Annotated in this window: 47 protein-coding genes, 1 tRNA gene and 1 pseudogene (2 of these 49 only partly in view); 26 read left to right on the top strand and 23 right to left on the bottom strand. The window is 64.6% G+C overall.

The window, feature by feature from the left end; genetic code table 11:
- The 3 genes in view from L0U81_RS05470 to bcsB are tightly spaced (at most 47 nt apart) and all read right to left on the bottom strand, a layout consistent with a single transcriptional unit that may run on beyond the window.
- Nucleotides 1-1,339: the beginning of a cellulose synthase subunit BcsC-related outer membrane protein gene (locus L0U81_RS05470; protein WP_267956918.1), read on the bottom strand. The gene continues 2,540 nt to the left of window position 1, outside the view; only the first 1,339 of its 3,879 coding nucleotides appear in the window; its start codon is at nucleotides 1,337-1,339; its stop codon lies off the left edge, out of view.
- 47 nt (nucleotides 1,340-1,386) lie between these two features.
- Entirely contained in the window at nucleotides 1,387-2,595 is a 1,209-nt protein-coding gene (gene bcsZ / locus L0U81_RS05465) for a cellulose synthase complex periplasmic endoglucanase BcsZ (protein ID WP_233800630.1), read from the bottom strand.
- Nucleotides 2,596-2,598: 3 nt separating this feature from the next.
- On the bottom strand, nucleotides 2,599-5,013 hold the full coding sequence (gene bcsB / locus L0U81_RS05460; RefSeq protein WP_233800628.1) for a cellulose biosynthesis cyclic di-GMP-binding regulatory protein BcsB: 2,415 nt from the start codon (nucleotides 5,011-5,013) through the stop codon (nucleotides 2,599-2,601).
- A gap of 442 nt (nucleotides 5,014-5,455) precedes the next feature.
- On the opposite strand from bcsB, the gene L0U81_RS05455 reads away from it, so the two are divergent.
- Nucleotides 5,456-5,617, top strand: coding sequence for a DUF1328 domain-containing protein (locus L0U81_RS05455; RefSeq protein ID WP_230560355.1), 162 nt, complete (start codon nucleotides 5,456-5,458; stop codon nucleotides 5,615-5,617).
- Between the two features lie 262 nt (nucleotides 5,618-5,879).
- Here L0U81_RS05455 and rfbC read toward each other — a convergent pair whose 3' ends face one another.
- The 5 genes from rfbC to L0U81_RS05430 form a co-directional block, all read right to left on the bottom strand.
- The gene (rfbC, locus tag L0U81_RS05450; protein WP_233800626.1) at nucleotides 5,880-6,431 is read right to left on the bottom strand and encodes a dTDP-4-dehydrorhamnose 3,5-epimerase; all 552 of its coding nucleotides are present in this window, start codon (nucleotides 6,429-6,431) and stop codon (nucleotides 5,880-5,882) included.
- Between the two features lie 116 nt (nucleotides 6,432-6,547).
- On the bottom strand, nucleotides 6,548-7,540 hold the full coding sequence (locus L0U81_RS05445) for a GlxA family transcriptional regulator (RefSeq protein WP_233800624.1): 993 nt from the start codon (nucleotides 7,538-7,540) through the stop codon (nucleotides 6,548-6,550).
- A 694-nt stretch (nucleotides 7,541-8,234) separates the two neighbouring features.
- Nucleotides 8,235-14,183: an excinuclease ABC subunit UvrA gene (gene uvrA / locus L0U81_RS05440; protein WP_233800620.1), complete on the bottom strand. Its 5,949-nt coding sequence runs from the start codon at nucleotides 14,181-14,183 to the stop codon at nucleotides 8,235-8,237.
- A 221-nt stretch (nucleotides 14,184-14,404) separates the two neighbouring features.
- Nucleotides 14,405-15,907 (bottom strand): amino acid racemase, encoded by a 1,503-nt coding sequence (locus L0U81_RS05435; protein ID WP_233800618.1) that lies wholly within the window; start codon nucleotides 15,905-15,907, stop codon nucleotides 14,405-14,407.
- 96 nt (nucleotides 15,908-16,003) lie between these two features.
- Complete coding sequence (locus tag L0U81_RS05430) at nucleotides 16,004-16,894, bottom strand: LysR family transcriptional regulator (protein WP_233800616.1); 891 nt, start codon at nucleotides 16,892-16,894, stop codon at nucleotides 16,004-16,006.
- A gap of 118 nt (nucleotides 16,895-17,012) precedes the next feature.
- Here L0U81_RS05430 and L0U81_RS05425 point away from each other — a divergent pair, with 118 nt between their 5' ends.
- Nucleotides 17,013-17,756: an SDR family oxidoreductase gene (locus L0U81_RS05425; RefSeq protein ID WP_233800614.1), complete on the top strand. Its 744-nt coding sequence runs from the start codon at nucleotides 17,013-17,015 to the stop codon at nucleotides 17,754-17,756.
- 52 nt (nucleotides 17,757-17,808) lie between these two features.
- Here the strand turns inward: L0U81_RS05425 and L0U81_RS05420 are convergent, their stop codons facing one another.
- The 3 genes from L0U81_RS05420 to L0U81_RS05410 form a co-directional block, all read right to left on the bottom strand.
- Nucleotides 17,809-18,834: an aldo/keto reductase gene (locus tag L0U81_RS05420; RefSeq protein ID WP_233800612.1), complete on the bottom strand. Its 1,026-nt coding sequence runs from the start codon at nucleotides 18,832-18,834 to the stop codon at nucleotides 17,809-17,811.
- 67 nt (nucleotides 18,835-18,901) lie between these two features.
- Nucleotides 18,902-20,641 (bottom strand): tetratricopeptide repeat protein, encoded by a 1,740-nt coding sequence (locus L0U81_RS05415; RefSeq protein WP_233800610.1) that lies wholly within the window; start codon nucleotides 20,639-20,641, stop codon nucleotides 18,902-18,904.
- Nucleotides 20,642-20,751: 110 nt separating this feature from the next.
- Nucleotides 20,752-21,318, bottom strand: a complete 567-nt coding sequence (locus tag L0U81_RS05410; protein ID WP_233800608.1) for a DUF4142 domain-containing protein — start codon at nucleotides 21,316-21,318, stop codon at nucleotides 20,752-20,754.
- A gap of 360 nt (nucleotides 21,319-21,678) precedes the next feature.
- On the opposite strand from L0U81_RS05410, the gene L0U81_RS05405 reads away from it, so the two are divergent.
- Nucleotides 21,679-22,671 carry a chemotaxis protein CheV gene (locus tag L0U81_RS05405; protein ID WP_233800606.1) on the top strand — a complete coding sequence of 331 codons (993 nt, stop codon included), beginning with the start codon at nucleotides 21,679-21,681 and terminating at the stop codon, nucleotides 22,669-22,671.
- A gap of 33 nt (nucleotides 22,672-22,704) precedes the next feature.
- Here the strand turns inward: L0U81_RS05405 and L0U81_RS05400 are convergent, their stop codons facing one another.
- The 3 genes from L0U81_RS05400 to L0U81_RS05390 form a co-directional block, all read right to left on the bottom strand.
- Nucleotides 22,705-23,967 (bottom strand): MFS transporter, encoded by a 1,263-nt coding sequence (locus L0U81_RS05400; protein WP_233800604.1) that lies wholly within the window; start codon nucleotides 23,965-23,967, stop codon nucleotides 22,705-22,707.
- Nucleotides 23,968-24,194: 227 nt separating this feature from the next.
- Nucleotides 24,195-25,391 (bottom strand): phytanoyl-CoA dioxygenase family protein, encoded by a 1,197-nt coding sequence (locus L0U81_RS05395; protein ID WP_233800602.1) that lies wholly within the window; start codon nucleotides 25,389-25,391, stop codon nucleotides 24,195-24,197.
- A gap of 73 nt (nucleotides 25,392-25,464) precedes the next feature.
- Nucleotides 25,465-26,367, bottom strand: a complete 903-nt coding sequence (locus tag L0U81_RS05390) for a class I SAM-dependent methyltransferase (protein ID WP_233800600.1) — start codon at nucleotides 26,365-26,367, stop codon at nucleotides 25,465-25,467.
- 276 nt (nucleotides 26,368-26,643) lie between these two features.
- Between L0U81_RS05390 and L0U81_RS05385 the strand changes: the two genes are divergently transcribed.
- The 10 genes from L0U81_RS05385 to L0U81_RS05340 all read left to right on the top strand — a co-directional run bounded on the left by L0U81_RS05385 (nucleotide 26,644) and on the right by L0U81_RS05340 (nucleotide 37,865).
- Entirely contained in the window at nucleotides 26,644-29,445 is a 2,802-nt protein-coding gene (locus L0U81_RS05385) for a monovalent cation/H+ antiporter subunit A (protein ID WP_233800598.1), read from the top strand.
- The gene (locus L0U81_RS05380; protein WP_233800596.1) at nucleotides 29,445-29,777 is read left to right on the top strand and encodes a Na+/H+ antiporter subunit C; all 333 of its coding nucleotides are present in this window, start codon (nucleotides 29,445-29,447) and stop codon (nucleotides 29,775-29,777) included. Before L0U81_RS05385 ends, L0U81_RS05380 begins: the two co-directional genes overlap by 1 nt.
- The gene (locus L0U81_RS05375) at nucleotides 29,774-31,537 is read left to right on the top strand and encodes a monovalent cation/H+ antiporter subunit D (protein ID WP_233800594.1); all 1,764 of its coding nucleotides are present in this window, start codon (nucleotides 29,774-29,776) and stop codon (nucleotides 31,535-31,537) included. The genes L0U81_RS05380 and L0U81_RS05375 overlap by 4 nt, the downstream gene beginning before the upstream one ends.
- A 2-nt stretch (nucleotides 31,538-31,539) precedes the next feature.
- A complete protein-coding gene (locus L0U81_RS05370; protein WP_233800592.1) occupies nucleotides 31,540-32,034 on the top strand; it encodes a Na+/H+ antiporter subunit E in 495 nt (164 codons plus the stop codon).
- Nucleotides 32,028-32,303 (top strand): K+/H+ antiporter subunit F, encoded by a 276-nt coding sequence (locus L0U81_RS05365; RefSeq protein ID WP_233800590.1) that lies wholly within the window; start codon nucleotides 32,028-32,030, stop codon nucleotides 32,301-32,303. Before L0U81_RS05370 ends, L0U81_RS05365 begins: the two co-directional genes overlap by 7 nt.
- Before the next feature lie 14 nt (nucleotides 32,304-32,317).
- Nucleotides 32,318-32,686, top strand: coding sequence for a Na+/H+ antiporter subunit G (locus L0U81_RS05360; protein WP_233800588.1), 369 nt, complete (start codon nucleotides 32,318-32,320; stop codon nucleotides 32,684-32,686).
- 318 nt (nucleotides 32,687-33,004) lie between these two features.
- Nucleotides 33,005-33,505: a Csu type fimbrial protein gene (locus tag L0U81_RS05355; protein ID WP_233800586.1), complete on the top strand. Its 501-nt coding sequence runs from the start codon at nucleotides 33,005-33,007 to the stop codon at nucleotides 33,503-33,505.
- Between the two features lie 64 nt (nucleotides 33,506-33,569).
- On the top strand, nucleotides 33,570-34,319 hold the full coding sequence (locus tag L0U81_RS05350; RefSeq protein WP_233800584.1) for a fimbrial biogenesis chaperone: 750 nt from the start codon (nucleotides 33,570-33,572) through the stop codon (nucleotides 34,317-34,319).
- Between the two features lie 157 nt (nucleotides 34,320-34,476).
- On the top strand, nucleotides 34,477-36,798 hold the full coding sequence (locus L0U81_RS05345; RefSeq protein WP_233800582.1) for a fimbria/pilus outer membrane usher protein: 2,322 nt from the start codon (nucleotides 34,477-34,479) through the stop codon (nucleotides 36,796-36,798).
- Nucleotides 36,777-37,865, top strand: coding sequence for a Csu type fimbrial protein (locus tag L0U81_RS05340; protein WP_233800580.1), 1,089 nt, complete (start codon nucleotides 36,777-36,779; stop codon nucleotides 37,863-37,865). Before L0U81_RS05345 ends, L0U81_RS05340 begins: the two co-directional genes overlap by 22 nt.
- Before the next feature lie 390 nt (nucleotides 37,866-38,255).
- On the opposite strand, the gene L0U81_RS05335 is transcribed toward L0U81_RS05340, so the two are convergent.
- The 4 genes from L0U81_RS05335 to acs form a co-directional block, all read right to left on the bottom strand.
- A tRNA-Ser gene (locus L0U81_RS05335) sits at nucleotides 38,256-38,346 on the bottom strand.
- Nucleotides 38,347-38,416: 70 nt separating this feature from the next.
- Nucleotides 38,417-40,435, bottom strand: coding sequence for a sodium:solute symporter family protein (locus L0U81_RS05330; protein WP_233800578.1), 2,019 nt, complete (start codon nucleotides 40,433-40,435; stop codon nucleotides 38,417-38,419).
- A gap of 4 nt (nucleotides 40,436-40,439) precedes the next feature.
- Nucleotides 40,440-40,856: a DUF4212 domain-containing protein gene (locus tag L0U81_RS05325; protein ID WP_233800576.1), complete on the bottom strand. Its 417-nt coding sequence runs from the start codon at nucleotides 40,854-40,856 to the stop codon at nucleotides 40,440-40,442.
- Between the two features lie 155 nt (nucleotides 40,857-41,011).
- Nucleotides 41,012-42,994: an acetate--CoA ligase gene (acs, locus tag L0U81_RS05320; protein ID WP_233800574.1), complete on the bottom strand. Its 1,983-nt coding sequence runs from the start codon at nucleotides 42,992-42,994 to the stop codon at nucleotides 41,012-41,014.
- A 412-nt stretch (nucleotides 42,995-43,406) separates the two neighbouring features.
- Here acs and L0U81_RS05315 point away from each other — a divergent pair, with 412 nt between their 5' ends.
- The 9 genes and pseudogenes from L0U81_RS05315 (at nucleotide 43,407) to L0U81_RS05275 (ending at nucleotide 50,560) form a co-directional block, all read left to right on the top strand.
- Nucleotides 43,407-44,309: a DMT family transporter gene (locus L0U81_RS05315; protein WP_233800572.1), complete on the top strand. Its 903-nt coding sequence runs from the start codon at nucleotides 43,407-43,409 to the stop codon at nucleotides 44,307-44,309.
- 211 nt (nucleotides 44,310-44,520) lie between these two features.
- Nucleotides 44,521-44,601: pseudogene (locus L0U81_RS05310) on the top strand (TIGR00645 family protein); the annotation flags it as partial.
- Nucleotides 44,602-44,748: 147 nt separating this feature from the next.
- On the top strand, nucleotides 44,749-46,272 hold the full coding sequence (locus L0U81_RS05305) for a fumarate hydratase (RefSeq protein WP_233800570.1): 1,524 nt from the start codon (nucleotides 44,749-44,751) through the stop codon (nucleotides 46,270-46,272).
- Nucleotides 46,273-46,421: 149 nt separating this feature from the next.
- Nucleotides 46,422-46,901, top strand: a complete 480-nt coding sequence (gene bfr, locus L0U81_RS05300; protein ID WP_233800568.1) for a bacterioferritin — start codon at nucleotides 46,422-46,424, stop codon at nucleotides 46,899-46,901.
- 163 nt (nucleotides 46,902-47,064) lie between these two features.
- The gene (murI, locus tag L0U81_RS05295; protein ID WP_233800566.1) at nucleotides 47,065-47,952 is read left to right on the top strand and encodes a glutamate racemase; all 888 of its coding nucleotides are present in this window, start codon (nucleotides 47,065-47,067) and stop codon (nucleotides 47,950-47,952) included.
- Between the two features lie 171 nt (nucleotides 47,953-48,123).
- Nucleotides 48,124-48,384: a (2Fe-2S)-binding protein gene (locus L0U81_RS05290; protein ID WP_233800564.1), complete on the top strand. Its 261-nt coding sequence runs from the start codon at nucleotides 48,124-48,126 to the stop codon at nucleotides 48,382-48,384.
- 277 nt (nucleotides 48,385-48,661) lie between these two features.
- A complete protein-coding gene (locus L0U81_RS05285) occupies nucleotides 48,662-49,357 on the top strand; it encodes an energy transducer TonB (RefSeq protein WP_233800562.1) in 696 nt (231 codons plus the stop codon).
- 27 nt (nucleotides 49,358-49,384) lie between these two features.
- Entirely contained in the window at nucleotides 49,385-50,116 is a 732-nt protein-coding gene (locus L0U81_RS05280) for a MotA/TolQ/ExbB proton channel family protein (protein WP_233800560.1), read from the top strand.
- 24 nt (nucleotides 50,117-50,140) lie between these two features.
- Nucleotides 50,141-50,560: an ExbD/TolR family protein gene (locus L0U81_RS05275; protein WP_233800559.1), complete on the top strand. Its 420-nt coding sequence runs from the start codon at nucleotides 50,141-50,143 to the stop codon at nucleotides 50,558-50,560.
- A 395-nt stretch (nucleotides 50,561-50,955) separates the two neighbouring features.
- On the opposite strand, the gene L0U81_RS05270 is transcribed toward L0U81_RS05275, so the two are convergent.
- On the bottom strand, nucleotides 50,956-51,966 hold the full coding sequence (locus L0U81_RS05270) for a LysR family transcriptional regulator (RefSeq protein ID WP_233800557.1): 1,011 nt from the start codon (nucleotides 51,964-51,966) through the stop codon (nucleotides 50,956-50,958).
- 122 nt (nucleotides 51,967-52,088) lie between these two features.
- On the opposite strand from L0U81_RS05270, the gene L0U81_RS05265 reads away from it, so the two are divergent.
- From L0U81_RS05265 to L0U81_RS05250, 4 genes are all read left to right on the top strand, one after another.
- Nucleotides 52,089-52,967, top strand: coding sequence for a pirin family protein (locus tag L0U81_RS05265; protein ID WP_233800555.1), 879 nt, complete (start codon nucleotides 52,089-52,091; stop codon nucleotides 52,965-52,967).
- A gap of 186 nt (nucleotides 52,968-53,153) precedes the next feature.
- Nucleotides 53,154-53,552 (top strand): OsmC family protein, encoded by a 399-nt coding sequence (locus L0U81_RS05260; protein WP_233800553.1) that lies wholly within the window; start codon nucleotides 53,154-53,156, stop codon nucleotides 53,550-53,552.
- A gap of 74 nt (nucleotides 53,553-53,626) precedes the next feature.
- Complete coding sequence (locus L0U81_RS05255; RefSeq protein ID WP_230560293.1) at nucleotides 53,627-54,109, top strand: SRPBCC family protein; 483 nt, start codon at nucleotides 53,627-53,629, stop codon at nucleotides 54,107-54,109.
- 183 nt (nucleotides 54,110-54,292) lie between these two features.
- On the top strand, nucleotides 54,293-54,553 hold the full coding sequence (locus L0U81_RS05250; RefSeq protein WP_233800551.1) for a hemin uptake protein HemP: 261 nt from the start codon (nucleotides 54,293-54,295) through the stop codon (nucleotides 54,551-54,553).
- A gap of 255 nt (nucleotides 54,554-54,808) precedes the next feature.
- On the opposite strand, the gene L0U81_RS05245 is transcribed toward L0U81_RS05250, so the two are convergent.
- The 4 genes from L0U81_RS05245 to L0U81_RS05230 all read right to left on the bottom strand — a co-directional run.
- Complete coding sequence (locus L0U81_RS05245; protein WP_233800549.1) at nucleotides 54,809-56,218, bottom strand: 4Fe-4S binding protein; 1,410 nt, start codon at nucleotides 56,216-56,218, stop codon at nucleotides 54,809-54,811.
- Nucleotides 56,215-57,060, bottom strand: coding sequence for an FTR1 family iron permease (locus L0U81_RS05240; protein WP_233800547.1), 846 nt, complete (start codon nucleotides 57,058-57,060; stop codon nucleotides 56,215-56,217). Before L0U81_RS05240 ends, L0U81_RS05245 begins: the two co-directional genes overlap by 4 nt.
- An 84-nt stretch (nucleotides 57,061-57,144) precedes the next feature.
- Nucleotides 57,145-57,477: a cupredoxin domain-containing protein gene (locus tag L0U81_RS05235; protein WP_233800545.1), complete on the bottom strand. Its 333-nt coding sequence runs from the start codon at nucleotides 57,475-57,477 to the stop codon at nucleotides 57,145-57,147.
- 112 nt (nucleotides 57,478-57,589) lie between these two features.
- Nucleotides 57,590-57,671 carry the final stretch of an iron transporter gene (locus L0U81_RS05230; RefSeq protein WP_233800543.1) on the bottom strand. Its footprint extends 467 nt past the window's final position, so the window shows 82 of its 549 coding nt (coding positions 468-549); the start codon falls outside the window, past its right edge — the gene reads right to left on this strand; the stop codon is at nucleotides 57,590-57,592.

The following is a 57,671-nucleotide window of genomic DNA, read 5'->3' as shown; positions in this document are numbered from 1 at the left end:
TGTTTTCGAAGAGAGTCTGCGTGCTGCGCAGCGCCGCCACGCTCGGCGTATGCGCGCTCAACAGTTCGCGCAGCAGCGGTTCAGCCGCGCTCCAGTCGTGCTGCGCGAGCAGCGCGTCGGCGAGCATCAGCTTCGCGTCCGCGTTGTCCGGCTCCATCGCGAGCGCCGCGCGCGCCGCCCGCTCGGCATCCTGCGCATGGCCCGCCGCGGCGGCCGCGCGGCCTTGCGCGAGCGTTCCCCAGAATTGCGCGGTGCGCGCGAGGCTTTGCCATTTCGCGCGGTTCTCGGGCGCGAGCGCGGCCGCGCGCAGAAACAGCGTGTGCGCTTCGTCGTGCCGCCCTGCCCGCATGCGCGCGAGACCGAGACCGCCCACTGCTTCGGCATCGTCGGGACGCGCGCTCGCGGCTCGCGCGAGCAGCGGTTCGGCGGCTGCGAGATCGTTGCGCGCGAGCGCCCGCACACCGCGTTGCTGTGCGATGTAGTCGGGGTTGCGTTCGAGTTGCCGCTGCGCGTCGAGGCGTGTTTCGAGCGTGGCGACGCGTTCGCGGAATTCGGTATCGTCCGGCACGAGTTGCAGATACGCGCGCAACGCCGGCAGATACGCGAGGTCCTCACCCGCCGATTGCAACACGTGACGCCACGCGTCGAGCGAGGCCGTGCGATCGGAATCGGGCCGCGTCGCCAGATTCCACGCGATGCGGTTGGCTTCCACGCGAGAATCGCCGCGCGTGTTCAGCAGATTCGCGAGCACGAGCGCCGCATCGACGTCGGACGGATCGGCGGCGATGCGCCGATGCAACGCGACGAGCGCTGTTTCGCGGCCCTCGGGCGTGCCTGCGAGAATCTGGTAGTACTCGGCTCCGAGCGAACCCGACGGCGCGCCGTGCGGAAACAGCAGCTGCAAACGTCGCGCGGCTTCCGCGGACTGGCCGCTGCGCGCCAGCAGACGCACGGTCGCGAATTCCTCGCGACCGTTCGTGGCGACGCGGAACTCGTCGTCGAGTTGCTGGGTCGCCACGGTGCCCGGCGCTTTGGCGCGCAAGCGCGCGAGCGTCGCCTGCGCAGCTTGCGCGCGGCCGAGACGCAACTCGATGCGCACCTGCTCGGCGAGCAAGGACGGATCACCGGACGCGGCGAGCAGCGCCTTGTCGATCGCCTGCAATGCAAGGTCGTCGCGATGCTTGGTCGACCACATGCGAGCGGTCGCGAGCAGGCGCTGCGCGGCGGGGTTTTGCGGTGGCGCGAGGGCGGGCGAAGCAGCGGACGCTGCCAGCACGCCAACGGCAGCCGTGCGCGTCGCCGCAGATTCCCTGGTATCGCCGTATGCGTGCCCCATCATCGCTACGACACCCGCGCACGCGAGCACGCCAAAGCGTGCCGCGCGCGCTACTGCAGCGCGGCGCGGCACGAGGTGCTCCAGTGCGGATCGAGGGTGCCGTCAGCGGCGAAACGGTAGCGGCCTTCGCGCCAGCCGAGCGCGAACAGGCTCAGCACGCTCGTGTAATAACCGGCTGCGCTCTCGCGATCGAGCTGCCCGGCGCGCGCGATCTGCGCATCGGCGAGCGCGCGCTGACCGCGTGCGTCGAGAAACGGCACGGCCGCCGCCGAAAAACCCGCGTTGCCCATGTTGATGCCGACACGGCCATTCGCCGCGTCCACTTTCTCGGGTGGCGCACCGTGCGCGGCGATGAAGCTCGCGAACGGCTCGAAGCGCGCGAGCAGCGCCGGCGCGAGCGGATCGCGCCGGTCGAGCATGCCGGCCCATAGATACACGCGAATCGCGTTATAGGCGCTCTCGGCGTGAGTCTGCGCATCGGGCGCGAAGCCGCGGTTCGCACGGTACAAGGCCCAGTCCGGCGCGAACCCGTGCGGCGCGGTATCGATCAGCATGCGGCTCGCGCTCGCGAGCAGACGCGGCCAGCGCGAATCGTCGGATAGCCGCGTGCCGAGACCGCGCAGCACTTGCGGCGGCGTATAGCTCGGATTGACGCGCCACACATCCGCTTCGGGATGAAAGCCAACCGGGCCCGGCAGCAAGGTCAGCCCGAGCCCCGGCGCGCTGGCCGTTTCCTCGTCGAGCACGCGCCGCGCGAGCACCGCGCCGCGCGCCGTGTAGCTGCGCTCCTGCCACGCGTCGCCCGCTTCGAGCAGCGCATAGGCGATCCACAGGTCGGCATCGGACGAGGCATTCGCGTCGAGCACTTGCCAGTTGCCGTCGTACGAGCGGCCCCACAGCCACGCCGGCAACCGGGCGGTCAGGTCGCCTTGCGCGAGATGCTGCTCGGTCCAGTGCAGGATCGTGTCGAAGGCCGCGCGGTCGTTCGCGACCAGCGCGAAAAACAGCGCGTACGATTGCCCCTCCGACACCGTGCGCTCGTCGGGCGAGCCGACGTCGATCACGCGGCCGTCGGCGGAGAGGAAATCGCGCTTGAATTGCTGCCAGCGCGGCCAGGGCGTGGCGATGCATGCGGTGACGCCGGTGCGCGCGGCCTCTACCGCTTGCACGGCGAACGCGTCGTGACTGCTCGCGAGCGTCAGCATCGTGGTCAGCGCCGCGGCTGCGCCCCACGGCGCCCCGCGCTTTGACGGACTCATCGATCAGACTCCCCGGCGCCGCGCGGCCAGTTCCTGCAACGCCGTGAACGCGCCGATCGCGAGCAGCAGGCCAGCGAGCGCGCCAAGCACGCCGAGCAGCACCGGATGCTGGATCGCCTTGCTCCACAGCCGCGCATACCACGGCACATAGCCGACCAGATAGGTGTCGCCGACGCGCATGCTGTCCACCTTGCCATCGCGCAGCAACGCGACGTCGCCCTGCAATTGCGCGACGCGGTCCGGCTTTTCGAGCATGTCGAGCAGTTGCGACAACTGCTGCTGATCGGTGGCGGTCATGGCGACGACGCTGCGTCCGTGGCTGCCCGGCAATTCGAAACCCATCAGCGCGGCAAGCGGTCCGTCGCGTTCGATACGCGCGCCGCCGTCCGGCAGATGCGCGCCGTTGCTCCGCGCGCCGCCGCGCCGGGCGTCGCTACGCCACTGCTCATCGACCGCGAATGAGGTACGCGCAATCGGGCTCGACGCGACGGCGCCCGGCGCAACGGCGCCCGGCGCAACGGCGCCCGACGCATCCGCGTCGTCGGTCTGAGCGCCGATCGCGAGCGGCAACGCGTGCGGCCAGCGCGCGAGCCACGGCGCCGAGCCGTTGCCGCCGATCACGAGCAGATCCTTGCCGTTCAGCTGCGCAAGCTCGTGCGGCCGCGCGACCTGCACGCGCAGCGCCGGATAGCCGGTCCACTGCCCCATGTGGCCGAGCATCGTCAGCAGGCTTTCGAGCTCCTGCGGCGCGGGATGCTCGGGAATCACGACGGCCGTTTGCGACAGGTCCGCGTAGCGCGTGAACGGAAAGCCGCTGTTCGCGAAGAACGCGAGGTTCGGCATCTGCGCGAAGTGGACGAAGTCCGAGAAGTCGATCGTCGAATCGGGATCGACCGCGGCTTGCACCGGGTTCGTCGCGACGCCCTGGCACAGCCCGGTCTTCTGCGAATCCAGATTGAAGCGCAGCTGCAACTGGTTCGAACTGCCGACACGAAACGCCGGAATGTCGAGCGCGCTCGTCGAACGGTTGACGTTGTTCGACAGCACCGGCAATTGCAGGCGGCCGTGCGCGTCGTCGGCGGACGCGAGCGCGAGCCGGTACGACTTGACCAGCTGGTCGTTGATCTGCACCGCGAGCGCGGAATTGTTCTGCACGGTCGGCGCCGTGTAGCGGTACTTCAGATTCAGCGGCACGCCCGCGCCGTTCCACGAGTACAGGTCGGCGGGCACGCGCAGGTTCAGGCGGATCGCGTCGGGCGTGCTGCCGCGCACCTGCAGTTGCGACGGATCCTCGATCAGCTCCTTGAACGCGACCGGCCGGTCGACCGGCAACCAGCGCGGCGCGTCGTACGGCTTGCGCGGCGCACCGGCAGCGAGCTGCGTGATGCGCACCGCGGGCCCCGCGAGCGCGGTCGTGCCGAGCACGAGCGCGGTGCTGGCTTCATCGACTTCGGCGGCGGTGCGGCCGGTCACGATCAGCAGCTTGCGGTTGGGGGCGACAGGATTGTCGGTGACGATCAGCAGCGGGCCGTTGATCGGCGGCAGCGTCAGGCCGGCCGGCAACTGCTCGCTACGAGCAACGACGACCGCGTGCGCGTCGGTGGGCAACGTGGTGAGCGCTGGAAAGCGCGCCTGCCGGTAATCGGCCTGCGCGCCGAACCACGATGCGAGCACGCCCGCGCTGCGCAGCGTCGCATTGTCGGCGGCGGCCGGCAGCACGAACGGCAAATGCAGCCGCGTCGCGTCGCGGCGATCGAAGAACGGCGCGGGCAGCAGTGCGAGATCGTCGGGCAAGCGCATCGGCGCGGTGTCGACGATGAATTCGCTCGACGGGCTCACGTCAGCCCACAACGCCGAGTTCTCAGGATCTTCGCAATGCTCGAGCGTGTAATGCGCGATCAGGCTCAGTCCGACCTGGTTGTAGTCGGTCAGAAAGCGCGGATCGAGCGCGATGTCCTGCGTGACGAGCTTGCCGGCGTGCTCGCGATCGAACGGCACGGTCGCGACCACTTCGTTGTTGACCGACACCTTCAGGTGCGACATCGCAAACACGAGCGCGGGCGAATACGTGTAGCGCAAGCGCAGGCGCGCGGCCGTGACCACGCGATCGAGCCGCACGCCGAGATTGACGGTGCGCGCAGCTTCGACGCCACGCAGGTTGAGCGGCTGATAAGCGCCGAGCGTCGCGAACGAAGCGCGCGAGGTGGTCGACCCGGATGCGGGCGTGGGAACACTGGCGTCGTTGTCGATGTAGTTGGCGTTGAGGTTGACGGCGCTTGCGCTCGCGACATTGAGCGCGGCCGGCGCCTTCGCCAGCGCGGCGGCGAGAGGCGTCGACGGTGCGGCGCCCGACCCGGCCGCATACAACGCGCTGACCGCGGCGGCCAGCGAAAGGCATAACGACACAACTGGTTTCATGAACAGCTCAGTTTGTTGGACCTCGACCGGGCGCGTCGACTAAGGTGCGAATCCGGTCTGGCGCGCGAGCGCGCGAAGTGGGAATACGGACTGCCTGGCGCGCGATTCACACAGCACAGCACAAGCAGCGGCCCGCTATTGTCTGTATACGGAAGATCAGACGAAATCTTGAGCGGAATTCGTGGGTAAGGCGGGACCCGTTCTACGTTGTCCGTAGCAATGCCGACCCGTTGCGCGTGCGCTCATGCGAGCGCAAACGTTAGCGCGGAATTGAATCGCGTTTTCGCGTGCCGCGAAGCATCCCGCAAACGTTGGCGCGAATGAATCGGTGGCACACCTATTGCTGAATTCCGCTCGCCGGCATCTCACCCGTGAAGGCGCGTAACGTACGCAACGGGTTGCCGTTCAGACGTCGGTTCAACAATCCACCGGTGGAGGCACCATGCTTCGATACGCTGTGATTTTCTTCATCATTGCCATCATCGCCGCCGTGTTCGGCTTTGGAGGCATTGCCGCGGGCGCAACCGAAATCGCCAAGGTGTTGTTCTTCATCTTCGTCGTGATCTTCCTCGTCACCCTGTTGATGGGCTTGATCCGACGCTGACGCTTCAGTCGTTGCAATACTTGCCGCGGCCTGTTGCAATAGTTGCCAACGCATCGGGCGCTTCGACCCGCCTCTCTTCGCTTCTTTTCCCCGCATGCCGAAAACGTTTGCGGCACCGCTTCAAGCCGCACGCGCGATCGGCTGCGAACCGCCGCATGCTGGCGACGTCGCCGTGCCGATACAGCTCGCACGATGATTCGGCATCCAAAGCATAAAGCGTCAAATTGCAGGAATCGCCCGTAAGCGTCGCAAGAAAAGCCAATCACTCGATGTTTTCGGCTTCGTAGAGACGCCGGCCGGCCGCATCCTTGCTGCCGAGGATCGGCTCAAAGTCGATCGGCCACTCGATGCCGATGTCGGGATCCGACCACAGGAGGCAGCGTTCGAGCTCGGGAAACCAGTATTCGGTGGTTTTCCACACGCACTCGGCGACGTCGGAAAGCACGACGAAGCCGTGCGCGAAACCGGGTGGTACCCAGATCTGCCACTGGTTGGCTTCGCTCAGATACTGGCCGATCCATTTGCCGAAGTTCGGCGAGTTCAGGCGCACGTCGACCGCGACGTCGTAGATCTCGCCGCGCACGACCCGCAGCAGCCGTCCCTGAGGGCGCTGCACCTGATAGTGCAAGCCGCGCAGCACGCGATGCACCGCGCGCAAATGGCGGTCCTGCACGAAGTTGAACCCCTGCGCGACGTCGTCCGAAAACTCGTCCGCGCTGAAACTCTCGAAACAGAAACCGAGCTCGTCGACAAACACTTCCGGCTCGATCAGTTTCACCTCCGGCAATGCCGTCGCCATGACCCTGTTGCCCATCGCCACTGTGCTCATAAAAAGGCTGGCCAGCGAAGCTACGACCGCTATCGCGGCCGCGTCCGACAAACGAGGCGCGCTCGCGGCGCGAGCGCCCAATCACATGCTAAAGATACATGCTACGCCTCAGTGGCCGCCCGGCTGCGGGCGCGATACTCGGTTGGCGACAATGCCATGCGCTTGCGGAAAATTTTCGCGAGACGATCGCCGTTGCCGGTGCCGCTGCGACGCGCGATCTTGTCGACCGGCAACTCGGTCTCGGTCAGGAAGTTGCACGCGATGCGCAGCCGCACCTGCAGCAGGTAGTCCGACGGCGTGACCTGCATCTCGTGCTTGAAGCGGCGCAGGAAATTGCGCTCGCTCATCGCGGCGACCTGCGCGGCATCGGCGACCGATACCGGACGGTCGCAGTTCGCCTCCATCCAACGCGCGGCCGCGCGAATCTTTTCGGCGACGCTCAGCGTGCCACCCTCTGCCGGCAGCGGCACCCACGTCGCGGCCATGCCGGGCATCACGCGATCGGCGACGCTGCGCGCGAGTTCGGCGCCCAGGTCGCGCTTGATGAACATCAACGCGCTGCGCGCGCAGTCGTGACGGTCGTTGGCCGCGCTGAACGCCCCTTCGCTTGCGTTCGCGCCCGGATAGCGGCTCATCAGGCCATCATGCTCGGTCGGGCCGGCCGCTTCGAGCACGAGGCGTCCCTCGCCGATCGTTTCGATCGCGCGCGTGCGCGATTGCACCGCGCGCAGCCAGTTCAGCAGGCGTTCGTCGCGCGCGGCCACGTGGGCGCCGTAGCCGCCCGCGATGAACAGCACGTCGAAGCCGCCGCCAAAGCGTGTGTCGATGCGGTCGGTCCAGATGCGCGCCGACGACGAGCTGGCGACGTTGCCGCCATCCATCGACAGGAATTGCACTTCGTAGGGTGGATCTTCACCGGCTCGCGTGCCCGCGAACTCATTGGCGGTCTGAAACATTTCGACGACGGTGCCCGGGCCGAGCAGCCAGAAACCATCGAACAGCAGGATGCCGATTCGCCGCACTGCAGTACGGACGTTCAAGGCAGGTGTGTGTAACCACGTAGTTCTGGTTGGATCAAGGTGCATGTGCGGCATGATCTTCCCCCAAACGTTCATACGTTGCGGACCCCAATGCCCCGTGACCAGACGGAACGAGAGAATGCGTTATTCGGCGGAATAGCAGACTTACGCCGCATAAAGGATTAACCGTGATGTTAGCGGAATGGCCAGCCGGAGTAAATTTGAAAAACAGTTTTCATCGCGAAAATTAATGTCTGAGGAAAACTGTGATGGTGCATTCGATATGAGCATCTCGACGTGGCAGACTACTGCTGCATGGCCGCTCTGGTGTTGGTGTCGATATCTTACCGCCAGGCCTTGATGGACGGCACTCTTACGCATTCAGAGAGAGTTGCAGATAATGCGAAGTGCACTGATTCGCGCCGCCGAGTACGTTTCTTGCACGGTTCAAAAATGTTTCAATCATGAACGGCTAATCACCCGATAATGCTCTCGCAATTTGGCATTTTATTCGCAAAGCGGGAATTTATTGCCTTCGACATTAGGCGTATCTGTTGCAATTCTTCTGCGCCGAAAATTAATATTCAAATGCAGATTTATCGCGCGTTCAAAAATGTTTCTAAATTGAAACATCGCCGGCCGCTTTCGTATGATTTAATCGCACGCATTTGCCACGTCAGTCCATTGCCAAATGATTGAATGCGGCGCAGCAATCGCGCGTGGCGGGCAGGCTATGAGGCACTGCCGCGCCAGCGCGCGTCACTTCATTTCAACCATGCGTCCCTTCGCCGGCCAGCGTCGCCGTGGCCGCCGTGCGCGCGAGCACCGGCCGCAAGGCGGCACCCGTATGACTCGCGACGACGCGCGACAAGCTTTCGGGATCCGTCGCGGCGACGATCGTCCCGCCGCCTACCCCGCCCTCCGGACCGAGGTCGATGATCCAGTCCGCCTCGGCGATCACGTCGAGATCGTGCTCGATGACCACCACGCTATGCCCGCCATCCACGAGACGGTGCAGCACGCGAATCAGCTTTGCGACGTCCGCCATATGCAGGCCGACCGTCGGCTCGTCGAGCACGTACAGCGTGTGCGGCGGCTTCTGGCCGCGCCGCGTGATGTCGTCGCGCACCTTGCTCAGCTCGGTGACGAGCTTGATGCGCTGCGCCTCGCCGCCCGACAGCGTCGGCGACGGCTGGCCGAGCGTCAGATAGCCGAGCCCGACGTCCTTCATCAGTTGCAGCGGATGCCCGATGTTCGTGATCGACGCGAAGAACTCGACCGCTTCGTCGATCTCCATGGTCAGCACGTCGCCGATGTTCTTGCCGCGCCACGTGACCGCGAGCGTCTCGGGATTGAAGCGCTGGCCGTGGCAAACGTCGCACGGCACCTTCACGTCGGGCAGGAAGCTCATGCCGATCGTGCGCACGCCCTGGCCCTCGCACGCGGGGCAGCGGCCGTCGCCGGTATTGAACGAGAAACGCGATGCCGTATAACCGCGCGCGCGTGCCTCCAGCGTGCCCGCGAACAGCTTGCGGATCGAATCCCACACGCCGATGTAGGTTGCGGGACACGACCGCGGCGTTTTGCCGATCGGCGTCTGATCGACTTCGAGCACACGGTCGATGCTTTCCCAGCCGGTCACCGAGTCGCAGCCCTGCCACGTGTGAGTGACATTCAGCGGCGCGCGCGGCGCGGAGCGCGCGAGCACGCTCGAGCGCCGGTTCGCGGCCGGCTTCTCCTCGGCGGCCGCGCGAGCGCGGCGCGTGGCCGGCGACGACAACACAGAGCGCCCGACCGCATCGAGCAGATTGGTCATCAGGACGTCGCGCGCGAGCGTCGACTTGCCCGAGCCGCTGACGCCCGTCACCGCGACGAGCCGCGCGAGCGGAATACCGACCGTCACGTCGCGCAGGTTATGGAGCTTGCCGCCATGCACGGTCAGCCAGTTCTCCGGCACCGCGGCTGCGCGCTTGCCCTGCCCGACGACTTCGCGACGCGGCTGCAGCGGATGCACGATCGGCTGCGCGAGGAAGCGCCCGGTCAGCGAATCGGGCTGCGCGGACAGGTCCGCGACGTTGCCCTGCGCGATCAGCGTGCCGCCGCGCTTGCCTGCGCCCGGCCCGATATCGATGATGTGATCGGCGCGCCGGATCGTATCTTCGTCATGCTCGACGACGACGAGCGTATTGCCTTTGTCGCCGAGCTTGCGCAACGCGTTCAGCAGGATCTGGTTGTCGCGCGGATGCAAGCCGATGGTCGGCTCGTCGAGCACGTAGCACACGCCCTGCAGGTTGCTGCCGAGCTGCGCGGCAAGCCGGATGCGCTGCGCTTCGCCGCCCGACAAACTCGGCGCCGCGCGATCGAGGCTCAGATAGCCGAGCCCGACTTCCTCCAGGAACTGCAGCCGGCTGCCGATTTCGCTGACCACGTCACGCGCGATTTCGGCGTCGCGGCCCGTCATGTGCAGCGTATCGATCCACGCGCGCGTGTCGGACACGGTCCATTGCGCGACGTCGACGATCGCCTGCGAGTCGAACGTAACCGCGCGAGCGACCGGATTCAGACGCGTGCCCGCGCAATCGGGACACGGCTCGTCGACGAGTCCTTCCGGTTCCTGCTCCTCCGACGGCAGGCTCTGTTCGCGGCCGCGATTGTCGTCGACGACGATCGTGTCGTCGTACGCGGCGCGTTGTTCGCGCGTGAGCGACAGCCCCGTGCCGACGCAGCTCGTGCACCAGCCATGCTTGCTGTTGTACGAGAACATGCGCGGATCGAGCTCCGGGTAGCTCGTGCCGCACACCGGGCACGCGCGCTTCGTCGACAGCACCTTCACGCCGCCGAGCTTCGCGGTGGAACGGCCGCCGTTGATCGCGTCGTGCAGGCCGTCGAGCGGCGCGAGCAGATGCATGACGCCCTTCCCGATATCGAGCGTCTGTTCGAGCGCTTCGCGCAGCTCGGCTTCGTGATCGGCCGATACGACGAGGTCCGCGACCGGCAGCTCGATCGTGTGCTCGCGGAAGCGGTCGAGCTTCGGCCACGGATCGACCGGTACGAACTCCCCGTCCACACGCAGATGCGTATTGCCGCGCGCCTTCGCCCACTTCGCGAGGTCGGTGTAGACGCCCTTGCGGTTCACGACGAGCGGCGCGAGGAAGCCGACATGCTGCCCCTTGTGATCGCGCAGCAACTGCGCCGCAATCGATTCGGCGCTTTGCGACGTGACCGGCGTGCCGTCGTGAATGCAGTGCTGCAAGCCGAGCTTCACGTACAGGAGACGCAGGAAGTGCCACACTTCCGAGGTCGTCGCGACGGTACTCTTGCGGCCGCCGCGCGACAGCCGCTGCTCGATCGCGACGGTCGGCGGGATGCCGTACACCGCATCGACTTCGGGCCGGCCGGCCGGTTGCACGATCGAGCGCGCATACGCGTTCAACGATTCGAGGTAGCGCCGCTGACCTTCGTGGAACAGGATGTCGAACGCGAGCGTCGATTTGCCGGAGCCCGACACGCCGGTGATCACGTTGAACTTGCCGTGCGGAATGTCGACGTCGAGCGCCTTCAGGTTGTGCTCGCGCGCGTTGACGATGCGCACGACGTCCTCGCCTTCGATCGCGCGACGCGCGCGGGCCGCGCTCAACGCCTTCTGGAGCGGAATGCCCTGAGGCTCCGCTGCGGCTGCGGTGTCCATCGCGCGGTCGTACTGCAGCAGCGCCTCGCCGGTATGCGATTCGGCACACGCTTTCACTTCGTCCGGCGTTCCCGCGCATAGCACGCGTCCGCCGCCGTCACCGCCTTCGGGACCAAGGTCGATGATCCAGTCGGCCGCGCGGATCACGTCGAGATTGTGCTCGATCACGATCAGCGAATGACCGCTAGCGAGCAGCTTGCCGAACGCCCGCATCAGCTTCGCGATGTCGTCGAAATGCAGACCCGTGGTCGGTTCGTCGAACATGAACAGACGCTGCGCGACCGCCTGCTTCGCGCCGCGCGTGCCACGCGCCTGCGCCGATTCCGCGAGAAAGCCCGCCAGCTTGAGCCGCTGCGCTTCGCCACCCGACAGCGTCGGCACAGGCTGGCCGAGCTTCACGTATTCGAGCCCGACGTCGACGATCGGCTGCAGCACGCGCAATACTTCGGCGTCCTTCGCAAAGTAGGCGGCGGCCTCGCTGACGGTCAGCTCGAGCACGTCGGCAATGCTCAACGCGCGCGCCGGCTCCCCTCGTTCGATCTTCACTTCGAGGATTTCCGCGCGATAACGACGCCCGTCGCAATCGGGACAGCGCAGGTACACGTCGCTCAGGAACTGCATTTCGATGCGCTCGAAGCCCGAGCCGCCGCAGGTCGGGCAGCGGCCGTCGCCCGAGTTGAAGCTGAACATGCCGGGGCCATAGCCGCGCTGCTGCGCGAGCGACGCCTTTGCGAACAGCTTGCGGATTTCGTCGAACGCGCCGACGTAGCTGGCCGGATTCGAGCGCGCGGTCTTGCCGATCGGCGACTGGTCGACGAACACGACGTCCGTGACCTGGTCCGCGCCCTTCAGCGCCCTGAACGCGCCCGGCGCTTCGGTGGCGAGGCCGAAGTGGCGCGCCATGGCCGGATACAGCACGTCCTGCAGCAGCGTCGATTTGCCGGAGCCCGACACGCCGGTCACGCAGACGAGCCGCTGCAGCGGAATCTCCACCGTGACGTCGCGCAGATTGTGTTCGCTCGCGCCTTCGAGCACGATGCGCGGCGTGCCCGCATCGACCGGACGACGCGACCAGTGGGCGGCATCGGCAACGTGGCGCCGCCCGCCGAGGTATTCGCCGGTCAGCGTGCCGGACGAACGGATCGTCTCGGGCGCGCCGTCGAAAATGATCGAGCCGCCGCGCTCGCCCGGCCCCGGCCCCATGTCGATCAGCCGGTCCGCCGCGAGCATCACCGACGGATCGTGCTCGACCACGACGAGCGTATTGCCCGCGTCGCGCAGCCGGTGCATCGCCTCGACGATGCGGTTCAGGTCACGCGGATGGAGGCCGATGCTCGGCTCGTCGAGCACGAACAGCGTCTTGGTCAGCGACGTGCCGAGCGCCGTGGTCAGGTTGATGCGCTGCACCTCGCCGCCCGACAGCGTGCGGCTTTGCCGGTCGAGCGTCAGATAGCCGAGGCCGACGTCGCATAGATATTTGAGGCGTGTGCGCACCTCGGCGAGCAGCAGCTTCAGCGCGTCGTCGAGCAAGGCGCTCGGCAGCGTGATGTCGTCGAAGAAACGGCGGATGCGCTCGATCGGCATCAGCATCAGGTCGTGCACGGTCAGGCCCGGCAACGCTTCGAGCTGCGAGCGCGACCACGCTACGCCGCGCGGCATGAAGCGTTGCGCGGGCGCGAGCACCTCGTTCGCGTTCGCCTTGCTGCCGAGGCGCCACAACAACGATTCGGTTTTCAGACGCGCGCCGCCGCAGGTTTCGCAAGGCGTGTAGCTGCGGTACTTCGACAGCAACACGCGGATATGCATCTTGTACGCCTTCGATTCGAGATAGTCGAAAAAGCGTTTGACGCCGTACCAATGCGTCTGCCACTTGCCGTTCCAGTCCGGCGAGCCGTTGATGACCCAGTTACGCTCGCGCTCGCTCAGTTCGCCCCACGGCGTGTCGCGGCGGATGTCGGCCTTCGCCGCGTAGCGCATCAGATCGTCCTGACACTCTTTCCACGCGGGCGTCTGCATTGGCTTGACCGCACCTTCGCGCAGCGTCTTGCGGGCGTCCGGAATCACGAGGCCGAGGTCGACGCCGATCACGCGGCCGAAACCGCGGCAGGCGTCGCACGCGCCATAGGCCGAGTTGAACGAGAACAACGCCGGCTGCGGATCGGCGTAGCGCAAATCGCTTTCGGGGCTGTGCAGGCCGGTGGAGAATCGCCAGATGCGCGGCTCGGCGTTTTCGCCCTGCGGCTCATCCGACGCGGCCGGCAGCACATAGATATTGACGCGCCCGCCGCCGCGCTTCAGCGATGCCTCGATCGCCTCGATCGCGCGCGCTTTATCTACCGAGCGCAGCCGGAAGCGGTCGGCGACGACGTCGAGCAGCTTGCGCTTGCCGGTCGGCGAATCGACTTCGCGCTGCGCCTGCACGCGCGTATAGCCGCTCGCCGACAGCCATTGCTCGACCTCCTGCTCGGACGCCGACTCAGGCAGCTCGACCGGGAACGTGACGACGAGCCGCGGCTCCTCCTGCACGGTGCGTTCAAGCAGTTCCGCGTAGATCGTCTCGGGCGTGTCGTGCCGCACGAGGTGCGCGCTCTGGCGGTCGAACAGCTCGGCTGCGCGCGCGTACAACAGCTTCAGGTGGTCGTTGAGTTCGGTCATCGTGCCGACCGTGGAGCGCGAGCTGCGCACCGGGTTGGTCTGGTCGATCGCGATGGCGGGGGGCACGCCGTCGACGCGGTCGACCTGCGGCCGGTCCATCCGGTCGAGGAACTGGCGGGCGTACGCGCTGAAGGTTTCGACGTAGCGGCGCTGGCCTTCCGCGTACAGCGTGTCGAACACGAGACTCGACTTGCCCGAGCCAGACGGCCCGGTGACGACCGTCATTTCACCGGTGCGTACATCGAGGTCGACGTTTTTCAGGTTGTGCTGGCGCGCGCCGCGGATGCGGATCGTGCCCTGGCTTTGGCTGCTGCTCAGGTTGTTGCCGTGGGGATTGTCAGCGAGGGTGTCAGGGGTTGCGTCGTTGGAGGACAATTTTTCCGACCGTCTGAAGGAGTGGGCCACCTCTCACGGCCGGCTCTCGCGACCGCGCAAGTTCGGTGCAGCCGGGACGGCGCGAGGGGCGCCCGGAAGCCTGGCTGTAGGGGGATACTATACTGTATGTTTATACAGTTTTCCATGACAGGCGCAGGAGCGCTTGGCGCCTCTATCGTCGGGGATCCTGGGCATCGCTGAGCCGCGATGACGGCGCCTCGCTAGCCGAGCGCGCTTTGCATCGGCGAGGCGCAACCCGCCGCCGGCGTCGCGGACTCGCGCGCAGCACTGTCGCCGAGCGCATACGCGACGCAACGCCTCGCCAGCACCTCGGTCGGATCGACGAGCCGCACTACCCGCCCGCCCGGACACGCGAGCACCGGCTCGCGCAACAGCAACGGCAGCTCGGTGCACGCGAGCACGATGACCTGCACGCCCTGCGCGAGCAGATCGTCGACGGCCGCCGCGAGGTCGTCGCAGCATTCGCCCGACGTATGCCCGGCCTTCGCACCGTAGGGCCCGTAGATCGCGTTCATCAAACGCGCCTGCGCGGCCGCGGACGGCGCGATCTGCACGAAGCCGCGCGCGTCGAGCGCCTGTTCGTAGACGCGACTCGCGAGCGTGCCCGAGGTGCCCAGCACGCCGACTTCGCGCAGGCCCGGAAAGGTCTCCCGCAAATAATCGGCGGTACAGCCGGGCATATTGACGATCGGCACGCGCAGCGCAGGCTGGATCCGCTCGACGAACGCATGCGCGGTATTGCACGGAATCGCGATCAGATCCGCGCCGCCGTCCTCGAGCGTCCTGCACGCCGCGTACAGCGCGAGCGTCGGGTCGTCGCCGCGGCCGAGCAGTGCCGCGGTGCGATCCGGGATCTGCGGATTCTGTTCGACGATAATCCTGAGATGGTCCTGATCGCGCACGGCCGGCGTGTTGCGAACGACCTTGCCGATGAAATCGACGGTCGCGGCCGGCCCGATGCCGCCCACCACACCGAGGCGGAACACCCGCTCCGGCTGCGTGTACTGCGCCGCGGCGACATAGCGCGCGTACACCTGATTCGCATCGACGAGCGGCACCTCGACGCGCCCAAGCCCGTGCAGCACGAGGCCGATCTCCGCGAGCCCCGGCACGATCAGGTCGACGCCCTGCGCGACCAGATCCGCGCAGGCTGCGCGCAGCAGCTCGACGGACCGGCCGTACAGGCGCCCATGACGGATGCCTTCGTCGCCATAGACGGCGCTCGTCACACAATCAAAGCCGCTGTCGTCGCGCGGATAGCGCACGTCGAACCGGCCGGCTTCGAAATAGCGTTCGAACAGGCCGGACGCGCGAATCGCCGCCGACGTCAGCACGCCGATGCGCCGCGCCGACGCATAGGTGTGCTGCACGTGCCCGGACAGCGCCGTCATGATGTTGGCGACCGGCACGGTCAGGTTGGCCGAGAGTTCGTCGATGAAGGTATGGCTCAGAAAGCACGGCAAAACGATCGCGTCGACACCGCGTTTTTCGAACCCGCGCATCGTGTCGAACACGTGGATCTTGAATTGGGCATCCGTCGCGGTGGGCGCGGCCGGCCCGTGCCACGAGCGCGGTTCGAGAATCAGATCGAAGGGGCGCGCCGCGCCTGACCCGCGCGACGCTGTGCTCATCCGGCTGAGGATGTCGGCGCTGGCGAGCTGCGCCGCGCCAGTCACCAAACCCAGCGAACGAAAACGATTCATGATCAGATCCCCCGTCGTTCTGTGCGTCCACCCTCTATAACGGGTGGCTTTCTGCGCGCTTGAGGATGGCGTTATGTGGCGCGCGTTGTCGCTCCCTCAACTCACCGCCTCGAAAATCTCCCGCAGCCACTGCGCGAACACCCGCACCCGCGACGACAACTGCCGGTTCTGCGGATACAGCACCGACACCGGCATCGACGGCGGCGGATAGTCCGCGAGAATGACCCGCAGCCGCCCCGTCGCCAGCTCGCCGTCGACGCGGTAGCGCGGCACCTGCACGATGCCGAGCCCGGCGATGGCCGCGCCGGCGTACAGATCGGCGCCGCTGACCGACACCGCGGACGGCAGCACGAGCGCGATATCGCGCCCGTCGACGCGGAATTCGAGCGGCACCGGCTTGCCGGTCGCGCTCGACACGTAGTTGACCGCGCGATGCGTCGACAACGCGGCAGGATCGGCCGGCTCCCCATACGCGGCGAGATACGCGGGACTCGCGACCGTGACCTGCTGCAACTCCGCGACGCGCCGCCCGACCATCGACGAATCCTGCAACACGCCCGCGCGCAGCACGCAATCGATGCCCTCGCGCACGAGGTCGACGAGCCGGTCGTCCTCGCCGATCATCAGCTCGATGTCCGGAAAGCGCGCGAGAAACGCGGGCAGCGCCGGCACCACGAAATGCCGCGCGAGCGTGCCCTGCACGTTCACGCGCAGCAGCCCCTTCGGCGCGAGATTGGAAAATGCCCCCTCGGCCTCCTCTAGATCGGCAATCAACCGCACGCAGCGCTGGTAGTGCGCGTCGCCGTCGGGTGTGAGCCGCACCGTGCGCGTCGTCCGTTCGAGCAGGCGCGCGCCGAGTCGCTCTTCCAGGCGCTTCATCATGTTGGTGACGGTTGCGCGCGGGATCTGCAAATCCTCGGCGGCACGCGTGAAGCTCTGACGCTCAGCGATCCGCACGAATACGCGCATTTCCTCGAATCGGTCCATATCGACGGATTGTTAAACCGAATGGAATGATGATGGCGAGTCTAAACTGATTATCTCAGCGTTGAAAGTGGTCATGATTCACCTCACCGATCCAACACCCTCTGTAAGGAAACGAATCATGAACACGAACCAATCATCGAAAGTCGCCATCGTGACGGGCGCAGCGCGCGGCATCGGCACGGCCATCGCACAGCGGCTCGCGAAGGACGGCTACGCGGTCGCCGTCAACTACGCATCGAGCGCGGGCGAAGCCGACGCGCTCGTCGCCGCGATCCGCGAAGCCGGCGGCAAGGCGGTCGCGGTGCAAGCCGACGTGTCGAAGCCCGCCGACGTGCGCCGCCTGTTCGAGATCACCGAACGCGAACTCGGCAAGGCCGACGTGCTCGTCAACAACGCGGGCGTGATGAAGCCCACGCCGCTCGCCGACACGTCCGACGCACTCTACGACCAGACCTTCGACATCAACGTGCGCGGCACCTTCAACACGCTGCGCGAAGCGGCCGCGCGCCTCAGCGACGGCGGGCGCATCGTCAATTTCTCGACCAGCGTGCTCGCGCTGAACCTGCCCGGCTACGGCGTCTACACGGCGACCAAGGCGGCCGTCGAAGCGTTCACGCGCGTGTTCGCGAAGGAGCTGCGCGGGCGCAACATCACGGTGAATTCGGTCGCGCCGGGACCCATCGCGACCGCGCTGTTCCTCGAAGGCAAGACCGACGAGCAGATCGAGACATTCGCGAAGATGCCGCCGCTGCAACGCCTCGGCGAGCCGGAAGATGTGGCGGGCGTAGTCGCGTTTCTCGTCGGCCCCGATGCGGGCTGGGTCAATGGGCAGGTGCTGCGGGCCAACGGCGGCCTGGCTTGATGGCATGCGGTGGTCCAGCGTGCCGCCACGCCGGACCACCGCGGCACGTCGCTCAAACCACCTTCGGATTGCGCTCCCCGAAGCCTTCCTGATGCCAGTACGGATACGCGGGCCGCACGGCGCTCGCCGCGTCGAGCTTCGCGACCTGCTCGGGCGTCAGATTCCAGCCGACCGCGCCGAGGTTCTGCCGCAGTTGCTCCTCGTTGCGCGCGCCGATCAGCACCGTGGCGACGGTGGGCCGTTGCAGCAGCCAGTTCAGCGCGATCTGCGGCACGGTCTTGCCAGTTTCGGCGGAGACTTCGTCGAGCGCGTCGAGCACGCGGAACAGATAATCTTCCGGCACCGGCGGCCCCATGTCGGCGGTCTTGTGCAGACGGCTCGTTTCCGGCAACGGCTGGCCGCGCTTGATCTTGCCGGTGAGGCGCCCCCACCCGAGCGGACTCCACACCACCGCGCCGACGCCCTGGTCGACGCCGAGCGGCATCAGCTCCCACTCGTAATCGCGGCCGACCAATGAGTAGTAAGTCTGATTCGCGACATAGCGCGGATAGCCGTAGCGGTCCGCGATGTCGAGCGACTTCATCAGATGCCAGCCGGAGAAATTCGACACGCCGATATAGCGGATCTTGCCCGCGCGCACGAGGTCGTCGAGCGTGGACAGCACTTCGGCAATCGGCGTTTTCGCGTCGAAGCCGTGCAACTGGAACAGGTCGATGTAATCGGTCTGCAGACGCTTGAGCGCCGCATCGACCGTCTGGATCAGATGGACGCGCGACGAGCCGACGCCGTTCGGATCGTCGTCGAAACGGAAGGTCGCCTTCGTCGAAAGGATCGCCTTGTCGCGCTTGCCCTTCAGCGCCTCGCCTAGCACCGACTCGGACGCGCCCTTCGAATAGACATCGGCGGTGTCGAACATCGTGACGCCCGCGTCGAAGCAGATGTCGATCAGACGCCGCGCTTCGGCGACATCGGTCGCACCCCACGCCTGAAAAAATTCACCTTTGCCGCCGAACGTACCGGTGCCGAAACTCAGTACCGGCACCTTGAAACCCGAAGCACCCAGATGTCTGTATTCCATTGCAGAATCTCCGTGGCATTGCCGTCGATGAACGGGGATTCAGTCTACGCGCGTCGGCAAAAACGCGTTACGAAGGCGATGCGCTCAGCTCGGCCAATGCGTCGCGCACGGCGTCGATCACGCTGTCCCAATCACCGAGCGCCGGTTGGCGGAACAGACGCGCGGACCGATACCACGGCGTGTCGCTGCGTTCGAGCAGCCAGCGCCAGCAGGTGTCGAAGCGGTTCAGGATCCAGACGGGTTTGTCGAGCGCGCCGGCCAGATGCGCGGTGGAGGTATCGACCGAAATCACCAGATCGAGACTGGCGACGAGCGCAGCGGTATCGGCGAAATCGTGCAGCAGGTCCGTGTAATCGGCGACACGTTCACGGTGGGCGCTTTCGGCGAGTTGCGGCGCGGCCGCGCCCTTCTGCACACTGAAGAAGCGTACGTTCGGCACGTCGAGGAGCGGCGCGAGTTGCTCGAACACGAGCGAGCGGCGCGCGTCGATCTTGCGCAGCTCCGCGACATGCGCGCGGTTCTCGCCGGCCCAGACGAGGCCGACTTTCAGTGGCCTGATTGCGTTGTCACCCGGGTTGGTGTTGCCGTCCCGTTCGATACGTTCGCGCCATTCGTTCACCGCTGCGGGCTGCGCAAAGAGATACGGCGTGGCGGCCGGAATGCTCGCTTCGTTCGTGTTGAACGCAAGCGGCAAGCTCAGCAGCGGGCAATGACAATCGAATGGCGGCAACGGCTGCCCCGCTTCGACCAACTGATCTACACCATCGAGCGTCGACAGAAGCCGCAACAACGCGCCCGGCACTTCGAGCACGACCTTCGCGCCGAGCCCGGCGACGCGCGACGCATAGCGGCAGAACTGCAGCGTGTCGCCGAGGCCCTGCTCCGCATGCAGCAGGATCGTTTTGCCGTCGAGCGGAAAATCGCCGAGCCACAGCGGCTGCGCGAACCCGCGCTGGCCGGCCTTGATGCGGCTGCGCTCCCAGCGCCATTCGTATTCGCGCCAGCCGGTATCGAAGCGCCCCATCTGCAGCAGGCACAGCGCCTGGTTCCAGTGCGCTTCGGCCGATGCGGGATTCAGCGCAAGCGCATGCTCATAGCTCGACAACGCCTCTTCGCGCTGATTCAGATCGATCTGCGCGAGACCGAGGTTGTTCCATGCATCGACGAATGCAGGCGCGAGTTCCAGCGCGCGTTGGTAGCAGCGCTGCGCTTCGTGTGGCTGGTTCAGATCACCGAGCACGTTGCCGCGATTGCTCCACGCATCCGGATAATTCGGCTGCAATGCGAGCGCCTGGTCGCAGCTGTCGAGTGCATCGGCATAACGGCCGAGATCGCGCAGCACGCACGCGCGATTGTTCCACGCCGCCGCGAACTCCGGCGCAAGCGACAGCGCGCGCTCGTAGCTCGCGAGCGCATCGGGCAGACGGTTCAACACCGCCAACGCGTTACCGCGATTATTCAACGCATCGGCGAATTTCGGCTGCATCACGAGCGCACGCTCGGCACAGGCGAGCGCTTCGTCATGACGCTGCAACGCGTTCAGCGCATAGGCGAGATTCGAATGCACAGCCGGCTGTTTCGGGTTGAGCGCGAGCGTCTTCTTCAGCAGATCGACGCCTTCCTGCAGACGGCCCGTTTGCAGCGCCAATTCGCCGAGCCAGCGCAACGCGTCGCCATGCTTCGGCTTCAGTTCGAGAATCTCGCGATAGAGTTCCTCCGCTTCGACGAGCGCGCCGTTCTGCTGAAGCGCGACGGCTTGTCGAAGCAGATGGTCCAACTGTTGCGGCAGACTGACTGGCTTGCTCATGCGGTACCTGGAATCGAAGGCGCGAAGAATCGTCGGAAGAAGCGCCCGATTATCGCCGAAAAGCCCTCATCCGCAGTACCGCCGCTGCCGCGTTGCGGCGTGATGCCCGCTTATTGCGCGGCCACGGACAGATGCTTGCGCTTCGCGAGTTCCTCCGCCATCGCATAGTGCTGCTGGATCGTCGGCAGCGCCTGTTTCGCGGCGTCCTTCAACTTCTCGTCGCGGCCGGATGCGATTTCCGCCTGAAACGCGGATAGCGCTTTCTGTTCACCCGCGAGCGCGACCTCCTCGATGTACCTCTTGTCGAAGTCCGCGCCGCGCAAGTTGTTGATGCTCGCGAGCACGGCGGCATCGGGATCGTTCTTCGGCACGTCGACGCCACGCGGACTCGCGGCGCGCAAGGTGTCGGTGATCTTCGCGTCGTCGCTCGACACGCGTTCGGCAAAGGCCTTCACTTCGCGGTCCGTCGAGCGCGCGGTAGCGATACGCGCGGCGTCGCGCTGCGTCGCGACTGCTTGCGTGCCATCCGCGATGAAAGTCTGGTCGGCCGCATGCAGGCGGTCCTTGTCCGCGGGCGCGGCGCTCTGCGCGCTGGCCACCGAGGCGGCCGTCAGAAGACCACCAAAGCAGGCAGCGGCAGCGATGCGGGCGAGCGGGACGGAAGGCAGGCGGATCATACGTTCTCCTTGAGGTGAATGCCGGTGAAAGCAGGTGAAAGCGAAACGACGGATACGTGTGCGCCGCGAACGAAGCGTGCGAGGCAAAACCCTGCGGGCGGCTTGCGAGCCCAGCGCGGCGCCACGCTTTTGTCGCTACCGATTCTAGGAGCGACGTCGCCGGGCAGGTGAAACGCTGCTGTCGCTTCTGTAACGTTAGGTAACCCTCATATGAATTCGCATTCTTTTGCCGTATGCGGATGAACCACGCGCGTCGCTCAAACCGCCACGCAGTGCTGAATTTTTTGCCATCGCCGCCGATAACCAGAGACAGGCGCCGCCTGGCACCGGTCAGCACCGTAACCCTGGGGAACGATTCCAATGGCAGACGATCACCGCGCCAATCACGACCGCAACACCGAACGCAGCAATCTGACGAGCTCCAACAAGTTCGAACTGCTGCTATACCGTCTCGGTTGCGTGCCGGGCAGCGACGCGCATGAGCTGTATGGGATCAACGTGTTCAAGGTGCGCGAAATCTCGACGATGCCGAGCGTCACGCCGATCGCCGGATCGTCGCCGTTCGTGATGGGAGCGGTCGACATTCGCGGGCAGATCATCCCCGTGATCGACCTGCCGCGGCTGATGGGCTGCGAGCCGACGCGCGGCCTGAACATCCTGCTCGTCACCGAGTTCGCGCGTTCGACGCAGGCCTTCGCGGTCGAGGAAGTCGACGAGATCGTGCGGCTCGAATGGAACCAGGTGATGTCGGCCGAGGGCTCGGCGGGCGGCCAGCTGGTCACGAGCATCGCGCGCATCGACGGCAATACCGGTGACTCGCGGCTCGCGCAGGTGATCGACGTCGAGCAGGTGTTGCGCGACGTGTTTCCGTCGCAGCATCCGAGCGTCGATCCAGCCTCGGTCGGCGAAGCGCTCGGCATTCCCCGCGGCGCGAAGATCCTCGCCGCCGACGACTCCGGCTTCGCGCGCAAGCTGATCGAGCAGGCGCTCGCCGCGATCGGCGCGGACTACATCATGACGAAGACCGGCGAGGAAGCGTGGCAGACGCTGCAGCAGATCGCACGCGAAGCGCAGCAAAACGGCACGCGCGCGAAGGACAGCATTGCGCTGGTGCTGACCGATCTCGAGATGCCCGAGATGGACGGCTTCATGCTGACGCGCCAGATCAAGGCCGACGAGCGCACGCGCGATATTCCGGTGCTCATTCACTCGTCGCTGACGGGCGCGGCGAATGAGGCGCATGTGAAGAACGCGGGCGCCAACGGCTATGTCGCGAAGTTCGCGGCGAGCGAACTCGCCGATGCGATCCGCAATGCGCTCGGGGTTGCGCCGGCGAAAGTGGCGGCGGGTTGAGGCCCGCTGCGCTCAACGATGCGCGGCAAGCAACTAGGCGCTCGCAGCGAGCGCCTCTTCGCGCTCGAGCGTGCGCGCTTGCCGCAATTCCGGAAAGAACCGCATCCACAACAGCGTGATCGCGATCGTCGCGACACCGCCGACCAGCACCGCCGGCTGCGCGCCCCACCATCCCGCGGTCAGGCCCGATTCGAACTCCCCCAATTGATTCGAGGTCCCAACGAACAACGAATTGACCGCGCTGACGCGACCGAGCATGTCATCAGGCGTGCGCAGTTGTACGAGCGAAAGCCGCACCACCACGCTGATCGTGTCCGACGCGCCGAGCACCATCAGCGCGAGCAGCGACACGATGAACTGGTGCGATAGCCCGAACACGATCGTCGCGAGGCCGAACGCGAGCACGCCGCCGAACATCGCCGCGCCGGGCCGGTTGCGCAACGGAAAATGCGCGAGCCAGAGCGTGCCCGAGAGCGCACCGACCGCCGTGGCCGAACGCAGTAGCCCGAGTCCGATCGGGCCCGCATGCAGCACGTCGCGCGCGAAGATCGGCAACAACGCGGTCGCGCCGCCGAACAGCACCGCGAACAGATCGAGCGACAACGCGCCGAGAATCACCGGCTCGCGGCGAATGAACCTGATGCCCGAGAAGATCGACTCGAGCGTGACAGGCGCGCGGCTCGCTGGCTTCATCTGCAGCGGAATGCTCCACACCGAGGCCGCCGCGGCCGCGTACGACAGCGCGCACGCCAGATATGCGGCACCCGGACCGATGCCGAACAGCAGACCACCGAGCGCAGGCCCGGCGATCTGCGCGGTCTGATTCGCGGACGTGGACCACGCGGTCGCCTTCGGCAGATAGCCGCGCGGTACGACAGCCGGCAGCAGCGACGTCACCGAGGGCGACTCGAACGCGCGCGCGGCGCCGACGCAGGCGGCCAGCGCGTAGATGACCGGCGCACTGATCCAGCCGCCGAAGGTGCCGATCGCGAACAGCAATGCGGCGACGCTTCCAAGGCTCTGGCAGACGGCGGCGATGCGGCGCCGATCGTAACGATCGGCGACATGGCCGACCACGAGCGTCAGCAGGAAAATCGGCAGAAACTGCGCGAGGCCGACGAGGCCGAGGGCGAATGCGCTATGCGTGATCGCGTAGACATGCCAGCCCATCGCGACCGCGAGCATCTGGAACGATAGCGACGACAGGATGCGGGTGCACCAGAAACGCTGGAACGGCAGGTGTTTCGACAGGCTGAAATTCTGGGGATCGACGGGATCGGTGGAGGTTGAGGACATCAGTCGTTGTTCGTATCGTGGCGCATCGGGCCGTGGATTGGGCGGGCGCTAGTTTAGAGCAAGATCGGAGGACGTGTCGAAAGGGGGTTGGCGCGGGCGGCTCGACCGCGCTCCAATGGATGCCGGCTTTGGATCGTGGGCACAGGCGTGCGAAAGGTTTCAGCATGCACTTTTCTGCGAATTCGCCGAAGCAGGCCGCCCTCGCCTGCTTCGGCGCCATGCAAGACTCAGGGCCGCAGCGGTCGGCCCTCCGCGCGGCCGAACTCGATGAAGTGATTGACCGCGTCGACACCCGCCGCCGCGACGTCGGGATTCGCTTCGAGGTAGAGCTTCGCATCGAACCCGTCAGGCAGTTGGGCGAGCCGTGCCTTGCGTTGAATCGATTCGGCGCTGCTCAACGGGCGGCCTTCGAATCGACCGTAGTAGACGTAGTGCTGCAATGCATCGCCACCGCTCGCCGCCACGTCCGGATTGGCGTCGAGGTACGCGTGGCCGTCGAAGTTGACGATCGGCGTCAGGCTCGACGGCATGCCGGTCAGGTCGTGATAGCACAAACAGCCATCCGCGAAGAAATGGCAAACGAGCGCCTTGCGACTCGCGTGCTGTGGATCGCGCAGCTTGCTGCCGCCGTGCAGCAGGTTCGCGTGCCACAACAGCACGTCGCCCTTCTTCGGGTAGAAATACTGCGGGCCAGCTGAATGTTCAGCGATGAGCTTCTGTATCGCGGGTTCGTAGATGTCGTGATAAGCCGAATAACCGCAACCGAACGGCATGCCCAGTTCAGTCGACATCGCATACGGCAGCTTGTGCGTGCCGGGGTGATAGACGAGCGGGCCCGAGTCCGGATGAATATCCTCGAAGGCGATCCAGTTCGCGACGAGATACCCGTTCGGATAGGTCGACATGTGAATCGAATCGGAATGCTCAAGTTGCTCGCTGCTCTTGTGACCACCGATCGTCTGGAAAGGCGCCGATTTCGCACCCAGCAGCAGACTCACGAGCTCGTTCATGCGCGCGTCGAATAGCATTTCGCGAACTGCCGGTACGTTGACATGCGGATTCAGCGTGCGGCCCGGCAGCGTATCGCCTTCAAACAGCGGTTGGTGCGGCGGTTGCAGCGTGCCGTCGGCAATGGCGTTTTCATAGGCTTGCCATGTTGCATCGAGCTGTTCGTCCTTGAAGAAGCCTTCAATGATCAGGTAGCCGTCACTCTCCCATTTTCTGCACCACTCGGCCTGCTGCTCGCTGATGACTCCGCTGGACAAAAGCTCGGCGACCCGCTCCAGTGCATCCGGTCGATCGAGCCAGGGAATCGGGCCCGCCGCCGGAAATTTTTCGAATTTGAAGACCTGGGTCTGAGTGTCGATCGGTACCTCTGCAACGACGGGCTTATCGAAAAAGCGCTGATTTTCGAGAGTATTCATTTTTTACAGGAAACTTTCCGGGTTCGCGTTTTCGGGAACTGGCTTGAACAGGACGCTGGTTCCGCGGTGTCGATCACTCGAACGAGCGCCCTTCCGCGCGACCAAAGCGGATGTAATGTTCCGCGCCAGAGTTCAAATGTTTTTGCGCAACGGCTTGCGCTACGTCGGGGTTGAGCTGGAGATATCGCGCCTCATCGAAATGCGGTATGTGAGCGGCATAAAGAAGAATCGACGGGCCGGCCGGATGCTGATCGCGATGGTCCAGTCCTACGATCACCGTCATATCGAGTGCGTCGAGGACTGTCATCAGGCTCTCGCGGGTCATCCAGTTGGCGTGCGGAGCAGTCCCGCCGATAAATTTCGCGTTGTTGATGCTGTCGAGATAACTATATCGATGGAGATGAACTTCGCGTCCGCGAAACTCCGAAACGGTTGGCGTCGGATCGACGTGGCTCTGCATGTTCGTATTCGTGCGCGCGACTTCGGCATCGTAATAGTGTGTCCAGATGCAAATCGAGTCGGACGCGTGCGCCATATTTTCCAGTAGTGATACCGGATCGATCATGTGGTAAAGCACGCCGCTTGCCAGAATCAGATCGAATCGCTGATCGCGTTTTTTCAGCAATTCCCTGAAATCGCCATACATGAATTCGGCATTGAACTTCAACGCATTCTGCACGAGCAGGCATTTCAGAAAGGACTTCGAATTCGCCTCGATAGCCAGCACCCGCGAGGCGCCGGCTCTCGCCATCATGAACGTGTGGCCGCCTTCCATGGGGCCGAGTTCGAGCACGCTTTTTCCGGAGAATCCCCCGCACACCGTCTCGAACCAGTGCAGACGCCCGTCGTCGAAATGGGGCGCCATACCTAAACCATAGCCCGGCACATCCGACACCCATGTGCCATCGAAAAGATTGAAAGCCAGGGTGTGGCCTGGCTCTTCAGTTGCATACAGATCCAGTTCAGTTCCTTTCAATTTGGCGCCTCGGCCGGTCGTCAAGTTTGCCGATTATGGCACGGTCGCGAGGGGTTTTAAATCGACGCGCGTCCGTAACAATTGGAATGACTCTGCGGCAGTCGGCTCACTGCGCTTCGGACTGCGTATATTCATGCTTCGTGTATTGATGTGAACTGCCGACCGGTTTGCCGCTATGATTGTGCCCCGTGGGCAGCCGCCCGGCAGGTGGCACGCCCGCCTACTCCCACCGGCCAACCACGCATATCATGCACTGGAACTCCCGGAGGGTATCGAATGGTTTTGGGGTGGCTCGTCGCACTTCCGTTCGTAGCTGCGGCGCTCATTGCGCTCACGAGGCGGCGCGCTGCCGCGCTCTGCACGTGGATCGCCTTCGCGGCGGCGCTGTTCGGCTGCGGGCTGTTGCTGAGCGAGCGTGTGGGTCTGGCTGACCACGACGTGATGCAATGGCGTCGTGAGTGGGTACCCGACATCGGCCTCGCGCTATCGCTGCGCCTCGATGGCCTCTCGTTCATGTTCGCGCTGCTCGTACTCGCGATCGGTCTGCTCGTCTTCATCTACGCACGCTATTACCTCGCCGGCAGCGATGCGTTGCCGCGTCTGTACCAGCTGCTTCTGCTCTTCATGGGCGCGATGCTCGGCATCGTGCTGTCGAACAACCTGCTGCTGCTCGTCATCTTCTGGGAGCTCACGAGCCTCGTCTCGTTCCTGCTGATCGGCTTCTGGCCATCGCGGCCCGACGCCAGGCGTGGCGCGCGCATGGCGCTTACCATCACCGGCGCCGGGGGCCTCGCGCTGCTCGCGGCCGTGCTGCTGCTCGGCCACGTCTGCGGCAGCTACGAGCTGAACGACGTGCTCGCCCAGGTGGACAAGGTGCGGCACGATCCGCTCTACCCGACCATCCTGCTGCTCACGCTGTTCGCGGCGTTCACGAAGTCGGCGCAGTTTCCCTTCCATTTCTGGCTACCGCACGCGATGTCGGCGCCCACGCCCGTGTCGGCCTATCTGCATTCGGCGACCATGGTGAAGGCCGGCGTGTTCCTGCTCGCGCGTCTCTTTCCGGTCTTCGAAGGTACGCCGCTCTGGGCGTACACGGCGACGCTCGCCGGGCTCGTCACGCTCGTGGGCGGCGCCGGGATGGCGCTGATCCAGCGCGATCTTAAGGGCCTGCTCGCGTATTCGACCATCAGTCATCTCGGCTTGATCGTGCTGCTGTTCGGCCTCGACACGGAGCTTTCGACCGTGGCCGCGCTCTTTCACACGATCAACCACGCCGTGTTCAAGGCGTCGCTTTTCATGGCGGCGGGCATCATCGATCACGAGACGGGCACGCGCGATCTGGGCCGTCTGCGCGGCCTGCGCAGGTACATGCCGCATACGGCCGCGCTCGCGAGCGTGGCGTCGCTGGCGATGGCCGGCGTGCCGCTGCTCAACGGCTTCCTCTCCAAGGAAATGTTCTTCGGCGAAACGCTCGCGCAAAGCATGTTCGGGCCCTTGAACCTTTTCGTGCCGGTCGTCGCGATCGTGGCCGCGGCGCTCTCGGTGGCGTACTCGCTGCGCTTCGTGTGGGGCGTGTTCTTCGACGGCAAGACGCCGCGCGATCTGCCGCACTATCCGCCGCACGAGCCGCCGCGCTTCATGAAGCTGCCGGTCGAGATTCTCGTGGCGCTGTGCCTGCTGATCGGCCTGTTCCCGCAGCAAAGCATCGGCAGGCTGCTCGAGTCCGCGGCGTGGTTCACCCTTGGCGGCAAGGTGCCCGCATACAACCTGAGCCTGTGGCACGGTATCAACACGCCGCTCGTGATGAGCGTGGTGTCGTTCGCGGCCGGCGCGGCCCTCTTTTTCCTGCGCCGCAATGCGTTCCGCCATCACCGCACGTTGCTCACCGAGCTGAACGCCAGCGAAATCTTCGACCGCCTCGTGCAGCGTCTCGAACAAAGCGCCGGCGTGATCGTGCGCGTGTTCGAGACGCGCTCGTTGCCGGCCTACCTCGCGTGGATGATCGCGGCGATGCTGATCGTGCCGGGCGTATCGCTCGTCGCGCTCGACACCTGGAGCGGTAGCCACGCGCGCCTGCCGCTCGATCTGGTTACGCCCGGCGGCCTCATGCTGATGTCGCTGCTCGCCGTCGGCGTGGTGCTCGTGCGAACGCACACGCTTTACGCACTCGTGATGCTGAGCACCTGCGGGCTGCTCGTGTCGCTCGCCTTCGTGCGCTTCTCCGCGCCCGATCTCGCGCTCACACAGATCTCCGTCGAGGTGGTCACGATCCTGCTGCTCGTGCTGGCCGTCTATTTCCTGCCCGCGCTGCAGAGCGCCGTCGAGCCGCTTCCCGTGCGGCTGCGCAACGGCGTGCTCGCGCTCGCGGGCGGCGCGATGCTCGGCGGCGTCACGTACAAGATCATGACGAGCGCGCCGGTGGCGGGCATCGCGCCGTACTTCCTCGCCAACGCGCTGCCCGGCAGCGGCGGCCACAACGTCGTCAATGTGATCCTCGTCGATTTCCGCGGCTTCGATACGATGGTCGAAATCAGCGTGCTCGTGGTGGCGGGGCTCGCCGTCAAGGCGCTGCTGCGCGGGCTGCGCCTGAAGTCGCCCGACGCGGGGCCGGACGGCCGGCCGTGGTCGTCGCAATCGCATCCGCTGATGCTCGCGATTCTCGCGCGGCTCATGCTGCCGCTCACCATGCTCGTCGCCGTGTTCGTGTTCCTGCGCGGCCACAACCTGCCAGGCGGCGGCTTCATCGCGTCGCTGATCATCTCGATCGCGCTGTTGCTGCAATACGTCGCGAATGGCGTGCTGTGGACCGAGTCGCGCATCCACCTCAACTACCGCTCGCTCGCAGGCCTCGGCATTCTGATCGCCGCGACCACGGGGCTCGGCAGTCTCGTGTTCGGCCGGCCGTTCTTGACCAGTGCGTTCGGGCATCTGCATCTGCCGGTCATCGGAGAAATCGAACTGTCCACGGCGATGCTGTTCGATCTCGGGGTGGTGGGCGCGGTGGTCGGCACGACGCTCACGATCGTCTCGCACCTCGGCGTGCGCGACAAAGACATGCAATCCGTGGAGAAAAGCTGATGGAAGCCGCCTTTGCCATCGCGATCGGCGTGCTTTGCGCGTGCGGCATCTACCTGCTGCTGTGCGCGCGCGTGTTGCCCGTGATTCTCGGCATCACACTGTTCTCGTATGCGATCAACCTGTTCCTGCTCGGCATGGGCCGGCTCGCGCTCGGCAAGCCGGCCGTCATCGTGGCGGGGGCGCAATACGTCGATCCGGTGCCGCAGGCGCTCGTGCTGACGGCCATCGTGATCGGCTTCGCGATGACGGCCTTCACCGTGGTGCTCGCGCTTCGCTCGTTTTCGATCACGGGCAACGATCACGTCAATGGCGAGGAGACGCGCAGCGAATGAACCACGCCCTCCTGCTCCCGATCCTGATTCCACTCTTTACAGCGGGACTCATCGTCGCGCTGCCACTGCGCGCGAAACGCCTGCAGCGCGCGGTCAACGCGGTCGCCATCATCGCGCTGCTGCCCATCGCGTGCCTGCTGATGGCGCGCGCGGCGCACGGCGAGATCGCGAGCTACGCGCTCGGCGCATGGCCCGCGCCGTTCGGCATCGTGCTGCAACTCGACCGGCTCGGCGCGCTCATGCTGGTGCTCACCGCCGTGCTCGCGGTCTGCTGCCTGCTCGGCACCTCCAGCGAGGACGCGAGGCGCGGCCGCTATTTCCGCGCGCTGTTCCAGTTCGAGCTGATGGGCCTGAACGGCGCTTTCCTCGCGGGCGACCTCTTCAACCTGTTCGTGTTCTTCGAGCTGCTGCTGATCGCGTCGTACGCGCTGCTGCTGCATGGTGGCGGCGAGCGGCGGGTGCGCAACGGGCTGCACTATCTGCTGATGAACCTCGTGGGCTCGTCGTTCTTCCTGATCGCGGTCGGCGTGCTCTACGGCATCACGGGCACGCTCAACATGGCCGACATGGGCGAACGTCTTGCCCGTCTCGGCCCCGAGTCACTGCCGCTCGCGCAGTTCGCGGGCGCGACGCTGATGCTCGTGTTCGGCCTGAAGGCCGCCGTATTTCCGATGTCGTTCTGGCTACCGCAGGCCTACCGCAGCGCCATCGGCCCAGTGGCCGCGCTGTTCGCGATCATGACCAAGGTCGGTATCTATGCGATGCTGCGTTGCGACGCACTCGTGTTCGGCGCGGCGGGCGGCGTACTCGATGCGTTCATGCATCAGTGGGCATGGTGGCTCGCGATCGCGACGATCGTGTTCGGCGCGCTGGGCGCGCTCGCGGTGTCGAGTCTCAAGACCACGACGGGCTATCTCGTGCTCGTCTCGGTGGGTCTGCTGGTCGCGGCGATCACGCAACAGACGCCGCTTGCATGGAGCGCCCTGCTCTACTACCTGATCAGCACGACGCTCTGCACAGGCGCGCTGTTCCTGCTCGCGGACACGCTCGAACCCGAGATAGCCGCGACGCCCCACGCCGTCCACGCCGCTGTTTCCGCCGTGTCCGCCGATGCCGACACGACCGAACCCGGCTCGCTCGAAGCGCTCGACGACGCAGCCGCGGCAGCCATCACGCCAGAGCCGGACGACGAAGTGGTGGCGACGCTTGCGCGGGTGCAGCCGCTACAGGTCGCGACGGCCGGTGCGCTTGCCGGGCTTGCCGTCGACCCCGCTCAAGCCGAAGCCCAAGGCAATGTTGAAGCGGCCTCGCTAACGCATGAACCGTGGCCGTCGAACCTTGCCGCGCTGCTTTATCTGATCGCCGCGGTAGGCGCCGCCGGCCTGCCGCCGCTCTCGGGCTTCCTCGGCAAGGCAATGGTGCTAGCCGCCACGGCCAACGGCGCGGTAGCTGTGCTGTGGCCGGCCGTACTGCTGTCGAGCCTGCTCTCGATCGTCGCGCTGAGCCGCACGGGCACGCGCCTGATGTGGGCCGCGCCCGCCGCGCGCGCCGTCGCCGGCAATGAGGAGCGAGCACCGCGCGGCAGTAACGCGAAGCTCGCCGCCTGCGCGCTGCTGCTCGGCTGCGTCGTGGCCATCACGCTCGGCGCGGGCGCGGTGCGGCACTATCTCACCGATACGGCGGCGCAGCTCTTCGATCGCGCCGCTTACGTGCACGCGATCCTGCCTGCGGCGCCAACGTCCGACGCTCAAGGGAACTGACAATGTTGAAAAGGCTCTTCCCCCACCCCTGGCTCACTGTGGTGCTGATCATCTGCTGGGTGCTGCTGATGAACGACGTCTCGCCGGGCAATCTGCTGCTCGGCGCCGCGCTCGGCTGCGTGATCTCTTTTCGCGTAGCCGAAGGCCTGTGGCTGCGGCCGTTGCGCTTCGGCCGGCCGTGGCTGCTCGTGCGTCTCGCCTTGCGCGTGGTCGTCGACATCATCGTCGCCAACGTCGAAGTTGCGCTGCTCGTGCTCGGGCCGACGAAGCGGCTGCGCCCGGCGTTCATCGAAGTGCCGCTCGACAGCACCCATGAGATCGCGCTCACGTTACTCGTCAGCGTGGTCTCGTTGAGCCCCGGCACGCTGTGCGCCGAACTCAGCGACGACCGCGCGCGCCTGTGCGTGCACGTGCTCGACCTCGACGACGAAGCGGAGCTCATCGCGCTCATCAAGTCCCGTTATGAAGCCCCTTTGATGGAGATCTTCGCATGCTAGCGATCGTGATCCCGATCTCGCTCGCGATCCTCGGCATCGCGTTCCTGCTCACACTCTGGCGCCTCGTGCGCGGTCCGTCGCTACCCGACCGCATCGTCGCGCTCGATACCCTCAATATCAATGCGATCGCGTTGATCGTCTTGTACGGAATCAGCCTGCGCTCGACGGTCCTCTTCGAGGTTGCGCTGCTGATCGCCGTCATGGGTTTCGTGGGCACCGTCGCGCTCACCAAGTACCTGCAGCGCGGCGACATCATCGAACTCAACTAGCGCGAGGCGTGCCGATGCAAATCGTTATCGAAGCGATCGTTTGTGTGCTGCTGCTCGTCGGCAGTCTGTTCATGCTGATCGGCGCGATTGGGCTCGCGCGGCTGCCTGACTTCTTCATGCGGCTGCACGGGCCGACCAAATCGACCACGCTCGGCGTGGGCGGCATCGTGCTCGCGTCGGTGGTGTATTTCAGCTTCCACCACAACTTTGCGAGTCTGCATGAGTTGCTGATTCCGGCGTTTCTGTTTCTTACGGCGCCGATTAGTGCACATATGCTGGCGAAGGCTGGGATTCAGCAGGGTGTGCCGTTGTCGGAGGCGACGCGGGGGCGGCCGCCTGTTACGGGGGCGTGTGCGGAGCGGGGGGATACGGGGGAGCGTTGACGGCGGAAATGAAAAGCCCGTTTAATTTGGAATCAAATTGTGATTTTTCGGCCTACGCCTTTGATTCGAATTGGTCATGCGGTGTTGCCGACTGAATCGCCGTCGAGAAGGCTGCCGTAAGATTCCCCTGCCCGCACATGAGTTCGTCCGCTTCCATTGCACTGCTAAGCAAGTACGGGTCCAGTTTTCAAATCAATTTTTCTTGAACACTGATATGACTGACCTGGACTTCAATTCCGAGTTAACTTATAAATACCCTTGAGTTCGGCGATCCATTGCCTGTACCGAGTACTGCGGATTTGACTCAGGAGCTTGTCTATGCGGGTCACTTCAAGAAAGCGCCTTATTGTCGGTCTCGGAACGGCGCTGATTGCCGCCCTGCCGCTCTCGCGGGCCTCTGCCCAGTCCCCTGCAACCACCACGATGGTAGTGACCGCCACGGTGAACGCCAACTGCACCGTGAGCGCCACCGACATGGCATTCGGCGCCTACTCAGGCGCGCAGTTGGATTCCACAGCCACGATCACCGCGACATGCTCGAACGGGACGGCCTACACCGTCGGGCTCAATCAAGGCCTGACGGGCACGGGCGTTACGGACCGCAGGATGGCGGGGCCTGGCACCGACACCCTCCTGTACCACCTCTTCTCCGATACGACGCGCACCACGAATTGGGACGATGTGGGTGGCGCGAACCCCGCAACGGGAACGGGTACCGGTAGCGCTCAGGCCTTGACGGTCTACGGCCGGGTGCCGGCGGACCAGTTCGTTCAGGCAGGTAACTATAGCGACACGGTCACGGTGACCGTTTCCTATTAATCAGGCGCTCTAATCATCAAGCGCTTGACAGATCGGTGTGTGTCAGCGAATGAGGGAGTCCCTAATGGTTGCACTGAGAAGCGCTTCGTCAGCAGGGCGTATCATCCTTGCCGCTGCGATCCTGGCCCTGGCCGGGGCTCGTACCGCCGAGAGTCAGCAAACCACCGGGGGGTTGATGGTGGAGCCAGTGGGCGTCGTGTTCGCGCGCGGCCAGACTTCGGCAGTACTCCACATCGAGAACCAAACGGGCCGCGACGTCGCCTTCCAGGTGCGGCCCTATTCCTGGAGCCAGGCGGGCGGCGTCGATCAGCTTACGGTCACAGATGAATTGGCGGTCAGCCCGCCGATCGGCCACATTCGGACCGGGACAAAGCAGGTTGTGCGGCTGGTGCTGCGACGGCCGGCCGAGGAACAGGAGGCCGCCTACCGGATCCTGCTCGACCAGGTGCCGCCGCCGCGGCAACCTGGCACGGTGAATTTCGCGTTCCGATTTTCAATCCCGGTCTTCGCCGAGCCGGCGGCGACGGCGCACGCCGCGCCCCGGGTGAGTTGGAGCCTGCAGCCCGCTGGCGGCGAGTACTATCTGGTCGCGGTCAATAGAGGCACGAGACACGACGAGTTCAGCGATATTGCGCTGACCGCGGCCGATGGTCGCGCGATCGCGATCGACGAAAGCGGCTCGCCGTACGTCCTTCCCGGAGCGACACGCCGTTGGCGGATCCTGTCGAAGGGCTTCTCGCCTTCCGGACAGACGCTAAGGGTGACCGCGCACGCCGAATCAGGCCCGGTCGATCAACCCCTTGCTGGCCCGTGAGTGTGACCGGGCGCTCCTCGCGAAGCTGGCGGTCGCCACTCTTTTCTTCTTTGCCTGGGGTGCCGCACTGACAGGCGCGCGCGCCTCCGATGCGCCAGGTCCCTCTCCCGCTCCGCCTTCCGGCTCGGCGCAGCCCATAGTCCCGCCCGAGGGACAGATGTTGCTGCTGCTCGAGGTGGTGATCAATGGGAATCCGACCAACCTGATCGCGGACGTCGTCCTGCGCGACGGCGAGCTGCTCGCCACCGGCGAGTCCCTGACCAACCTTGGCCTGCGCGTCCCCTCCGGGGTCTCGCCGGACGCCAGCGGCTTATACGCCATCGGCTCGCTGCCGGGCGTGAGCGTGCGGGTGGACATAGCGACCGAGACCCTCTACATCACCGCCGCAGACAGCGCGCTTCTGACGAAACAACTGCGCCCGAGGAACCGCGCGGTCTCCGGCGCGCCCGTGGAAAGCAGCACCGGGGTTACGCTCAACTACGACGTCAACGGAGCTGTCACGAACGGCCGTGAGTACGGCAGCGGTCTCTTCGATGGGCGGTTCTTCTCGCCATTCGGCGTTGCGTCAACAGACTTTCTTGCCTTCGCCGGTTCTGCGCTCGGGGGAACTGGCAGCGCGCCCATCCGGCTCGATTCCACCTACGTCTACCCCGACGTCGGATCGCAGAACCGCTACAGCCTCGGCGACGTCATCACCGGCGGGCTCGCCTGGACCCGGCCGGTGCGCCTGGGTGGCGCGCAGATGAGCCACGACTTCAGCATGCGGCCCGATCTGGTAACGTTTCCGGTGCCGACCCTGGCGGGATCGGTTGCCGTGCCCTCTACGGTCGACGTGCTGGTCAACGGCACGCGGGCGCTCTCGCAGCAGGTTCAGCCGGGCCCGTTCGAGGTCCAGCAACTGCCGGTGATCACCGGTGCCGGCCAGGTGCAGTTGAACGTCACCAACGCACTCGGCCAGCAGGTCACCAGTACGTTGTCGTTCTACGCGAGCCCCAGCCTGCTCGCGCCTGGCCTGCAGACCTACTCTTTGGAGAGCGGGTTCGTGCGCCGCAACTGGGGCATCCTGAGCAACGACTATGGCGACTTCGCCGCCTTGGGCACCTACCGGCGCGGTCTCACCGACTACGTGACCATCGAGGCGCACGCCGAGGGGACGGCAGGCCAGTTCATGGCCGGTGGAGGACTGGTGGCCAACCTCTTCAACGTCGCCGTGGTGAACTTCGGCGTCGCCGGCAGCTTCGGGCGGGGCCAATCGGGCGGCGAAGTCGCTTTCGGTCTGCAGCGGACCGGTCAGCTATTCAGCTTCGGCGTCTCGGCGCAGCTGGCTACTAACAATTTCAGCGACATAGCAGCGACGCAGGGCAATCCCGTCCCGGTTCGGCAGATCACCGCCAGCGCCAGCACCGCGCTGGGCAGGTGGGGCACACTCGGCGTGGCGTGGGCTCAAATCGATCAGCCGAGGACGCTGTTCTTGTCAAGCGTGAGCGGCACGCCTTCCATCGTCCCACCGGGTTCCCAGTCGTTGCCGCTCGACACCGCCGAGCCGTTCGTTACCAGCCTGCATTCGAAGATACTGACGGCCAGCTATTCGGTGGCGCTGTTCCACAGCGTGTACCTGTACGCCACCGGTTTTCACGACTTCGCGCAAGGTAGCACCGGCGCCACGGTGGGCGTCACCATACCGATAGGGCGCCGCGACACGGTCAGCGCGAGCGGTCTCTATCAACGCGGGTCGCCCGCCGGGGCGCAGGTCCAGGCTCAGCGCTCAGCGGCGAACGTCGGAGAATTGGGCTATCAGGTCTATGCCGCCGGCGGCAACGTGGATCATGAGTTCGCCCAGTTGCAGTACAAGTCGCCTTTTGGGCTGTTCACCGTCGGAGGGGATCGCCTCGACAACGAGACGACGTTCCGCCTCGAGGCGCAAGGTGCCGTCAGTTTCGTCGACAACCGGCTCTTCCCCACCAACACGGTCAACAACAGTTTCGCGGTGGTGAACACAAGTGGAGTCGGTGGCGTTCATGTCCTCTACGAGAACCGCCCGGCCGGCGTGACCGACGCCCACGGGCAGTTGCTGGTGCCCGACTTGCTGCCCTGGATCGACAACCATCTGGCGATCGACCCGGGCGACGTGCCGATCGATGCCCAGGTTCCAGACGTCGCACACACGGTACGGCCGCCGGACCGTTCCGGCGTCGTGGTCCGTTTCCCGATCAGCAAATCAAATGGGGCGCTGCTTATACTGGTGGATGAGGCGGGGCGACCGATTCCCCTCGGCAGCTCGGCGACGCTCCAGACCACGGGTGCCATTGTGCCGGTCGGCTATGACGGCGAGGCCTTCGTCGAGAACCTTGACAAGACGAACCAGGTCGTCGTGCGACTCCCGGACGGCGATCACTGCGTGGTTTCGTTCAGCTACACACCGACCGCAAACGAAATACCCAGGATAGGGCCGCTGACATGCCGCAAAAACACCCCTTAGCGTCAGCCCGCGCTCTTGCGGGTCTTGCGTTGCTGATGTTCGCCGGGCTTGCCTGGGCGAAAGTCAAAAGCGTCGCCATCGCGTCGCCGAGAGTCGCCTTCGGAAACGTCTCGGGGTCCAAGTGTGTGTCCGATCTTTCTGATGGCATTCGAGGTGTCGTCGCGGCGAGGTGGGTACGCGCGTTCGCTCTGACCGCACTGCTTGTTGTGATTGCGCCAACTCCTGCTCATGCGGTCGCGGTGTGTACGCTATCCACAACGGGTGTCTCATTCGGGACGTTCTCAGGGACCGCGACGACCATTACCGGCACGATAACAATGAACTGCACCGGCACAGGAACCTCAACGGCCACGCTGGACCTATCCACCGGGAGTTCCGGGGTGTACACACAGCGCCAAATGGCCAGTGGCACTAGCACACTTGCTTATAACCTCTATACGGATGCCGCTCACACGACGATTTGGGGCAACAACGCTGGGGGAACTTCGCATTACAACACAGGGAACACTGTTAAGCCGCCCATAGTCATTACTGCGACGATTTACGGCAGTATTCCGGCGCAAGCAACTCCAGCCTCCGGTACTTATGAAGACTCCGTTACCGTAACTCTGACGTGTACGGCCGGTGGCGCGTGCACGCAAACGCTGGCCGTCCCCATCACGGCCCAAGTGCTGGGAGCCTGCACTGTGAGCGCATCAGAGCTCAACTTCGGTAACTACACGGGGGGCGCGAGCCTGACGACCGGCCAGGCCACGATCACCGCCCATTGCGCGGCCGGGCAGACCTACCTGATCGGGCTCAATGAAGGCTCGTACCCTGGCGCCACGACGACGTCGCGCAAGATGACCACAGCCGACGGCACCGACACCCTCAGTTACGGCCTGTATATCGATGCAGCCGACACGCTAAACTGGGGTAATAGTTTCAATGGGGCGACGCAGGATGTCGTAGAGGGTGTCGGGACCGGCAGCGATCAGGCAATCCCGGTCTATGGAAAGATTGACGCTGGTCAGTACGTCCGGCCAGGTCAGTATGAAGACACAGTCCTGGTGACCTTGCAGTTTTGAGCGCTCGAGGAATCCCGGGTGTGACTGCGAGTCTGGTCGTTCTCAATGGTTCGCCTACGGGGCCCATAGTCTGAGGCGTACGAAGGTCGCACAGACGGCTTGCATCGAGCTCGGCAGCCCTTGGGAGAACGGCTAGTGCGAAAGCTTCAACAGCAAGCTGCGCGACAAACTGTGATATTCCCGAGAGTTATTATTCAATTCGACGGTACCTGTTTTTTAGCCTGAGCATAAAAAGCCGACTAATGCCCAACAGAAACGGCCCTTGATGGGCCGTTTTGCTTTTGCGCGCGAACTCTACCCTGCTGGTCGAGCGAGATAAATCAGAACTGTGGGAAGCTTTGTGGGAGGTTTTCGGCGGAAGCCCACTTGGCAAAGCTTTGAAGGAAATTCTGGCGGAGAGAGGGGGATTCGAACCCCCGATAGGCTATTAACCTATACACGCTTTCCAGGCGTGCGACTTAAACCGCTCATCCATCTCTCCGGCGGGGAGCCGAATTATAGCAAACTTCGCGCCTTGCGCCACACCCCGGCCAACGCCACGCGCAAACCACCTACGGATGCCGGATATAGTCGACCAGCGCGATCGTATAAGCGTCCGCCTTGCGATCGATCAAACTCACCCCGATCGCCACGAGAAACCCCGCCGGCACGCCGAACACGCCCGAGCTTATCGGCTCGATACCGAACCAGCGCGCGCCCGTGAAGCCCGTCATCTGCGTGAAGAACGGATACGTCGACACGATGTAGTAGATGCACACGACGAGCCCAGCGACCATCCCCGCCACCGCGCCGAGCCGCGTCGTGCGTTTCCAGAACACGCCGAGCACGAGCGCGGGAAACAGACTCGACGCCGCCAGCGAAAACGCCGCCCCGACCAGAAACAGAATATTCCCGGTATTGAGCGACGCCACGTACGACGCGAACAGCGCGACACCCAGCAGCAGAATCTTCGAGATCGTCACGCGCCGCTGGCTCGACGCGTTCGGATCGACCATGTGGTAGTACACGTCATGCGACAACGCGTTCGCAATCGTCAGCAGCAGACCATCCGCGGTCGATAGCGCCGCCGCCAGCGCCCCCGCCGCGATCAAGCCCGACATCACGTACGGCAGCCCCGCGATCTCGGGCGCCGCGAGTACGACCATATCGGGCTGCATCTGGATCTCGCTCCAGCGCACGATACCGTCACCGTTCGTATCGGCGAGGCTGATCAGGCTCGGCTCGACCTTGCGCCATTGCATCAGCCATTGCGGCAGATCGGCGAAGTGATGGCCGACCAGATTCGTCAGCATCTCGTACTTGATCAGCACCGCGAGCACCGGCACGGTCAGATAGAACAGCGCGACGAAAAAGAGCGTCCACCCGACCGAGCGGCGCGCCGATCCGACCGAGGTCGTCGTGTTATAGCGCGTCAGGATATGCGGCAGGCTCGCTGTGCCGAGCGACAGACACAGCAGCAGCGACAGAAAGTTACGTGCATGCGTGCTGCGGTCTTCGTCGCCGACAGCAGGAAACGGCTCGTGCATCGGCACCGGCGCGGTCGCGCGCATCAGCATGTCGTCACGCTGCTGGCTCCAGACGATCTGCGCGGCGGCGGCATCGCGCGGAAACTGTTCGAGCGCGCGCTCGCGCTCGTTGATCTCGCGCAACGGACCGTTATGGCGGCGCAGATCGCCGACCTCGTGCGTGAGCCGCTGCTTCTCGTCGAGGTACGATTGCGGCAGCGTATCGAGCCGCATCTGCATCAGCGCGGCACGGCGTCGATAGTCGTCGCGCACGCGCTGTTCGAGCGGCGCGTCGCGCACCTGTTTCTCGAGCCCTTCCATGCGCTCCATCAAGCGTCCATAACTGAATTGCGGTACCCACCCGAGACCGTCCTTGTGGGCGATCATCGACACCGGTATCAGCATCGCGAGGATCAGGATGATGTACTGTGCGACCTGGGTCCACGTCACCGCGCGCATGCCGCCGAGAAACGAGCACACCAGGATGCCCGCGAGTCCGCAGAAAATGCCGACCGCGAAATCGACGCCGATAAAGCGTGTCGCGATCAGCCCGACACCCTGGATCTGCGCGACCAGATAGACGAACGAGCACAGGATCGCGGCGAGCGCCGCGAGGCCACGCACCGCGTGGCTCGAATAGCGCGTGCCGAGAAAGTCGGGAATCGTGTAGCGCGCGAGCTTGCGCACATACGGCGCGAGCAGGAACGCGACGAGGCAGTAGCCGCCGGTCCAGCCCATCAGGTACGCAAGGCCATCGTAGCCGGTCGAGTAGATCGAGCCGGCCAGGCCGATGAACGACGCGGCCGACAGCCAGTCGGCCGCGGTCGCCATGCCATTGAACGCCGACGGCACGCGCCGCCCCGCCACGTAGTATTCGACAAGATCCGACGTGCGCGACAGCACGCCGATGACCGCATACACCGCGATCGGCACGAACAGGAACACGTAGCCGATCCACACACCGGGACCGGTGCGGCGCTCGATGCGCCACATCACGTAGACGAACAGCAGGAAGCCGAGCGTATAAAGCGCGTAGGAGCGGATCAGCCGATGCGTGTGCTTCATCGGCTCAGCGTCCGCGCGCGGCCGGCGCGTTCGTGTCGGCGTTCTCGCGGCTCGCGAAATCCACGTTGGGACCGCTTGCGGCATCGCGCTGCGAATCCGCTTCGAATGCGCGCCGCAACTGACGATCGGCGCGCTGCATCAGCACGATATAAACGACGATCAACGCGAGGTAGATCAGGATCGCTCCCTGCGCGCCAAAGTAGAACAGCAGCCTGAAGCCGCCGACGCGCACCTGCGCGAGCGCGGGTGCCAGCAACGGCATGACGAAGGAGACGAAGAAGCCCAGCGTCATCAGCACGGTGATCAACGCGAGGTTGAAACGCCAGTACTTGCGATGCGCGAACGCCATCGCCGCCGAGACCCGTGGCGGTTCGGGCGCGGGATTCAACGTGGCATGGGAGGATGAGTGCGGCGCGGCCATGCGCCTATGTATCAAAAAGGCATCGGCCAGGCAATTGGGATTGTCCGCGCGATGCCGTGATGCAAGCCGGCCTCTCGAATCACGAGTCTCGCGCGACGCGGCCGCTAGCGTGTCCAACCACCACCGCCGCCCGCGCGAGACCCGTCTACAACGCTTTAAATCGACTCGCCGAGCTGATCGAGAATCGCCGGATTCTCGAGCGTCGACACGTCCTGCGTGATCTCCTCGCCCTTCGCGAGCGAACGCAACAGGCGGCGCATGATCTTGCCTGAACGCGTCTTCGGCAGGTTCTCGCCGAAGCGGATGTCCTTCGGTTTCGCGATCGGACCGATCTCCTTGCCGACCCAGTTGCGCAGTTCGTTCGCGAGCTTCACCGCCTCCTCGCCTTGCGGACGCGCGCGCTTCAACACGACGAACGCGCACACTGCCTCGCCGGTCGTCGCATCCGGGCGGCCCACCACGGCCGCTTCCGCGACGATCGGATTAGCGACCAGCGCCGACTCGATCTCCATCGTGCCGAGACGATGGCCCGACACGTTCAGCACGTCGTCGATGCGACCCATGATCGTGAAGTAGCCGCTCTCCTTGTCGCGCACCGCGCCATCACCGGCGAGGTAGAGTTTGCCGCCAAGCTCCTCGGGGAAATAGCTCTTTTTGTAGCGGTCCGGGTCGCCCCACACGTTGCGCAGCATCGACGGCCACGGACGCTTGACCACCAGAATGCCGCCCTGCCCGTTCGGCACGTCCTGCCCGGTTTCGTCGACGACCGCGGCCATGATGCCCGGCAGCGGCAGCGTGCACGAACCCGGCACGAGCGGCGTCGCGCCCGGCATCGGCGCGATCATGTGACCACCGGTTTCGGTCTGCCACCATGTATCGACGATCGGGCAGCGGCCACCGCCGACGTTCTCGTAGTACCACACCCACGCTTCCGGATTGATCGGCTCGCCGACCGTGCCGATGATGCGCAACGTCGACAGGTCATAGCTCTTCGGATGCACTTTCGCGTCGGCCTCGGACGCCTTGATCAGCGAGCGGATGGCGGTGGGCGCTGTGTAGAACAGCGTGACCTTGTGCTTCGCGATCATCTGCCAGAAGCGTCCGGCATCCGGATAGGTCGGCACGCCTTCGAACACGACCTGGGTGCCGCCGAGGGTCAGCGGCCCGTACGTGATGTAGGTATGCCCGGTGATCCAGCCGATGTCCGCGGTACACCAGAACACGTCCGTGGGCCGCCAGTCGAAGGTCCACTTCAGCGTCTGCGCGGCCCACAGCAGATAGCCGCCGGTGCAGTGCTGCACGCCCTTCGGTTTGCCGGTCGAGCCGGACGTATAGAGGATGAAGAGCGGATGCTCGGCATCGACCCATTCGGGCGCGCACTGGTCCGACTCGGCCTGCGTGAGTTCATGCATCCACAGGTCGCGCCCTGCGTCCCACGCGACCTTGCCGCCGGTGCGCCGATACACGATCACGCTCTTGACCTTCTCGCAGCCGCCGAGCGCGAGCGCTTCGTCGGCGATGTTCTTCAGCGGCAAGGCCTTGCCGCCGCGCATCTGTTCGTCGGACGTGACCAGCGCGACCGCGCCGACGTCGACGAGCCGCTCGTTCAGCGACTTCGACGAGAAGCCGCCGAACACGACCGAGTGCGTCGCGCCGATACGCGCGCACGCCTGCATCGCGACGATGCCTTCGATCGACATCGGCATATAGATGACGACCGGGTCGCCCTTCTTCACGCCGCGTTTTTTCAGCGCATTCGCGAAGCGCGATACGCGTTGCAGCAGATCCTGATAGGTGACGTTGGTGACGGTACCGTCGTCGGCTTCGAATACGATCGCGACGCGCTCGCCATGACCGGCCTCGACATGACGGTCGATGCTGTTATACGACGCGTTCAACTGGCCGTCTTCGAACCACGTGTAGAACGGTGCCTTCGATTCGTCGAGCACCTTCGTGAACGGCTTGTGCCAACTCAGCGTCTCCTTCGCGAGACGCCCCCAGAAGCCTTCGTAGTCGCGCTCCGCTTCGGCGGCTAGCGCCCGGTACGCGTCCATGCCGGAGATCGCGGCGCCCTTCGCAGTGTCAGCGGAGGGCGGAAAAACACGGCGTTCCTGAAGAACCGATTCAATCGCAGACATCGACAACCCCTTGGAAGATAAAACGAAAAAACTGTGCCGGCGCGCATCGCGCGCACTGGCCTTATCCTGTTCGCGCCGCCACGAGCGGCGCTGTCTCCCACCCCGCGAAGCCGCCCCGCGCATGTGCGTGCGGCATCGCAACATCCCTGCACGCGGGCGCTCTCCTCAGTCGAGTCCCGCGTCAAGGCTTAACCATAAGCGCCGCAACTTACCGGCCACTTACGCGCATCATGTTGATCCGCAAGCGAAAACCCTTAGACCGCGAATGCCGTCGACGCGGCCGCGCGTTGATCAGACAAGAGGCGCGTGGAAAAGATCGCGCGTTCCAAGCGCGTTTTACCCGAGTTTTGCGGTTACGCTCCCTCGCACCGCCTCTTACAATGCTAACTGAACTAGCCGTCCGGATTCCAGCTTGAACCGCTACGCCCTGCTTCTCATTACCTCGATGCTGCTGGTCGGCAGCAACGTCGGTATCGGCAAATCGATCGTCGCCTTCGTCCCCGTTCCCCTGTTCGCCCTGCTGCGTTTCGTGATCGCGATGGCCGTGCTCTGGCCGCTCTTGCGCGTGACCAAACTGCGCCGCGTCAAACGCGACGAATGGATCAACCTGTTTTTGCAGGCGCTGTTCGGCACCTTCGGCTTCACGCTGCTGATGCTCAACGGCGTCGCGCGCACGAGCGCGGTCGCGGCGGGCGTGATCACGAGCACGATTCCGGCGGTCGTCGCAATGCTGTCGTGGCTGATCCTGAAGGAGCGGCCGGATGGCCGCGCGCTCGCATCGATCGTGCTGGCGATCGCCGGCGTCGTCGTCATCAATGTCGCGCACGTCGAGGCGGGCGCGGATGCGATAGCCGGCACCGGCTCGCTCGCGGGCAACTTCATGGTGCTCGGCGCCGTGTGCTGCGAATCGCTCTACATCATCCTGTCGCGGCGCCTCACGAAAACGCTCGAGCCAATCGACATCTGCGCGTACACGCATCTGTTCGGCCTGCTGCTGATGCTGCCGCTCGGCGCCGGCGCGCTCGCGCATTTCGACTTTCGCGCGGTGCCGTCGAGCGTCTGGATGCTGTTGCTGTGGTACGGACTGTCGGCCAGCATCTTCTCGTTCTGGCTGTGGATGAAGGGCATCCGTCACGTGCCGGGCAGTCTCGCCGGCGTGTTCAGCGCGGTGCTGCCGGTCGCCGCGGCGCTCTACGGCATCGTCTTCCTCGGCGAGCGGCCCACGCTCGCGCACGGCATCGCGCTCGCCTGCGTGATCGCCGGTATCGGCCTCGCGAGCCTGAAGGCGCGCAGCGTGCCGCCGGTCGCATCATAAGTCTGGCGGGCGCGCTGCCCGCCGCAAAGCAGCGGATTCAACCGACGCTGTACAATAGCGCGCGCCTGACGCGAGTCTCGCGACCTTCGGTGGCCGCGCCCCGCAGCGCCGTCGGCGCCTGGCCCCGTGTTCCGTCACCCGCGCTTCATCTGACCGTTGCCTATGTCCGCTTCGCGACCCGCCTCCGCCCGTCCGCGCCGCCCGATGCGCGCTGCGGCAACTCGTTTTCATGAGCCGCTGGCCGCAGGTGCCGCTGTATCTCGGGCTGATCGTCGCGCAAGCGGTCTACGTTGCCACGCACACGCACCCCAAACATTTCAAAGCGCCCGCGGCATTGCCCGCCGTAGGCGGTATCAAGGTTTCCACTCCCCTGAAGGCGCAAGACTGACCGCACCGCGCTGCGATCCGATAACAAGCGCCACTCCCCACTGAGCTAGCCATGACCGTCATCAAACAGGAAGACCTGATTCAGAGCATCGCTGATTCGCTGCAGTACATCAGCTACTACCATCCGCTCGACTACATCGAAGCGCTCGGCCGCGCGTACGAGCTCGAACAGAGCCCGGCAGCGAAGGACGCGATCGCGCAGATCCTGACCAACAGCCGCATGTGCGCCGAAGGCAAGCGCCCGATCTGCCAGGACACCGGCATCGTCACGGTATTCGTGAAGGTCGGCATGGACGTGCGTTGGGACGGCGCGACGATGAGCGTCACCGACATGATCAACGAAGGCGTGCGCCGCGGTTATCTGAACCCGGACAACGTGCTGCGCGCATCGATCGTGAGCCCGCCTGAAGGCGCGCGCAAGAATACCAAGGACAACACGCCGGCCGTGATCCACTACGAGATCGTGCCGGGTAACACGGTGGACGTGCAGGTCGCGGCCAAGGGCGGCGGCTCGGAGAACAAATCGAAGTTCGCGATGCTGAACCCGTCGGATTCGATCGTCGACTGGATTCTGAAGACCGTGCCGACGATGGGCGCAGGCTGGTGCCCGCCGGGCATGCTCGGCATCGGCATCGGCGGCACCGCTGAAAAAGCGATGCTGATGGCGAAGGAATCGCTGATGGACCCGATCGACATTCAGGACGTGATCGCGCGCGGCCCGCAGGACTGGATCGAAGAGCTGCGCGTCGAGCTGCACGAGAAGGTCAACGCGCTCGGTATCGGCGCGCAGGGTCTTGGCGGTCTGTCGACCGTGCTCGACGTGAAGATCATGGCCGCGCCGACGCACGCCGCGTCCAAGCCGATCGCGATCATCCCGAACTGCGCAGCGACGCGCCACGCGCACTTCACGCTCGACGGTTCGGGCGTTGCCAAACTCGAAGCGCCGTCGCTCGATGCATGGCCGAAGGTGCACTGGGAACCGAACACGGAAACCAGCAAGCGCGTTGATCTGAACACGCTGACGCCGGAAGAAGTGGCCGGCTGGAAGCCGGGCCAGACGCTGCTGCTGTCGGGCAAGATGTTGACGGGCCGCGACGCCGCGCACAAGCGCATTGCCGACATGCTTGCGAAGGGCGAGAAGCTGCCGGTCGACTTCACGAACCGCGTGATCTACTACGTCGGCCCGGTCGATCCGGTGCGCGACGAAGCGGTCGGCCCGGCAGGCCCGACCACCGCGACGCGGATGGACAAGTTCACCGAGACGATGCTCGCACAAACGGGCCTGATTTCGATGATCGGCAAGGCCGAGCGCGGCCCGGTCGCGATCGAGTCGATCAAGAAGCACAAGGCCGCGTATCTGATGGCCGTCGGCGGCGCCGCGTACCTCGTGTCGAAGGCGATCCGCAGCGCGAAGGTGCTCGCGTTCGAAGATCTCGGCATGGAAGCGATCTACGAGTTCGACGTGCAGGATATGCCGGTCACGGTCGCCGTCGATTCGACCGGTACCTCCGTGCACCAGACCGGCCCGAAGGAATGGCAGGCCAAGATCGGCAAGATTCCGGTCGCCACGGCTTGATGATCGGCAATTAACGCCACTCAGTGCAGTCGAAAAGCCGGGACCGCGGTCCCGGCTTTTTTATGCCTTGCGTCATGCAATTTCTTGGCTTTTTGGGGCATGACGTTTATTGTTGTTGGAAATTTGAGGTCCCCGAAAGAGGAAATAACATGCAAGGCGACAAGAAGGTCATCGAATATCTGAACGCCCAGCTGAAGAACGAGCTGACCGCGATCAACCAGTACTTCCTGCATGCCCGGATGTACGGCCACTGGGGCCTCACCAAACTCGGCAAGCACGAGTACGACGAGTCGATCGGCGAAATGAAACATGCCGACCTGCTGATCGAACGCATCTTCGTGCTCGACGGTCTGCCGAATCTGCAGGACCTGCACAAGCTGCTGATCGGTGAGGAAACCAAAGAAATCATCGAATGCGATCTGAAGCTCGAACAGATTTCGCAAAGCACCTGCAAGGAAGCGATTGCGTACTGCGAATCGGTGCGCGATTTCGTCTCGCGTGAAATCTTCACGACGATTCTCGACGACACCGAAGAGCACATCGACTGGCTCGAAACCCAACTCGATCTGATCGATAAGGTCGGTATCCAGAACTACCAGCAAAGCGCGATGGGCTCGGTCGAGTCCTGATCGAAGCACGCTGGCGCATCCCGCGCGGTAGCACGCGACGCCTGTGAACCAGGCATTCGCGCCGGACCGCACCGCGCTGGCGATATACTTGCGCGCTGCCTCGCGAATCGCCCAGGCTTCGACCATTTCTACGACCGCCACGTCACGCTCGATTTCTTCGCCTATGCCCGCCCCTTCGCCGTCCCCGACTGTCCGCAGTGTTGCCGCTGGCGCCGCGTCCCAGGCGCCGATCGGTATTTTCGATTCGGGGCTGGGCGGCCTGTCGGTGCTGCGCGCGGTGCGCGCGCAACTGCCTGACGAGGCGCTGCTGTATGTCGCCGACTCGCTGTACGCGCCCTACGGCGAGCGCGACGACGACTTCATCACCGACCGCACGCTCGCCATCGGCGCATGGCTTGCCGCACAAGGCGCGAAGGCGCTCGTGGTTGCGTGCAACACGGCGACCGCGCAGTCGATCGCGCTGGTGCGCGAAAAGCTGCCGATTCCGCTCGTAGGCGTCGAACCTGGCGTCAAGCCCGCCGCGCTGCAATCGAAAAGCCGCGTCGCCGGCGTGCTCGCGACCCAGGCGACGCTGCGCAGCGCCCGCTTCCAGGGACTACTCGAACGCTACGCCGCCGACTGCCGCTTTCTGTGCCAGCCCGGCCACGGACTCGTGCAGGCGGTGGAGCGTTGCGACGTCGATTCGGCCGAGCTGCGTGCGCTGCTGCGCAGCTATCTCGAGCCGATGCTCGACGCGGGCGCCGACACGCTGGTGCTCGGTTGCACCCATTACCCGTTTCTCGATGCGGCGATCCGCGACATCGTCGGCGAGCGGCTCGCGCTGATCGACACGAGCGTGGCAATCGCCCGTCAGCTCGAACGCGTGCTCGAGCAGCACGGCCTGCGCGCCGCCAAGCCGGCCGCGGGCACGCCGCTGCCGCGCTTCTACTCCACCGACGACGGCGTCCATCAGCAGCAACTGGCTGCCACGCTGTTGCAGATCGAAGCGGCAGTGGAGCAGGTGCGGATTCCGTCTCCGCGCACGGCCGCACCGGATTCCCGGGCCGCCTAGAGCCTCGAACCGGCGCGCGCGACGTGCCCGGTGGCGGCACGCGCCGCCCTCGCGCCAGACGAAATCCATTCTAAGGTTCTGGTTTTGTTACAAAAAACCGCACAGGATGCTTGCCAAACGGGCCAAACAAAATGATAATAATTCGCATTAACGTTATCTATCGCGCCTGCCATGATTGTCTGTGTCTGCAAATCCGTTTCCGACCGCACAATCCGCTCCTCGATTGCGGACGGCATCGACTCGTTCGACGAGTTGCAGTTTGAACTCGGCGTCGCTTCGTGCTGCGGCAAATGCGAGGAATCCGTGCGCGACGTCATGCTGCAAAGCGGCGTGTGCGCGAGCCGTTGCGGTGTAGGTGTCGCCGAGCATCAGCAGGTGCAGACCGTCGCGCAGGTCGTGCAAGTGACGTACTGCGAACGCAAGGCAGCCTGAGTCCTGCTTGCCGGGTGCGGCGCGAGCCGCGCCCCATGTGTCGCTACGCCTCAATACGTAACGCACATTCAATGCAACACTTGATGTGACATTGGATGTGCCGCGCGTCTGCAACACCCTCGCGGCATTGACCGCCGCACCGCGTTATCCCACTGCCGTCAGCCAGCCAGTAGTCGTACCAGCCAGCTACCCCGCTCATCCTTGAAAAGGAGTTCGAGATGGAATTGCTGATTGGTTTCGTGACTACTTTGTTCATTTCGCTGCTGATTTTCCGAACATGACGCTGGCGTCGTCCACCCGACCGAATTTCCGCGCGCTGACGACCACTGCCGTGGTCGCGGCGATCCACGTCGCGCTGCTCGGCGTGATCATGACGCTGCGTCACGAACCTGCGCAGGTCGCGCTCGAATCGCAGGTCATGACCGCCGTGATGGTGCCGCCCGCGCCGGTTGCGCTGCAATCGATCGCAGCGCCGCCGCCTCAACCGACGCCGACCGTCCATTCGAAGCCGAAACTCCAGCTAAAGCCGACTCCGGCGCCCAAGCCGACTCCGACTCCGTTGCCGCAGGCCGCCGCGCCATCGGCGACGCCGGTCGCAGCCCCCGATCCGCCGTCGCCCGCGCCCGCTGCAGCGGCGACGCCGCCAGCCGCGGCAACGCCCGCCATCGGCAAGCCGACGATGGAAATCAGCGCGCCAAGGAACGTCTCGCACGTCGAGTGCAATATCGCCCACCCGGATTACCCGACACTTTCGAAACGGCGCCACGAAACCGGCATCGCGTCGGTGCGATTCGTCATCGGCCTGACCGGCAAGCTCGAAAACATCGAACTGACGAAGAGCAGCGGCTATAGCCGCCTCGACGACGCCGCGGTAGCCGCCATGCACGCGAGCGCCTGCAAGCCGTATCTCGAGAACGGTGAGCCCGTCAGAGCCACGTACACCCAGTCTTTCAACTTCGATCTGACCGATTGAAGCCGATTTCAAAATCAAGGAATTGCAATGCAGAACTACGGATTGGCGCATGTGTGGACACAAGGGGATTTCGTGACACGTGGTATCGCGCTCGCGCTGTTGTTCATGTCGGTGATGTCATGGAGCGTGATCGTCGTCAAAGGCTGGAACGTGATGCGCCTGAAGCGCCTGACGAAGAACGCCGAGCAGGCGTTCTGGCATTCGGACGACCTCGCCGACGGCGTGAAGAAGCTCGGCGGCGGTGCCTCGAAGGCGCATGACAACCCGTTCCTCGCGCTCGCGCTGTCAGGCGAGGAAGCGGCCGACCATCATCATCAGACGCAGCCGCATCTGCATGACCGCATGGACGTGTCGGACTGGATCACGCGCTGCCTGAAGGACACGATGGACGAAAGCGTCGCACGCATGCAGAGCGGTCTCGCGATCCTCGCATCGATCGGCAGCACGGCGCCGTTCGTCGGTCTGTTCGGCACCGTGTGGGGCATCTATCACGCACTGCTCGCGATCGGCGCGAGCGGCCAGTCGTCGATCGACCAGGTTGCCGGCCCGGTCGGCGAAGCGCTGATCATGACCGCGTTCGGTCTGTTCGTCGCGATTCCGGCGGTGCTCGGCTACAACGCTCTCACGCGCGCCAACAAGGCAATCGTCGCGAAGCTCGCCCGCTTCGCGCACGGCCTGCATGCGTTCTTCGTGACGGGCGCGCGCCTGTCATCGACGAGGCGCGGTGACGGCCTGCGTCTCGCGACCCGCGCCAACTGATCAACTGGTCGACTAGGCATTCCAATGGCAATGAGCCCTTTCGCCGGAGATGATCACGACGGCCTGATGAACGAGATCAACATGACGCCGCTCGTCGACGTCATGCTGGTTCTGCTGATCGTCTTCATGGTGACGATTCCGGTGATCCGTCACGCGGTCAAGATCGATCTGCCGCATGCGAGCAGCCAGAAGGAAGAAATGAAGCCCGCGCAGGTGACGGTGTCGATCGACGCGGACGGCAACGTCCTGTGGGACAGTACGAAAGTCGACGACGCGGCGCTCGCCGCGAAGATCGCCTCGGCCGCGCAGGCGAGCCCGCAGCCGGAGCTGCATCTCGATGCGGATCGCAAGGTGCCCTACGAGAAGGTTGCGCAGGTGATGTCGGCCGCGCAGGCTGGCGGACTGACGAAGATCGGCTTCGTCACGCAGCCGAAGGCAAAGTAACAGGTGAAGTGACACGCGGAGCAAAACGCGTGTCCACGCGAAAACCCCTTAAAACAGGAGCCAAAAAGCAAAAGGCCTTCATCATCGGATGAAGGCCTTTTCTTGTGCGCGCTCGGCGCCTTCGGGCGGCGGGATCATTTGCCATCGGCCGAAGACTGATAGCTCCTATCACCGCATGCGACGGCCGTGGTCGACACGGACAGCGCGGTCAGCCCTATCAGGCCCGCTATGATAGCGGCCATGAGTTTTCGCATAGGAGACTCCTTAGCGAAAGGGATTTCAATATACGCCCGCACGCGCGCGCATTCAAGCAAGCGGCCATTGAAAGTAATCATGACAGGCCACGCTTAAATGCTAAAAGCGATTTGCACCGCGCGATAGCGGTCGCGAGCGCGCTATGAAACCACCGCCGGCGCAATGGCGGAAGCCGCCGAAACCGATGCCTGCGACACCGTTTTTTTGCCGGTCACGGGACACTCGCCCATGATGTGCTTGCCCCCGTCCGGATCGAGCATCTCGACCAGATAATCGACGAACGCGCGCACAGCCGGCACCATGCCCTGCCGCGATACGAACACCGCGTACAACTGCGGCGTCGGAAAACTCCAGCCCGGCATCACCGGCGACAACTGCCCCGTTCGCAATGCGGCCCCATACATCATCTCCGGCAACGCGGCGATGCCGACGCCGGCGAGCACCGCCTCGCGGATCGTCATCAGATCGGCCGTCACGAGGCGCGGCTCGTGTTCGTGTGCATGGCGCGTGCCATCGGGTGAGATCAGGTTGTACACGTGACGGCCGTCGCTCGTCGGCACGTCGAGTGTTTCGAAGCGGTTCAGATCGGCCGGCGTCAGCGGCGGCGCATTCTGCTGCAGCAGGCTCGGCGCGCCTACCAGCATCTGCTCGGTGCGCCACAGCGGCCGCACGACGATGTTCGCGTTTTCCGGCGGATCGGAACGGACCCGCAGCGCAACGTCGATCGAATCCTCGAACAGATCGACCACGCGATTCGTCACGCGCATCACGACGCGCACTTCCGGATAGCGGTGCATGAATTCGGGCAGGATGGTCGACAGAATCGTCTGCGAGATCGTGACCGGCACGCTCACGCGCACCGTTCCGCGCGGCGACGAGCGCAGTTGCTGCACGACGTTGACCGCCGCCTGAGCCTCGCTGAGCATCGCCTGACAGTGCTGGTAGAACAGTTGCCCCGCTTCGGTCAGCGCGAGCTTGCGCGTGGAACGCTGCAACAGGCGCACGCCGAGCGACGCCTCCAGCTCCGTGAGCCGCCGTGATAGCCGTGACTTCGAGATGCCCAGCACCCGCTCGGCGGCGGAAAATCCGCCATGTTCGACGACCTGTGAAAAGTACATCAGGTCGTTCAGATTATGTGAATCGATCTTCATCTCATCGTTCCATTAACAGAACAATCCATTGCTGACGGGCGGCTGGCACCGCGAAAAACGGTCCCTATAATAGCCCCATGTTTCAAAAATAACGCTATTCCCCATTTTTCGAGGTGATATTGATGAGTACGTCACGCACGATTGAACGCACGTTCCCGTCGGTTCGCACGGTGGAAGGCGGCGGCTTTATCGTCCATCGGCCGTTTCCGACGCGTCTGTTGATGGACTTCGATCCGTTCCTGCTGCTCGACGAAATGGGGCCGGTCGACTATGCGCCGGGCGAGGCCAAGGGCGCGCCCGATCATCCGCATCGCGGCTTCGAGACAGTCACCTATGCGCTCGAGGGCCAGTTCGGCCACAAGGATTCGGCGGGTCATTCCGGTACGCTGCGCGCCGGTGACGTGCAATGGATGACCGCGGGCGCGGGCGTCGTGCATAGCGAAATGCCCGACCCGGAATTCGCGCGGACCGGCGGTCGCGTGCATGGCTTACAGCTATGGGTGAATCTGCCGCGTCGCGACAAGATGATCCCGCCGCGTTATCAGGAGATCCCGTCGATCCGCATTCCGGTCGCGACGTCGGAAGACGGCAAGGTGCGCGTCAAAGTAATCGCCGGTGAAGCGCTCGGGGTCAAGGCCGTGATCGAAACGCGCACGCCGATCCTGTATCAGCATTTCTCGCTACAGCCGGGCGCGACGATCCGCCAGCCGGTGCCAGCCGACTATCGCGTGTTCGCGTATGGCCTGTCCGGCAAGGGGGTGTACGGCGAAGGCGACGCGCGCGCTGACATCGACGCGCGCACGATGGTCGTGTTCGCCAACGACGGCGACGCGGTGACGCTCACGGCGGGCGACGAACCGCTCGAAGTGCTTCTGCTCGGTGGTGTGCCACTGAAGGAGCCGGTGGTGCGCTATGGCCCATTCGTGATGAATACCGAGGACGAGATCCGTCAGGCGGTGATCGACTATCAGGCAGGGCGGATGGGCGCGATTACGCACTGACAGACACTGACAGACGAGCGCGCACTGCGTGTCATTCATGCCTGTCGACGCTAGTCAAAACGCGCCGCCGGCCTATTACGCGCCGCAAACCGGCCGCCTCGGGGCGCGAATGCCGGTAAATTCGTTCACAATAACGGCTCATGTCGCGCGGCGCGCGACGCCACTTCATCCCGCACAGGAGCGCGCATGGCAGAGCCCACCGTCAACGCCCATATCGGTTCGACGAATTTCCAGGTCATGTTCGACGACGGCAAGCACACCTGGCTTGCCGACGAACCCGAATCGCTCGGCGGCGGCGATCGCGGTCCGACGCCGGTCTCGCTGCTGCTGTCGAGCCTCGGCGCGTGCACGTCGATCACGCTGAAGATGTACGCGCAGCGCAAGGGCTGGCCGCTCGCAGGCATACGCGTCAAACTGTCGATGGAAACCGGTGACGCGGGCTCGACGATCGACCGTCAGATCATGCTCGACGGCGATCTGACCGACGAGCAGCGGGAACGGCTTTTGCAAATCGCCAACGCGTGCCCGGTGCACAAGATCCTCACGCACACGATCTCGATCCGCTCCGCGCTCGCAGTCGCGTAGCGCGAGCATAGGGCGACCGGACTTCGGCCAATCGGGCTACGGGTATTGCAACATTTTCATAGGACGCAGTCGTCTTGAATTTCGAACACCTCATTCAGATCAACGATCCGTTGAATCCTTTCGTCGAATCGATGACCCGCGAACAGTTGTGGGAAGGACTCGTGCTGCGCGCCGAACAGCCGCAGCTGTTCGTGATGGGTCTCGACAGCTGCACGATCCTGTCGCGCGACGGCAATGTGCTCGAGCGCGAACTGCACTACGGCCAGGCCACCGTGCGTGATCGCGTCACGCTGCAGGCAAGTCAGAGCGTGCGCTACGACATCCTGCCGACCGCCGAGTACGTCGGCGGCTCCCTGACGATGACGATCGAGCAACCCGACGAATTGCAACTGTTCCTGCGCTTCGAATACGCGACCACGCTGCCCGTCTCGACCGATCAGGATGCCGTGCAGACGCAGGAGATCGTCAAGTCCGCGTATCGCGAGAACGATATCGACACGGTTCGACTGATCCGCCAGTACGTCGCGGGCAAACAGCAACCGGGACCTTTGCACTGACATGCCGCGCGGGCGCTCTGCCCGCGCCATCGCGGGGCCATGTCCAGGATGGCCCCCTGGAATCGTCTAGCCGCTCTTTCATCCCGCTATCAGCAGCCGAATCCGATCAATTTTTCAGCCTTGTAAATAGGAATGGTTATCATTTAGAATCAACCCATCGAATCGACGAACAAGCTAAAACGAATGACCGATATGACTCGCTCCTCCACACTCAGCCTGCGCCGCCCGGCGGCCGCGCTGATCAGCCGCCCGAAAGCTTCGACGACGGCTGCGCCCGCTGCGAAACCGGCCGCGGAGCGCGCCAGCGGTCCGGGCGAGACGTCGGAACGGGTCGTGCGCAGCGATGCACTGCTGCAAGGCCAGAGTCACATCAGCATCGTGCACAACGGCGAGACGTACCAGTTGCGTGCGACGCGCCTCGGCAAGCTGATCCTGACGAAGTAGCTACGCAACACGAGGTAAGTACCGGGTATTGTGGGGACCACCTCCCAGAGAGGTGTTAGGCATTAGCCAGCCACGACGGCTTGCACGCGAGAACTAGACCCCTTCGTGCAGACACCCAGCCAGCCGTCGCAGCCAGCCAGGCCGCTTTTTTTTGGTTCTCACTCGTTGAAAATGAAAAAGCCGTGGGATGGCAGCATCCCACGGCTTTTCTCGTTGTGCTTGCGCCTGGGTTCGCATAAAACCCAGGCTGAAGCATTACTTCGACGCCCAGCCCCAGAACATCAGCCACCACGCGCTATTGACGACCGCCAGCGCCGCGACGAACCACAGCATGGCCAGCGCGCGCTGAACAAAGCGCTCGCTATAGCGGCGCGTAACGAGCCACGCGAGCCATCCGCTCCACGTGCTCGCGATCACGAGAATCGCGATACGCAGATCCGACGCCCACCACAGCGACACGTGCTCAGCGCGCAGCAGCGACAACGTCGTCGCCGACAAACCGAGGAACACGCCCGCGCCCGCGATCGGAATCAGCCCCTGCGTCAGATGATGCAGTCGCCTTACGTTAAAGCGCCCGAGCATGCGCGTCGCGCCCGCCAGCAACAGCAGCAGCGCGGTGCCGTAAACGAGCGCCGTCGCGAGGATGTAGCCGATCAGCAGCGAGCCGTCGAGCCACGAGAACACGTCGTTCTGGTCGGGGTAATGCGTGAACAGGAACCACGGCGCGTTGGTGTCGAGCGGCCACGTGATGTCGTGATCGACGAGCCACGTCGCGGCGAACATTTTCAGATCGATGAACCAGCGCGACGCGGTCCAGTGGAACGCGCCGATCGCGATGCCGAGCAGGCCATACAGGATCAGCGCCGTGTCCCACGGGTTGGCCTTCTGGTCGCCCAACTGCACGACTTCCGTCGACGGCTTGCGCCACGTCAGCGCGATCGCGTCGCGGTGTCCGCTGCAGCGGCCGCACATATGGCACTCGGCCGCGCCCTTCATGTTGCGCAACGGCACGAGCGGCGCGCAGTTGATCGGAATCACGCGATGCCCATGCTCGCCGTTCTTGTACGAGCGGCGCCAGGCGTCTTCGTCGACCTTGTAGTGAAACGGCGCGAGCCGGGACAGAAGCGAAAAGACCCCGTTGACGGGGCAGAGGTATTTGCACCAGACGCGCTTCTCGCGTCCGTATAGCAGACCGATCACGATCGCCGCGAAGGTCGAGCCGCCGAGCACCAGCAGCACCGCTTTCGGATACTGATAGACGCTCACCATCTGCCCGTAGATCGTCGTGATGCCGAATGCGACGAACGGCCAGCCGCCCCAGCGCATCCAGTGAGGAATCGCGCGACCGCGGCCGAATTTGCTCGCGAATTCAGCGAGCGCACCTTCCGGACACAGCACGCCGCACCAGACGCGCCCGAGCATCACCATCGACAGCAGCACGAACGGCCACCAGATTCCCCAGAACACGAACTGCGCCGCGAGCGTCAGGTTGTTCCACAGATGCGCGGTGTCGTCGGGCAGCGGCATTAGCGCGGGCACGATGATCAGGAACGCGTACACCGCGACCACGGTCCACTGGATCCCACGGATCACCGCGCCGTGGCGCTGCATCCACTGGCCGGCCGCCGCGAGGCGACCCGGCCGGACAGCCATCATGGTGCTCATGCTGCGCGCCCTGCCGCCTGCTGCGCGGGCCTGCGATTGGCGCGGCGCAGGAGCAGATAAACGACCGCCCAGTACACGCCGTAGGCAATCAGGTTCATCAGCGCCGGATGCGCGCGATAGCCGGTCAGCGTTGCGACGAGCGAACCGAAGGTGCTCGAATCATCGAGAATCGCCGACGAATTCCACAGCTGGTCGACGAGCGTCGGCAGGATTTCCTTGTCGATCAGCTTGTCAACGCCGGTCTGGAACAGGCCCGCGCCGAGGAACAGCAACATGATTTCGGTGATGCGGAAAAAGAGCCGCCACGAGAAGATCTTGCCGCCGAGTTGCAACACGTAGAAGGTCAGGAGCGCGAGCGCGAGACCGATCACCACCGCCAGCATCTGGCTGCCGTCGACATGACCCGACTGCCCGAAGCCGAGACCGTACAGGAAGATCACCGTTTCGCTGCCTTCGCGCGCAATCGCCAGTGCGACCAGCACCGCGACGCCCCACCAGTTCGAATCGCGCTGGCTCTTCTGCAGCGACTGTTCCATGTCGCGCTTCAGCGTGCGGCCGTGCTGCTTCATCCACAGCACCATCTGCACGATCAGCACGCAGGCAATGAGCACCATCGCGGTCTGGAAGTAGTCCTGCGCGTCACCGGAGAGCACCTCGGTGAAGCCGACCAGCGCCGCGCCGAGCGCCACCGCCGCGATCACGCCGGCCGCCACGCCACCCCACAGATACGGCAAGCCGCGGCGCGCGTCGTCATCGCCGTTTTTCAACCACGCGTACAGGATGCCGACGACCAGCAATGCCTCGACACTTTCCCGCCACACGATGAACAGAATCTGACCCATTCAAGCTCTCCCTTCGATCCTTCTACTGCCCGCTTCCGTTGCCTCGCGCGAACGACAGCGCTCGCGTTCGACCGAGACCAATGCTTACTTCGCGACGATCACGCCTTGCGCCTGCTGGTGGAAGTCGTCGAAAAACTTGTATTCGCCCGGCTCGAGCGGAGCGATCACGACGAACGAATCGGCGCCTGGCGCCAATACTTTCTCTTTGCGCAACTGCACGCTTTCGAATTCGGCCGCGCCCTTGCCGGTGTTACGCACTTCGATCTTGATACGCTGCCCCGCCGGCACTTCGATCCGGGCCGGGTTCAGCTTGCCGTCGTTCATTTCGAGCTTGAAGGTCGGCAGGTCGGCTGCCTGAGCCGTGGCCGCCAGGCAAAGCGTGGCGGCAAGTAGCGCGATCTTTCGGTTGATTCCCATTGGCCTTTCCGGAAAACGCGACGCGCCGACGCCGGGTATGACACCGGGCGTCCGCGCGCCGTCTGCTGCATTCACTGATACGGTTATCGACCGCACTGGCACCACGCGCCGATCAGTAACCGCCCTTCTTGCCGATGCCGGCGAAGGTGAAGTCATATTCGAGCGAGATTGGCTTGAACCACGGACCCACGCCG

The organism is Paraburkholderia sp. HP33-1, from assembly GCF_021390595.1.
Taxonomy (GTDB): Bacteria; Pseudomonadota; Gammaproteobacteria; order Burkholderiales; family Burkholderiaceae; genus Paraburkholderia.
Note: the sequence above shows the minus strand (reverse complement) of the source record. Positions and strands in the feature narration are given on the sequence as shown.

Excerpts from the sequence above, each read along its gene's own strand:
- L0U81_RS05250 (WP_233800551.1), top strand. The coding sequence starts at position 54,293 with ATGACCGATATGACTCGCTCCTCCACACTCAGCCTGCGCCGCCCGGCG.
- L0U81_RS05265 (WP_233800555.1), top strand. The coding sequence starts at position 52,089 with ATGAGTACGTCACGCACGATTGAACGCACGTTCCCGTCGGTTCGCACG.
- L0U81_RS05395 (WP_233800602.1), bottom strand. The coding sequence starts at position 25,391 with ATGAATACTCTCGAAAATCAGCGCTTTTTCGATAAGCCCGTCGTTGCA.
- acs (WP_233800574.1), bottom strand. The coding sequence starts at position 42,994 with ATGTCTGCGATTGAATCGGTTCTTCAGGAACGCCGTGTTTTTCCGCCC.
- L0U81_RS05435 (WP_233800618.1), bottom strand. The coding sequence starts at position 15,907 with ATGAATCGTTTTCGTTCGCTGGGTTTGGTGACTGGCGCGGCGCAGCTC.
- L0U81_RS05325 (WP_233800576.1), bottom strand. The coding sequence starts at position 40,856 with ATGGCCGCGCCGCACTCATCCTCCCATGCCACGTTGAATCCCGCGCCC.
- murI (WP_233800566.1), top strand. The coding sequence starts at position 47,065 with ATGCCCGCCCCTTCGCCGTCCCCGACTGTCCGCAGTGTTGCCGCTGGC.
- L0U81_RS05345 (WP_233800582.1), top strand. The coding sequence starts at position 34,477 with ATGTTGCTGCTGCTCGAGGTGGTGATCAATGGGAATCCGACCAACCTG.
- L0U81_RS05455 (WP_230560355.1), top strand. The coding sequence starts at position 5,456 with ATGCTTCGATACGCTGTGATTTTCTTCATCATTGCCATCATCGCCGCC.
- L0U81_RS05260 (WP_233800553.1), top strand. The coding sequence starts at position 53,154 with ATGGCAGAGCCCACCGTCAACGCCCATATCGGTTCGACGAATTTCCAG.
- L0U81_RS05305 (WP_233800570.1), top strand. The coding sequence starts at position 44,749 with ATGACCGTCATCAAACAGGAAGACCTGATTCAGAGCATCGCTGATTCG.
- L0U81_RS05240 (WP_233800547.1), bottom strand. The coding sequence starts at position 57,060 with ATGGGTCAGATTCTGTTCATCGTGTGGCGGGAAAGTGTCGAGGCATTG.
- bfr (WP_233800568.1), top strand. The coding sequence starts at position 46,422 with ATGCAAGGCGACAAGAAGGTCATCGAATATCTGAACGCCCAGCTGAAG.
- L0U81_RS05375 (WP_233800594.1), top strand. The coding sequence starts at position 29,774 with ATGAACCACGCCCTCCTGCTCCCGATCCTGATTCCACTCTTTACAGCG.
- L0U81_RS05405 (WP_233800606.1), top strand. The coding sequence starts at position 21,679 with ATGGCAGACGATCACCGCGCCAATCACGACCGCAACACCGAACGCAGC.
- L0U81_RS05385 (WP_233800598.1), top strand. The coding sequence starts at position 26,644 with ATGGTTTTGGGGTGGCTCGTCGCACTTCCGTTCGTAGCTGCGGCGCTC.
- rfbC (WP_233800626.1), bottom strand. The coding sequence starts at position 6,431 with ATGGGCAACAGGGTCATGGCGACGGCATTGCCGGAGGTGAAACTGATC.
- L0U81_RS05365 (WP_233800590.1), top strand. The coding sequence starts at position 32,028 with ATGCTAGCGATCGTGATCCCGATCTCGCTCGCGATCCTCGGCATCGCG.
- L0U81_RS05285 (WP_233800562.1), top strand. The coding sequence starts at position 48,662 with ATGACGCTGGCGTCGTCCACCCGACCGAATTTCCGCGCGCTGACGACC.
- L0U81_RS05330 (WP_233800578.1), bottom strand. The coding sequence starts at position 40,435 with ATGAAGCACACGCATCGGCTGATCCGCTCCTACGCGCTTTATACGCTC.
- L0U81_RS05420 (WP_233800612.1), bottom strand. The coding sequence starts at position 18,834 with ATGGAATACAGACATCTGGGTGCTTCGGGTTTCAAGGTGCCGGTACTG.
- L0U81_RS05340 (WP_233800580.1), top strand. The coding sequence starts at position 36,777 with ATGCCGCAAAAACACCCCTTAGCGTCAGCCCGCGCTCTTGCGGGTCTT.
- L0U81_RS05425 (WP_233800614.1), top strand. The coding sequence starts at position 17,013 with ATGAACACGAACCAATCATCGAAAGTCGCCATCGTGACGGGCGCAGCG.
- L0U81_RS05380 (WP_233800596.1), top strand. The coding sequence starts at position 29,445 with ATGGAAGCCGCCTTTGCCATCGCGATCGGCGTGCTTTGCGCGTGCGGC.
- L0U81_RS05410 (WP_233800608.1), bottom strand. The coding sequence starts at position 21,318 with ATGATCCGCCTGCCTTCCGTCCCGCTCGCCCGCATCGCTGCCGCTGCC.
- L0U81_RS05245 (WP_233800549.1), bottom strand. The coding sequence starts at position 56,218 with ATGAGCACCATGATGGCTGTCCGGCCGGGTCGCCTCGCGGCGGCCGGC.
- L0U81_RS05415 (WP_233800610.1), bottom strand. The coding sequence starts at position 20,641 with ATGAGCAAGCCAGTCAGTCTGCCGCAACAGTTGGACCATCTGCTTCGA.
- bcsB (WP_233800628.1), bottom strand. The coding sequence starts at position 5,013 with ATGAAACCAGTTGTGTCGTTATGCCTTTCGCTGGCCGCCGCGGTCAGC.
- bcsZ (WP_233800630.1), bottom strand. The coding sequence starts at position 2,595 with ATGAGTCCGTCAAAGCGCGGGGCGCCGTGGGGCGCAGCCGCGGCGCTG.
- L0U81_RS05270 (WP_233800557.1), bottom strand. The coding sequence starts at position 51,966 with ATGAAGATCGATTCACATAATCTGAACGACCTGATGTACTTTTCACAG.
- L0U81_RS05355 (WP_233800586.1), top strand. The coding sequence starts at position 33,005 with ATGCGGGTCACTTCAAGAAAGCGCCTTATTGTCGGTCTCGGAACGGCG.
- L0U81_RS05280 (WP_233800560.1), top strand. The coding sequence starts at position 49,385 with ATGCAGAACTACGGATTGGCGCATGTGTGGACACAAGGGGATTTCGTG.
- L0U81_RS05400 (WP_233800604.1), bottom strand. The coding sequence starts at position 23,967 with ATGTCCTCAACCTCCACCGATCCCGTCGATCCCCAGAATTTCAGCCTG.
- L0U81_RS05445 (WP_233800624.1), bottom strand. The coding sequence starts at position 7,540 with ATGCCGCACATGCACCTTGATCCAACCAGAACTACGTGGTTACACACA.
- L0U81_RS05275 (WP_233800559.1), top strand. The coding sequence starts at position 50,141 with ATGGCAATGAGCCCTTTCGCCGGAGATGATCACGACGGCCTGATGAAC.
- L0U81_RS05290 (WP_233800564.1), top strand. The coding sequence starts at position 48,124 with ATGATTGTCTGTGTCTGCAAATCCGTTTCCGACCGCACAATCCGCTCC.
- L0U81_RS05350 (WP_233800584.1), top strand. The coding sequence starts at position 33,570 with ATGGTTGCACTGAGAAGCGCTTCGTCAGCAGGGCGTATCATCCTTGCC.
- L0U81_RS05360 (WP_233800588.1), top strand. The coding sequence starts at position 32,318 with ATGCAAATCGTTATCGAAGCGATCGTTTGTGTGCTGCTGCTCGTCGGC.
- L0U81_RS05370 (WP_233800592.1), top strand. The coding sequence starts at position 31,540 with ATGTTGAAAAGGCTCTTCCCCCACCCCTGGCTCACTGTGGTGCTGATC.
- L0U81_RS05430 (WP_233800616.1), bottom strand. The coding sequence starts at position 16,894 with ATGGACCGATTCGAGGAAATGCGCGTATTCGTGCGGATCGCTGAGCGT.
- L0U81_RS05235 (WP_233800545.1), bottom strand. The coding sequence starts at position 57,477 with ATGGGAATCAACCGAAAGATCGCGCTACTTGCCGCCACGCTTTGCCTG.